The sequence below is a fragment of the Halorussus pelagicus genome (genome assembly GCF_004087835.1).
In the GTDB taxonomy this organism is placed as follows: domain Archaea; phylum Halobacteriota; class Halobacteria; order Halobacteriales; family Haladaptataceae; genus Halorussus; species Halorussus pelagicus.
The window spans coordinates 1398406-1455076 of record NZ_CP035119.1 but is presented as its reverse complement, the minus strand read 5'-3'; the positions used below and the strand labels follow the sequence as shown (position 1 = coordinate 1455076).

General features: G+C 63.6%; 47 protein-coding genes, 1 tRNA gene, 3 rRNA genes and 2 pseudogenes (2 of these 53 running past the window's edge). 19 read left to right on the top strand and 34 right to left on the bottom strand.

From position 1 onward, the window contains the following. Nucleotides 1-75, top strand: partial view of a hypothetical protein gene (locus tag EP007_RS07335; protein WP_128477032.1) — the 3' portion only. 108 nt of this gene lie to the left of the window's left edge; 75 of the gene's 183 nt are visible here — the last part of the coding sequence; the start codon falls outside the window, past its left edge; the stop codon is at nt 73-75. A gap of 118 nt (nt 76-193) precedes the next feature. On the opposite strand, the gene EP007_RS07330 is transcribed toward EP007_RS07335, so the two are convergent. Then, nucleotides 194-799, bottom strand: a complete 606-nt coding sequence (locus EP007_RS07330) for an OsmC family protein (protein WP_128477031.1) — start codon at nt 797-799, stop codon at nt 194-196. A 231-nt stretch (nt 800-1030) separates the two neighbouring features. Between EP007_RS07330 and EP007_RS07325 the strand changes: the two genes are divergently transcribed. After that, nucleotides 1031-1498: a hypothetical protein gene (locus EP007_RS07325; RefSeq protein ID WP_128477030.1), complete on the top strand. Its 468-nt coding sequence runs from the start codon at nt 1031-1033 to the stop codon at nt 1496-1498. On the opposite strand, the gene EP007_RS07320 is transcribed toward EP007_RS07325, so the two are convergent. The 6 genes from EP007_RS07320 to EP007_RS07295 form a co-directional block, all read right to left on the bottom strand. Then, complete coding sequence (locus EP007_RS07320) at nt 1487-1954, bottom strand: hypothetical protein (protein ID WP_128477029.1); 468 nt, start codon at nt 1952-1954, stop codon at nt 1487-1489. The two genes, EP007_RS07325 and EP007_RS07320, sit on opposite strands and share 12 nt — an antisense overlap. A 91-nt stretch (nt 1955-2045) precedes the next feature. Continuing rightward, on the bottom strand, nt 2046-2498 hold the full coding sequence (locus EP007_RS07315; protein ID WP_128477028.1) for a peroxiredoxin: 453 nt from the start codon (nt 2496-2498) through the stop codon (nt 2046-2048). Nucleotides 2499-2592: 94 nt separating this feature from the next. Then, nucleotides 2593-3036, bottom strand: a complete 444-nt coding sequence (locus tag EP007_RS07310; protein WP_128477027.1) for an Hsp20/alpha crystallin family protein — start codon at nt 3034-3036, stop codon at nt 2593-2595. A gap of 137 nt (nt 3037-3173) precedes the next feature. Continuing rightward, complete coding sequence (gene pheA, locus EP007_RS07305; RefSeq protein WP_128477026.1) at nt 3174-3986, bottom strand: prephenate dehydratase; 813 nt, start codon at nt 3984-3986, stop codon at nt 3174-3176. 351 nt (nt 3987-4337) lie between these two features. Beyond that, nucleotides 4338-4547 carry an HVO_0649 family zinc finger protein gene (locus EP007_RS07300; protein WP_128477025.1) on the bottom strand — a complete coding sequence of 70 codons (210 nt, stop codon included), beginning with the start codon at nt 4545-4547 and terminating at the stop codon, nt 4338-4340. Between the two features lie 263 nt (nt 4548-4810). Beyond that, a complete protein-coding gene (locus EP007_RS07295; RefSeq protein ID WP_128477024.1) occupies nt 4811-5539 on the bottom strand; it encodes a LolA family protein in 729 nt (242 codons plus the stop codon). Nucleotides 5540-5828: 289 nt separating this feature from the next. Here EP007_RS07295 and EP007_RS17765 point away from each other — a divergent pair, with 289 nt between their 5' ends. Continuing rightward, the gene (locus EP007_RS17765; RefSeq protein WP_208023576.1) at nt 5829-6020 is read left to right on the top strand and encodes a hypothetical protein; all 192 of its coding nucleotides are present in this window, start codon (nt 5829-5831) and stop codon (nt 6018-6020) included. Nucleotides 6021-6043: 23 nt separating this feature from the next. On the opposite strand, the gene lpdA is transcribed toward EP007_RS17765, so the two are convergent. Then, nucleotides 6044-7468, bottom strand: a complete 1425-nt coding sequence (gene lpdA, locus EP007_RS07285; RefSeq protein ID WP_128477023.1) for a dihydrolipoyl dehydrogenase — start codon at nt 7466-7468, stop codon at nt 6044-6046. Nucleotides 7469-7617: 149 nt separating this feature from the next. Between lpdA and EP007_RS07280 the strand changes: the two genes are divergently transcribed. Further along, on the top strand, nt 7618-8379 hold the full coding sequence (locus tag EP007_RS07280) for a hypothetical protein (protein WP_128477022.1): 762 nt from the start codon (nt 7618-7620) through the stop codon (nt 8377-8379). Nucleotides 8380-8383: 4 nt separating this feature from the next. Here the strand turns inward: EP007_RS07280 and EP007_RS07275 are convergent, their stop codons facing one another. The 3 genes from EP007_RS07275 to EP007_RS07265 are packed head-to-tail and all read right to left on the bottom strand — an operon-like array spanning nt 8384 to nt 10421. Beyond that, nucleotides 8384-8611, bottom strand: a complete 228-nt coding sequence (locus EP007_RS07275) for a UPF0175 family protein (RefSeq protein WP_128477021.1) — start codon at nt 8609-8611, stop codon at nt 8384-8386. Nucleotides 8612-8668: 57 nt separating this feature from the next. Next, the gene (ilvA, locus tag EP007_RS07270; protein WP_128477020.1) at nt 8669-9886 is read right to left on the bottom strand and encodes a threonine ammonia-lyase; all 1218 of its coding nucleotides are present in this window, start codon (nt 9884-9886) and stop codon (nt 8669-8671) included. A 52-nt stretch (nt 9887-9938) separates the two neighbouring features. Further along, nucleotides 9939-10421, bottom strand: a complete 483-nt coding sequence (locus EP007_RS07265) for an Lrp/AsnC family transcriptional regulator (protein ID WP_128477019.1) — start codon at nt 10419-10421, stop codon at nt 9939-9941. A 157-nt stretch (nt 10422-10578) separates the two neighbouring features. On the opposite strand from EP007_RS07265, the gene EP007_RS07260 reads away from it, so the two are divergent. Continuing rightward, nucleotides 10579-11553, top strand: a complete 975-nt coding sequence (locus tag EP007_RS07260) for a DMT family transporter (protein WP_128477018.1) — start codon at nt 10579-10581, stop codon at nt 11551-11553. 98 nt (nt 11554-11651) lie between these two features. Here the strand turns inward: EP007_RS07260 and EP007_RS07255 are convergent, their stop codons facing one another. The 4 genes from EP007_RS07255 to lipA form a co-directional block, all read right to left on the bottom strand. Further along, nucleotides 11652-13190: a dihydrolipoamide acetyltransferase family protein gene (locus EP007_RS07255; RefSeq protein WP_128477017.1), complete on the bottom strand. Its 1539-nt coding sequence runs from the start codon at nt 13188-13190 to the stop codon at nt 11652-11654. Nucleotide 13191: 1 nt separating this feature from the next. Next, nucleotides 13192-14193, bottom strand: a complete 1002-nt coding sequence (locus EP007_RS07250; protein WP_128477016.1) for an alpha-ketoacid dehydrogenase subunit beta — start codon at nt 14191-14193, stop codon at nt 13192-13194. A 3-nt stretch (nt 14194-14196) separates the two neighbouring features. After that, nucleotides 14197-15318, bottom strand: coding sequence for a pyruvate dehydrogenase (acetyl-transferring) E1 component subunit alpha (gene pdhA / locus EP007_RS07245; RefSeq protein WP_208023574.1), 1122 nt, complete (start codon nt 15316-15318; stop codon nt 14197-14199). 332 nt (nt 15319-15650) lie between these two features. After that, nucleotides 15651-16589 carry a lipoyl synthase gene (gene lipA, locus EP007_RS07240; protein ID WP_128477014.1) on the bottom strand — a complete coding sequence of 313 codons (939 nt, stop codon included), beginning with the start codon at nt 16587-16589 and terminating at the stop codon, nt 15651-15653. Between the two features lie 232 nt (nt 16590-16821). On the opposite strand from lipA, the gene EP007_RS07235 reads away from it, so the two are divergent. Next, nucleotides 16822-17160: a DUF378 domain-containing protein gene (locus tag EP007_RS07235; protein WP_128477013.1), complete on the top strand. Its 339-nt coding sequence runs from the start codon at nt 16822-16824 to the stop codon at nt 17158-17160. Between the two features lie 374 nt (nt 17161-17534). On the opposite strand, the gene EP007_RS07230 is transcribed toward EP007_RS07235, so the two are convergent. After that, nucleotides 17535-18170: a class II aldolase/adducin family protein gene (locus EP007_RS07230; RefSeq protein WP_128477012.1), complete on the bottom strand. Its 636-nt coding sequence runs from the start codon at nt 18168-18170 to the stop codon at nt 17535-17537. A gap of 161 nt (nt 18171-18331) precedes the next feature. Between EP007_RS07230 and EP007_RS07225 the strand changes: the two genes are divergently transcribed. After that, complete coding sequence (locus EP007_RS07225; RefSeq protein ID WP_128477011.1) at nt 18332-19729, top strand: MATE family efflux transporter; 1398 nt, start codon at nt 18332-18334, stop codon at nt 19727-19729. A 16-nt stretch (nt 19730-19745) separates the two neighbouring features. Here EP007_RS07225 and EP007_RS07220 read toward each other — a convergent pair whose 3' ends face one another. The 3 genes from EP007_RS07220 to EP007_RS07210 all read right to left on the bottom strand — a co-directional run bounded on the left by EP007_RS07220 (nt 19746) and on the right by EP007_RS07210 (nt 23341). After that, nucleotides 19746-22106 (bottom strand): DEAD/DEAH box helicase, encoded by a 2361-nt coding sequence (locus EP007_RS07220; protein ID WP_128477010.1) that lies wholly within the window; start codon nt 22104-22106, stop codon nt 19746-19748. A gap of 236 nt (nt 22107-22342) precedes the next feature. Then, a complete protein-coding gene (locus EP007_RS07215; RefSeq protein WP_128477009.1) occupies nt 22343-22660 on the bottom strand; it encodes a hypothetical protein in 318 nt (105 codons plus the stop codon). Between the two features lie 33 nt (nt 22661-22693). After that, nucleotides 22694-23341 carry an HAD family hydrolase gene (locus tag EP007_RS07210; protein WP_243700462.1) on the bottom strand — a complete coding sequence of 216 codons (648 nt, stop codon included), beginning with the start codon at nt 23339-23341 and terminating at the stop codon, nt 22694-22696. Between the two features lie 185 nt (nt 23342-23526). On the opposite strand from EP007_RS07210, the gene EP007_RS07205 reads away from it, so the two are divergent. From EP007_RS07205 to EP007_RS07185, 5 genes are all read left to right on the top strand, one after another. Then, nucleotides 23527-24387, top strand: a complete 861-nt coding sequence (locus tag EP007_RS07205; protein WP_128477008.1) for a spondin domain-containing protein — start codon at nt 23527-23529, stop codon at nt 24385-24387. A 118-nt stretch (nt 24388-24505) separates the two neighbouring features. Beyond that, nucleotides 24506-25303, top strand: coding sequence for an endonuclease NucS domain-containing protein (locus EP007_RS07200; protein WP_128477007.1), 798 nt, complete (start codon nt 24506-24508; stop codon nt 25301-25303). Between the two features lie 23 nt (nt 25304-25326). Beyond that, a complete protein-coding gene (gene endA, locus EP007_RS07195) occupies nt 25327-26403 on the top strand; it encodes a tRNA-intron lyase (RefSeq protein ID WP_128477006.1) in 1077 nt (358 codons plus the stop codon). A gap of 119 nt (nt 26404-26522) precedes the next feature. Beyond that, nucleotides 26523-28193 carry a tryptophan--tRNA ligase gene (locus EP007_RS07190; RefSeq protein ID WP_128477005.1) on the top strand — a complete coding sequence of 557 codons (1671 nt, stop codon included), beginning with the start codon at nt 26523-26525 and terminating at the stop codon, nt 28191-28193. A gap of 51 nt (nt 28194-28244) precedes the next feature. Beyond that, the gene (locus EP007_RS07185) at nt 28245-28445 is read left to right on the top strand and encodes a hypothetical protein (RefSeq protein ID WP_128477004.1); all 201 of its coding nucleotides are present in this window, start codon (nt 28245-28247) and stop codon (nt 28443-28445) included. Between the two features lie 89 nt (nt 28446-28534). On the opposite strand, the gene EP007_RS07180 is transcribed toward EP007_RS07185, so the two are convergent. After that, nucleotides 28535-29350 (bottom strand): hypothetical protein, encoded by an 816-nt coding sequence (locus EP007_RS07180; protein ID WP_128477003.1) that lies wholly within the window; start codon nt 29348-29350, stop codon nt 28535-28537. Between the two features lie 151 nt (nt 29351-29501). Between EP007_RS07180 and EP007_RS07175 the strand changes: the two genes are divergently transcribed. The 5 genes from EP007_RS07175 to EP007_RS07155 all read left to right on the top strand — a co-directional run bounded on the left by EP007_RS07175 (nt 29502) and on the right by EP007_RS07155 (nt 34821). Beyond that, nucleotides 29502-31031 carry a molybdopterin-dependent oxidoreductase gene (locus EP007_RS07175; RefSeq protein ID WP_128477002.1) on the top strand — a complete coding sequence of 510 codons (1530 nt, stop codon included), beginning with the start codon at nt 29502-29504 and terminating at the stop codon, nt 31029-31031. Between the two features lie 86 nt (nt 31032-31117). Continuing rightward, nucleotides 31118-32098: a Gfo/Idh/MocA family protein gene (locus tag EP007_RS07170; protein ID WP_128477001.1), complete on the top strand. Its 981-nt coding sequence runs from the start codon at nt 31118-31120 to the stop codon at nt 32096-32098. Nucleotides 32099-32204: 106 nt separating this feature from the next. Further along, the gene (locus EP007_RS07165) at nt 32205-33221 is read left to right on the top strand and encodes an ABC transporter ATP-binding protein (protein WP_128477000.1); all 1017 of its coding nucleotides are present in this window, start codon (nt 32205-32207) and stop codon (nt 33219-33221) included. Further along, entirely contained in the window at nt 33218-34075 is an 858-nt protein-coding gene (locus EP007_RS07160) for an ABC transporter permease (RefSeq protein ID WP_128476999.1), read from the top strand. The genes EP007_RS07165 and EP007_RS07160 overlap by 4 nt, the downstream gene beginning before the upstream one ends. Before the next feature lie 35 nt (nt 34076-34110). Further along, nucleotides 34111-34821: a 5-formyltetrahydrofolate cyclo-ligase gene (locus EP007_RS07155; protein ID WP_128476998.1), complete on the top strand. Its 711-nt coding sequence runs from the start codon at nt 34111-34113 to the stop codon at nt 34819-34821. Nucleotides 34822-34835: 14 nt separating this feature from the next. Here EP007_RS07155 and EP007_RS07150 read toward each other — a convergent pair whose 3' ends face one another. From EP007_RS07150 to EP007_RS07130, 5 genes are all read right to left on the bottom strand, one after another. Next, nucleotides 34836-37901 carry a UvrD-helicase domain-containing protein gene (locus EP007_RS07150; RefSeq protein ID WP_128476997.1) on the bottom strand — a complete coding sequence of 1022 codons (3066 nt, stop codon included), beginning with the start codon at nt 37899-37901 and terminating at the stop codon, nt 34836-34838. A gap of 90 nt (nt 37902-37991) precedes the next feature. Next, nucleotides 37992-38067, bottom strand: a tRNA-Cys gene (locus EP007_RS07145). A gap of 119 nt (nt 38068-38186) precedes the next feature. Beyond that, nucleotides 38187-38309 (bottom strand): 5S ribosomal RNA (gene rrf / locus EP007_RS07140). Nucleotides 38310-38441: 132 nt separating this feature from the next. Next, nucleotides 38442-41360, bottom strand: a 23S ribosomal RNA gene (locus EP007_RS07135). Nucleotides 41361-41798: 438 nt separating this feature from the next. After that, nucleotides 41799-43270: ribosomal RNA gene (locus EP007_RS07130) — 16S ribosomal RNA — on the bottom strand. The 16S, 23S and 5S rRNA genes sit together here with 1 tRNA gene alongside, the layout of an rRNA operon. Before the next feature lie 872 nt (nt 43271-44142). Here EP007_RS07130 and EP007_RS07125 point away from each other — a divergent pair. Beyond that, a complete protein-coding gene (locus tag EP007_RS07125) occupies nt 44143-44427 on the top strand; it encodes a translation initiation factor eIF-1A (RefSeq protein ID WP_128476996.1) in 285 nt (94 codons plus the stop codon). Nucleotides 44428-44645: 218 nt separating this feature from the next. On the opposite strand, the pseudogene EP007_RS18240 reads toward EP007_RS07125, so the two are convergent. From EP007_RS18240 to EP007_RS07105, 4 genes and pseudogenes are all read right to left on the bottom strand, one after another. Then, a pseudogene (locus tag EP007_RS18240) lies at nt 44646-44860 on the bottom strand (energy-coupling factor ABC transporter permease); the annotation flags it as partial. A 16-nt stretch (nt 44861-44876) separates the two neighbouring features. After that, nucleotides 44877-46052, bottom strand: a complete 1176-nt coding sequence (locus tag EP007_RS07115) for a FecCD family ABC transporter permease (RefSeq protein ID WP_128476995.1) — start codon at nt 46050-46052, stop codon at nt 44877-44879. Further along, complete coding sequence (locus EP007_RS07110) at nt 46049-47095, bottom strand: FAD-dependent oxidoreductase (RefSeq protein ID WP_128476994.1); 1047 nt, start codon at nt 47093-47095, stop codon at nt 46049-46051. The genes EP007_RS07115 and EP007_RS07110 overlap by 4 nt, the downstream gene beginning before the upstream one ends. Before the next feature lie 2 nt (nt 47096-47097). Further along, a complete protein-coding gene (locus tag EP007_RS07105) occupies nt 47098-48303 on the bottom strand; it encodes an ABC transporter substrate-binding protein (RefSeq protein ID WP_128476993.1) in 1206 nt (401 codons plus the stop codon). A 103-nt stretch (nt 48304-48406) separates the two neighbouring features. Between EP007_RS07105 and EP007_RS18235 the strand changes: the two are divergent. Beyond that, nucleotides 48407-48571 (top strand): annotated as a pseudogene (locus EP007_RS18235) (FAD-dependent oxidoreductase); the annotation flags it as partial. Nucleotides 48572-48575: 4 nt separating this feature from the next. On the opposite strand, the gene EP007_RS07095 reads toward EP007_RS18235, so the two are convergent. From EP007_RS07095 to EP007_RS07075, 5 genes are all read right to left on the bottom strand, one after another. Beyond that, a complete protein-coding gene (locus tag EP007_RS07095; RefSeq protein WP_128476992.1) occupies nt 48576-49208 on the bottom strand; it encodes a class I SAM-dependent methyltransferase in 633 nt (210 codons plus the stop codon). Nucleotides 49209-49475: 267 nt separating this feature from the next. After that, a complete protein-coding gene (locus tag EP007_RS07090; protein ID WP_128476991.1) occupies nt 49476-50813 on the bottom strand; it encodes a cytochrome P450 in 1338 nt (445 codons plus the stop codon). A 101-nt stretch (nt 50814-50914) separates the two neighbouring features. After that, on the bottom strand, nt 50915-51997 hold the full coding sequence (locus EP007_RS07085; protein ID WP_128476990.1) for an outer membrane lipoprotein-sorting protein: 1083 nt from the start codon (nt 51995-51997) through the stop codon (nt 50915-50917). A gap of 77 nt (nt 51998-52074) precedes the next feature. After that, nucleotides 52075-55740, bottom strand: a complete 3666-nt coding sequence (locus tag EP007_RS07080) for a UvrD-helicase domain-containing protein (RefSeq protein WP_128476989.1) — start codon at nt 55738-55740, stop codon at nt 52075-52077. Then, nucleotides 55737-56671 carry the 3' portion of a PD-(D/E)XK nuclease family protein gene (locus EP007_RS07075; RefSeq protein ID WP_208023572.1) on the bottom strand. The gene runs 358 nt beyond the window's last position, so only the last 935 of its 1293 coding nucleotides appear in the window; its start codon lies beyond the right edge, outside the window — the gene reads right to left on this strand; it ends in the stop codon at nt 55737-55739. Before EP007_RS07075 ends, EP007_RS07080 begins: the two co-directional genes overlap by 4 nt.

Sequence of the window (56671 nt, the reverse complement as noted above, 5' to 3'; positions counted from 1 at the left end):
GCTGAGCCTATCAGTACCCGGTCGGACGCGCCGACCTCGGGGTCAGAGGGCGCGCGGTCCCCGGCCGACGACTGACCGTCGTCCAGTCGAATCGACGCGGATTACTTTTTCCGGGCGGTCGGCGATGAGCGGTGAGTTGCGACACTTAGTAGCATACGGAGGGTGAACTGCGGAAAAATGGACGCGAATCGAACTACGTCGTCGGCGCGTCCCGAACGCGCACTTCGGGCGACGCCTCGTGGGCCTGCGACATGAGGTTCAACACCGGCGAGCGCCGCGCGCCCTCCCGAAGCAGTTCCGCGTCCTCGTCGGTGAGATTCGGACCGCTGACCTCGATGTCGATGGTGAAGTCGTCGTACGTCTCGTCGGACCGCTCGACGCCGTGGACGCCGAAGAGGACCCGCGGGTCGAGGTCGAGTCCGACCGTGGTTTCGAGGCCGTCGAGGTCAATGTCGTTCTCCATCGCCACGATGCCGACAGTGGCGTTGATGCACCCGGTGAGTCCGGCCAGCGCGACTTCCACGGGTTCCGGCCGGTCGGCGGGGTCCACGAACCCCGCCTCGTCCTCTACCTCCTTGTGCGCGCCGAGCGGGAACGTGTACTCGCGGGTCTCGCGCCGTATTTCCTCACCGCCGAAACTGTACGCGTCGAGTTTCGCCAACGTGTGCATCGCCCGGCCTTCCGCGATACCTCTCGCGCCGAGTCCGAGCATCGCGTCCTCGGGGTTCTCGGCCATGTTCTCGACGAACGCGCCGTACTCTTCGGTGTTTACGCCGTGCTTGATGGTCTCTGAAGCCATGTGTGAGGCTACACCGAACCAGAACTTAACTATTTTTCATTATGTTTGTGGCTTCTCCGGTAACGCTCTCGCGCCCGCGCCGCGAACAATGACACGTCCGCGAGTGGCGCGCTCCCGGCGAGCGGTCGGCGAGCGACAGGTCGGCGACTCATCCCGTGTCGGACCTATCGAATCGGCGAAACTGTCCCGGTCTCGAAACGTCGAAGTACCGCCAGCGAGTCGGGCCAGCTCGTGGGCAAGTTCGCCGAGGCAGTGCGCGACCGACTCCGGGACGCTCTCGGAGAGCGACGGCCGAATCTCGACTGGCAGACCGAGTACCGCGTCCGACGGACTCCGGTGGACGTGGTGGGCACAAACGACGACCGACTCGTCGCGGTCGAACTGGAGTGGCGCAGAGCCGACCCCGCGAACAACACCGCGAAACTGTTCTACTACGCCGATGAGGGCGACTTCTCTGAGTACGACGAGGTAGTCGTCTGCCAACTTTTTACAGGGTACTACGACCTCGCTTCGGGCGGCGTGTCCTCGAAACGCGAGGTCGCCGAGTTCGTGGGCGAGACCGCCGCCGAGTCCGTCGAGCGCGTCGTGTTCCATCCGCTCGAACTCCCCATCGACCCGCCGAAGCGCGGCGGGGAGCGACCCGAAGGGTGGCGCGCGCGGACTGACGAGACGGCCACCGAAATCGCGTCACTGCTCTGAGTTCGCGTCGTCACTGTCGGTTCCGCGGCGCTCGGGCGCGGTCGGCCCGAGGAAGAGCCGGATGCCGAGACCGTACACCACACCGTACGAGAGCGCGAGCGTCAGCGCGTAGGCCACCCCAAACCCGGCGAGCGGAGCGCCGAGTTCGACGCCGAGCAGGTCGAGGGCGGGCGGCACGCCGAATGGGAGAACGAATCCGAGGACGAGCATCGAGAGGACCACCTCGATTCGCCGGTCGTGAGCGCCGGGCGCGGGCGACCGCGACCGGACCCAGAGGTAGCCACCGAGAAACGCCGCGACGGCGACGGCGGCGAACGCCCGCGAGAGGTCGAGCGAGGCGGGAGTCCGAGTAGCGCGGAGATACCAGCCCGTAGCCAGAAACCCGAGCAGAAAGACGTAGGCGGCGGTTATCGCCCACTGGAAGCCGCCGACCAACTTGGCGACGAGCGAGACCATACGGACCGCTCGGCGGCCCGGCGAAAAACGGTGTCGGCGACGCTTCGCTGTTTTGCGCCAGTTTCCAGTGGTCGGCGTCGGACGCAGTCGGCTACTCCAGCGCGACCAGTTCGTCGTCGAGCATATCACCCAGCACCTCTCGGGCGTGCCCGTCGGGGTCCACGCCCTCGTAGACCGCTTTGACCTCGCCGTCTGCGAGGACGAAGGTGGTGCGCGCGGTCGCGCCGCGGGAGGTGTCCACGCCGAAGGCGTCGGCGATGCCGGTCTCGGGGTCGGCCAGCAGGTCGAACCGAAGTTCGTACTTCTCGGCGAACTCCTCGTGGCTCTCGGCGTCGTCGGTCGAGACGCCGAAGACCGAGACGCCCGCGTCGTGGTAGCTCTCCAGTTCGGCGTCGAACTGCTCGGCCTCGGTGGTACACCCCGGTGTGTCGTCGCGGGGATAGAAGTACAGCACCGTCGGTTCCGAGAAGTCGAGTTCGATGGTCTCGCCGCGCTGGTTCGTCGCTTCGACCGTCGGCGCGTCCGCACCTGTTTCGAGCGTCATGGCCCCAGATTACCGACGAAGCGGCAAGGCGTTTGCGCTTGCTGGCGTCTGGGCGTCGTTCGAAACGCTTGCGCTCGCGTTCACGGACGCGGACTCACTCGATGTCGATACTGTGAGAGTCCTCGTCGCCCGCGACCAGTTTCTGAAGCGTCACCGTCAACACGCCGTTGCGGTACTCGGCGGCGACGTTCTCTTCGTCAACGTCCTCGGGGAACGTCACCGTGCGGTTCACCGCCCGATGGCTACGCTCCTTGCGGATGTACTGGCCGTCCTCGTCGTCGCTCTCTTCGGTCTCCTGCTCGGTCTCGGCGCGAATCTGGAGGTGGTCGCCCCGGAGCGTCACGTCGATGTCCTCCTTGCGGTAGCCGGGTAAGTCGGCGGTGACGACGAACGCCTCGCCGCGGTCGGCCACGTCGATAGACGCCCCGCCGCCGCCAAGTTTCTCCATCGCTCCGCCGCCCATCGACTCCTCGAACTGACGGCTCATGCGGTCTATCATCTCTTCTAAGTCCTCGAAGGGGTTCTTTCGTCCTGACATAGTTGCTCCGGGCGTCGGTCGCCCGTTGGAACTCCGACGTGTTTCGTCTTAAAAATTCAGTCCGGGAAATCCGTCGGCGGTCGGTCGAGAGTGAGTCAGTGGGTCAAAAGCGGGTCGGTCACTCAGTCGAGGGTCGGTCAGTAGACGACGTGTTCAGCGTCGTAGGACCCCAGTCTCCGGACCCACCCGTTCTCTGCGAGGTCCTCGATGTCGCCGATGGCCTCCTCAGCGCGCTCCTCGTAGAGACCCGCCTCGAAATCGACGTGGAAGACGTAGTCGCCCAGTCGCTCGCCGCTCGGGCGCGACTCGACTCGCGTCAGGTTGATGTCGCGCTCGGCGAACGGTTCGAGCAGTTCGAGCAGGAGTCCGGGGTAGTTCGCGTTCGGGTAGACCACCAGCGAGGACTTGCCGCCCGCCTCCGAGCGCTCGCTCGCGGGCGCGATGACGAAGAACCGGGTCGCGTTCGAGTTGCGGTCCTGAATCCCCTCGGCGACGACGCGAAGGTCGTCGTCGCCGCCCGCGTTGTCCGGATGGCCGATGGCCGCCACGTCGGGGTTCTCGCGAGCGTACTCGACGCCGCGGGCGGTACTGGCGACCGCTTCGAGGTCTGCGTCGGGGTACTCGGCTTCAAGGTAGCTTCGACACTGCGCCAGCGCTTGGGAGTGGCTGGCGACGACAGAGAAGTCCTCGCGCTGGGCGAGCAGCGCGTGGCGAATCGGCGTGACGATTTCCCGGACGGCGGCGACCTCGCGGTCGGTCAGCGCGTCCAGCGTCTCGGTGACACTCCCCTCGATGCTGTTCTCGATGGGGACGACGCCGCGGTCGTACTCGCCGTCCGCGACGGTCTCCACGATGGCGGTGACTGACTCGCGGAACTCCACCTCGTCGGCGACTGCGCTGGCGGCGCGATGCGAGTAGGTCCCCTCGGGACCGAGCGTGACTGCTTGCATACGCCCGTGTTTCGCGGTAGGGGCTAAAAGGGCGTCGGGTGTGACAGATTTTCTCGGCGAGCGACCCGGCGCGAGACGGTACTTTCTACAGCGGTCGGCGCGCGGGGGCGCGGCCTCGTGCCGCGCCCATCCGCGCGAGGGACGACTGAACGACCGGAGGGAGTGACGGAGGAGGTTGGGGAGGTGTGAGGCCTGCGGTTGCGGGGCGGCGCGGTGCCGTGCGGCTGCGGTATGATTTGCTCAAGCCTGAAGCTAGCCCCTCGCGTCCGTTCTACTTCACAACAACACAGTTTCCAACTACACCGACTCAATCACCGCCGACTTCGAACAACGCCACTCCGTCTCCGACCCTCACTCCGCGCCGAGTCGGAACGTCCGGCGTCGAACGTAGCCGCAGCTGGGACAGAGGTGGCGGTACTGAATCCGGTCGCCGCCGGTCTCCGCGAGCCACTTCCCGTCCTCGTCGTCGTACCCGCACTTCGGACAGACGAGGTCCTCGTCCTCGAAGCGCGACCGAAGTCGCTCGAAGGGAGAGAGGCCGCCGGGGTTGTTGTTGGCCATACCGTGAGCTACGGCACCAAATAACATAATTGTTCGCTAGAGATAGGGCCGACGACGAACGACCGTTTTAGGACTCACAATGAGGAAATACAGAAAGTAAAGCGCGTAGTCGCTCTACCGATTCAGCGCTTGTGCTTTTGTCATTGGAAATGGCGATCCCCTGCATTGCGGTGAACGTATTGCCCAACACTGCATGGGTTTAGATCTAAAAGCCTGCGCAAAATGCATCGATAGCCTGCCAGAATCTATTCGATAAACGCTTTCTACTTAACCTCTTTTGCGTTTTCGGGAGGAGTAAACTCGAAGAGAGAGCGATCGATCTCGATGTCAAATTCAACCTCCTCAAACGTTTTCTTGAGGAAGTACACCCCGTCCGGAATATCTTCGAATGAATCTGTCTGCAACAACGGCATCTTTTGGATATTGGCCTGTGCCTCCTCCTTGATGGGGAACCAGTATTCGTCGTCTATCCACATATTTATGTACTCATATCCTCGGTAGAGGGAATCCGCGTCCGCTGTCGGTCGAAACGACAGGACGTGCGTCTCTCGACCTGCGACGGTCTCTCTCCCATCGTACGTCACGTCGAAGTTCGATTTGGGAGAGGACCCAATTAACGTCGCGTCCGTGTTAGGATTAGGTTGATCCTCGGCCGGGTTGAAGTCAAGACTATGATACTTTTTCGCTTCACGGTCATACATTATTACTCCATCTCGATTCTGTATCATGAGATCTACGCCCTCGAATTCAGGCGTCGGGTCGTGCATGACGCCAAGGTCGAAATCGAACTCGTCGGCGGTTTCCACGGACAGTTGTTCGTTGCGAGTTCTGTTCGGAAGATCCTCCCACACTTCAAGTCGGACCGTTCTCAGGCCGCCACCGTATTTTTCGGTTTTTCGTTTCGTCCCGTGAATGGTGTCCGGCAAATTGTCCGTGGACTGGAGTTCGTCGAGAATTTCCTTGACTGAAGGCGTATCGTCATTCGTGGTCATGGCTTCTCTATCGTCCTACAAGTAAGTAGGCATACATATATAAAACGCGACCGGGATGTGTCGGGGCTACCGCTAGCGCTTCAGCAGTGAGAGCTGTTGTCACAACTGCATCCGTAACAGTACCCGCGACCGCTCCGATCCTTGAGTCAATCAACACCGCTACCGCCCCAGTACCCACATCCTCCCCGTCGTCCATCGACTCGGTAGCCTCGGAGTCGGGGAACGCGCCGCTGGCGACCGCGCCGTCGAACTCGTCAACGCGGTGCGCCAAGACGGGACTGTGGTGTTGATGGTCGAGCAGAACGTTAAGGCCGGACTCCACATCGCCGAACGAGGCTATGTCCTCGACGTGGGCGAGAACCGCTACGAGGAATCGGCGAACGAACCCCTCGTAGCGAAAGGGTCCAGGACGCCTACCTCGGGAAGTGACGCTGTCGAATCTTTCTACCGTCTCGGCGAAACACGGAGAGTGAGGAACTGATGGGAAGCGTTACCTAGGGAAGTTCAGCGGTTCAGCGTGTGAATGGCGTGCCCGAGCGCGTTCTCGGCGGCCTCCATTACGGCCTCGCTAAGCGTCGGGTGGGTGTGAATCGTCGCAGCCACGTCTTCCAGCGTCGCGCCCATCTCGATGGCAAGCCCCATCTCCGCTATCAGTTCCGAGGCCTCCGGTCCCACGATTTGGGCACCGAGCAGGAATCCGCTCGGTTCGTCGGCGACGATGCGCACGAAGCCGTCTGCGTGGCCCGTCGTGAGCGCGCGGCCCGAGGCGTTGAACGGGAACTTACCGACGACCGGCTCGAAGCCCTGCTCCTCGGCTTCGGTCTCGGTCATGCCGACCGTGCCGATTTCGGGGTCGGTGAACACCGCGGCGGGGACCGCCTGATAGTCCAGCGCCGAGGGTTCGCCCGCGATGACCTCCGCGGCGACCTGTCCCTCCTTGCTGGCGACGTGCGCGAGCATGGGTTCGCCCGCCACGTCGCCGATGGCGTGAATGTGGTCAACGTTCGTCCGCGCGCGGTCGTCGGTCGGGATAAAGCCGTCTTCGTCGGTCTCGACGCCCGCATTGTCGAGTTCGAGGGTGTCCGTAACCGGCGAGCGGCCGACCGCGACCAGCACCTTCTCCGCGCCGAACTCCGAGATTTCGCCGTCCTCGTTTTCGGTCGTGACCGTGATGCCGTCGCCCGACTCCTCCCACCCGCTGGCGGCCTCGCCGAAGTAGAAGTCGATGCCGAGTTCCTCGGCGCGCTTCTTGACTGGGCGCGCGAGGTCGTCCTCGTAGCCCGGCAGCACCGAGTCGAGCATCTCCACGACGGTCACGTCGGTGCCCAACTTGGCGAAGACGCCCGCGAGTTCCATGCCGATGTAGCCCGCGCCGACGATGACGAGGCTCTCGGGCACGTCCTCCAGCGCGAGCGCCTGCCGGGAGTCCAATACCGGGTCGTCGCCGAAGTCGAATCCGGGCACCTCGATAGGGCGGCTTCCAGTCGAAACGATGGCGTGTTCGAAATCGACGGTCTCGGAACCCTGTCCGCCGCCGCTGTGGACGATTCGGGCCTTGTCCTCGCTGGCGAACTCCGCGCGACCCTCCATCAGTTCGACGCCGTTGGCCTTGGCCAGTTTCTCGACGCCGCCGGTGAGTTGGTCCACGACGCCGTTCTTCCAGCCGACCATCTCGTCCATCTCCACCTCGGGATCGGCGTAGATACCCATCTCCTCGGCGTTGCCCGCCTCGTGAGCGAGGTCCGAGGCCGTAATCATCGCCTTCGAGGGGATACACCCGTAGTTCAGGCAGGTCCCGCCGTAGGCGTCTTTCTCCACGAGCGTCACGTCGAGGTCCAACTGGCCCGCGCGAATCGCGGCGACGTAGCCGCCCGGTCCCGCGCCGATTACCAACACGTCTGTTCCCGTCGAGATGTCTCCGACGACCATATGTTCGAAGCCTCGCGCTTGGTGGTGAAAAATCAGGTGGATTTTGCGGCGAGGTTGGCGCGGTAACGTATCACTCGATAGGGATGGGTAAGTAGCATACGGCAACAGATTAGGAATAGCTTATATTTTTCTGGTTGGATAGAGCAATCATGATTTATTCACGAACTGCTCTCCAAAAGGGAGCAGTAGTCCTGTCTCGTGGACTTGCATTTGCTTTGGTAGTGGTTTTCGTCTGGTGGATATTTGTAAGAGTACCCCAGTTCGCGTACATTTGGTATCTTAATCCTGGTGATGGTCATTCTCAAACAGTGAACCCCTACGTGTTCACTTTCTTTTATTTCCAAATACCAGTCCGAGTGTCTTTTTATATTGCAATAGGTGCACGAATACTGCTAGTAACTCGAGAATATTTCCAGTTCGCTCAGGGTTATCTCATACCTCCGTATCCTGTCCATCAACTACCCGATAAAGAGTTGCCAGTCGCTTGGAGAGAAGCACAGGAACCAATCCAGAAGAAGTTTCGTAATTTTATACGGGCATTTGGTTTGGCGCTCGTACTGATGGTCTCAATCGATATCTTTCACGTTCGCTGGTTACAATGGAACTCCGAATCCATCGCGGAATTACTGCGGCGGCTGCCAGCTGATATTCTTCTAGGGAGTATTTCATTCGTACTTTCGGCTCCGATTCAGCAGTTCGGTGTACCCTTCACAGCAGATATGAATTCTGTAACCCTAGTAGGGAATTTATTTCTCGTTTGGATTCCAGTTGTTCCACTCGTTATCGGCTTTTTGAATCTAAATAGTTTACTCTACGACATCATAGAAGAAAGCTTGTTTTGGATTGGAAAAGGCGCAGGTAGTCAGTTTAGAAAGGTAAGAGCATCTATGAGGAGGGTTTTCGAGAGATGAAATCTTAAACCTGGAGAGCAACCACCACATCGTCTTCCAACTCCGCTTCGCTCTGTGGACCGAGGCGCAACTCGACGCCCGCCTCCCGAAGCGTCTCCTGCATCTCCCACCGAGACACGTCTGCACGTTCGGCGGCTTTGCCGAGGCTGATTTTGCCGAGGGCGTAGAGACCGATGGTCTCGGCGAGGTCGTTCGTTTCGCCGGTATCGGCGCTCTTGCGGTTCGAAGCCATCTGTCCACCTGAAACTGTGGCGGCTTCATTTATTAACTTGTGGCCGAAGCGTACGCCTCACGCCACCCGTTCGACCTCGTACCCCGAGTCTCGGACCTTCTCGATAATCTTCTCGGCGTGGCCGCTCCCGTTCGTGACCACCTGAAAGACGAGGTACGCCTCGCCGACGCGCAGGTCGTCAACCGCGCGGTCGTGGCGGACCGTCCGGATGTTCGCGCCGGTGTCGGCGATGATGCCCGAGAGGTGGGTCATCTCGCCGGGTTCGTCCTCGATGCGGGCACGGAGACGGAGCAATTGACTGCGCTCGGTGAGCGCCTGCGTGAGAACCGTCTGGAGCATCGAGATGTCGATGTTGCCCCCCGAAAGGACGGGGACGACCGTCTCGCCCGTCACGTCCAAATCGTCGGAGAGGACCGCGGCGACCGAGGACGCCCCCGCCGCCTCGACCAACTGCTTGGCGCGTTCGAGCAAAATCAGTTCCGCGCGGGCGATTTCGTCGTCCGAGACGGTGACTATCTCGTCTACGTACTCTTGCATCAGACCGAGCGTCAACTCCGAGATGCCGCCCGTGGCGATGCCGTCGGCGATGGTCTTGGGCGAGTCGATGGACGCCGGAATCCCCTTGTCGAGGCTCTCGGGCACCGTCGCGGCCTCCTCGGCCTGCACGCCGACGACGCGGACCTCGGGGTCGAGTTCCGAGAGTGCCGCGCTGGCACCGCCGATCAATCCGCCGCCACCGATGGGAACGACCACGGTGTCGGCGTCGGGCAACTGCTCGTGGATTTCGAGACCGATGGTGCCCTGCCCCGCGACGATGGCCGGGTCGTCGTAGGCGTGGACGAACTCGGTGTCCTCGGCCTCGGTCAGCGACTGGGCGTACGCCATCGCGGCTTGGAAGTCCTCGCCGCGCAACTCCACCTCCGCGCCGTAGCTCCGCGTCGCCTCGACCTTCGCTTGGGGTGCGTTCTCGGGCATCACGATGGTCGAGTCGATGCCGGTCTTGGTCGCCGCCAGCGCGACGCCCTGGGCGTGGTTGCCCGCGCTCGCGGCGACGACGCGCTCGATACCGCCCCGCTCGGCGACCTGTTGGAGCTTGTTGTACGCGCCCCGCGTCTTGAACGACCCGGTGCGCTGGAGATGTTCCATCTTCAGGTGGACCGCCGCGCCGGTCATCTCGCTCAGCGACCGACTCCGGTCGATTTCGGTCTGCTGAACGACGGACTCGTCGAACCGCTCGCGCGCGGCCTCGACATCGCGCAGGGTGACTTCGGCCATATTTGGCAGTACGGGAGACGCTATATATGGGTTTCTGCGTGGAACGAGGAGACTACTCGGCGAACGTCTCGACCAGCGTCTCTTCGGAGTAGCTCTGAAGCGGGTGATGACTGTCGAGTTCGCGCTCGATGACGAACGTGGAGTCGGTCCGAGCGACGGCGTCGAGTTCCTCGAAGTCCGAGACGAGTCGTTCGACGCTGTCGCTGTCGGGGAGTCGTGCGAGTGCGATGAAGTCGGTTCCGCCCATCGTAAAAAAGACCTTCGTCACGCCCTCGACCTCGGCAATCGTGCGACCGCTCTCGGTGTGATACTGGTCGTCCTTCGTGAAGACCTCCACCAGAATCGTCACGCCGAGACCGAACTCGTCGAGGTCGATGTCGAGTCGTTCGTTGTCGATAACGCCCGCCTCGCGCAGGTTGTTGATGCGGTAGTGGACCGTCGAGAGAGGGATACCGGTCGCCTCGCTGACCGACTCGGTACTCGTCGTTTCGAGGTCGGCCAGCGATTTCAGTATCCGAACGTCTTTCTCGTCCATGGCTCGTGGTAACTCCATATTCCTGTAATAACTTCGAATTAGAGTCGCCAAAGCAGTTCTATTTCGAAGTTACTTCGTAAACTTCGAATTCCAATCGAGTGGTTGCCGGGAGAGTCCGATTATTGGCAATCGGGAGAGAACCGACGCACGACACGCGATGTTCGAGAAACTCCGAACTCGACTCCATGTTCCCGCAGGGCTTGCTATCGTCGGTCTCGGTCTCCTCTGGGGAGCGGGCTTCCCGGCTATCGAGGTCGTCGTCGCACAACTTCCGCCACTGGCCGCCGCCGGAATCCGCTACGCCGTTTCGGGTTGTATCGTCCTCGCGTACGCGACGTTCAAGTCGGATCGGTTCCTGCCCCGAACTCGGCGCGAACTCGCCGGTATCGCCGTCGTCGGCGGGTTTATGTTCGGCGGGTATCAGGCGGGGCTGTATCTGGGAACGCAGTACGTCTCCGGAGCAGTCGCGTCGGTCGTGACGACGATGTCGCCGGTCGTGGCGGCGCTCGTCGCCGTGCCGATGCTCGGGGAATCTCGCGGGTTCGTGGACGTGGCCGGGTTCTGTCTCGGACTCGCCGGAGTCGTCGTCCTCTCACAGCCCACGGTCGGAGCGGCGACGTTCTCGGCGACGGCGACCGGAGTCGGACTCGTGTTCCTCGGAACGACGCTGTTCGCGGTCGGGTCGGTCGCGGTCCAGTTGTTCGACGAGAACCTGCCGACGGAGGCCCTACAGGGGTGGGCGATGCTCCTCGGGGCGACACTGCTGTTTTTCGGGACCGTCCTTCGGGGCGAATCGATGCCGCCGCTCCGGTCGCTCTCTCCAGTCGCGGTGTGGGCGCTGGTGTACGTCACGCTGGTCGCCGGGGCGGGCGGCTACCTGCTGTACTTTCGGCTCGTGCGCCGGGTCGGCGCGACAGAGACGACGCTCGTGGCGTATCTGGAACCGGTCGCGGCGACGCTCGTCTCGGTGCTGTTGCTCGGCCAGACCGTCGGGACCACGACCGTCGTCGGCTTCGTCGCTGTCGCTGGCGGGTTCACCCTCGTCAGTCGGCGAACCATGCGACGAGCGTTCGCGGAGTTACGTACCGCGGGTGCGGGAGACTCGTCGCCCCCGGACGACCGAAGTGACTGACGCCGACGGACGACCGAGACCATCGCTACTCTCCGAACAGTCGCTGACGGTCCGAATCTGTCCGGGCGAAAAAGGAACGAATCGGAGCGCGAAGAGTGCTACTCCAACAGGAGCAGTTCGGGGTTCTCGACGTAGTCGATGAACGTGTTGGCGAACGCCGCGGCGTCGGCACCGTCCACGATGCGGTGGTCGATGGACAGCGAAATCGGCAGGGTGTGTTTAGCCACGACCTCGCCGTCTTCGACGACCGGGCGCTGTTTCAGTTCGCCGATACCGAGAATGCCCACCTCGGGGTAGTTGAGGATGGGCGTGGCGTACTCGCCGCCGATAGCGCCGAAGTTGGTGACGCTGAACGTCGAGCCTTGCAACTCGTCCCGCGAGATGGAGCGGTCGCGGGCCTTCTGGACCACTTCGTTGACCTCGCTGGAAATCTGGAGCAGGCCCTTCGAGTCAACGTCGTCCACGACGGGCACCATCAGTCCGGCGTCGGTCGCGGTCGCTATGCCGACGTTGTAGTAGTTCTTCCGGAGGATTTCACCGGCCTCCTCGTCCAACTCGGCGTTCAGCTTGGGGTGTTGCTTGAGCGAGGCGACCACGGCCTTCATGACGAACGGCATGTAGGTTAGTCGGATGCCTCGGTCTTCGGCCTCCGGCTTGAGCCGTTCGCGGGTGTTCACGAGGTCCTCGACCACGGCGGTGTCGTGGTGGGTGACGTGGGGCGCGGTGTACTTCGACTCGGACATCGCGTCGCCGATGGTCTTGCGGACGCCCTTGTACTGGATGCGCTCGACGCGCTCGCCCTCGGTCGTCGCGGCGGCCGTCGCGGCTTGGGACTGCTGGGCCTGCTGTTGGGTCTCGGCGTACTGCATCACGGCCTCGCTGGTGACGAACGCCTCGCCGTCGCGCTGTTCGCTCGCCGGGACCGCATTCAGGTCCACGCCCTGCTCGTCGGCGATGCGCCGGGTCGCAGGCGCGGCCAGCGTCCGGTCGCGGTCGGCGGACTCCATGGAGGCGGGTGACGGACCGCTCGTGCCGCCGCCCGTCGCCGTATCGTCGGAGTCGCCGAGGGGGTCGGCCACATCGTCGGAATCGGCGGGCGCGTCGCCCGCGTTCGTCTCGTCCGCGCCGGACGATTCGGCGGCTTGGCGCACGTCCTGCTCGGTCACGCGACCGCTCGGGCCGGTTCCCTCGACGGCGGCGATATCGACGCCGAGTTCGCGGGCGACGCGGCGCGCGCTCGGGGCGGCGAACACGCGGCCCTCGCCAGTCGAGACTTCCTCGGAGACCGTCTCCTCGGTCGCCTCGCCCTGCGCCGTCGCCTGCTCGGCCTCGCCGGACGCTTCGGACTCCGCGGCGCGCTCGGCTTCGCCCTCCGTCTGGCCCTCTTCGACGGGTTCGCCCTCCACGTCGAAGGTGATGATGACCGACCCGACTTCCACGACTTCGCCTTCCTCGGGGATGATTTCCCGTACCGTGCCATCGACTGGCGACGGGACTTCCACGATGGCCTTGTCGGTCTCGACTTCGGCGACCGCTTTGTCCTCGGTGACCTCGTCGCCCTCCTCGACCAGCCAACTGACAATTTCGCCCTCGGCGACGCCCTCGCCGACGTCGGGCAGTTTGAATTCTCGTACCATGTTAGAATCCCACGGCGTCCCGGATGCCTTCCTTGATGCGGGCCGGTTCCGGCAGGTAGTAGTCTTCGAGCGCGTACAGCGGGAACGGCGTGTCGAAGCCGGTAATACGCTCGACCGGGGCCTCCTGATAGAGCAGGGCCTCCTCCTGAATGATGGAGGAGATTTCCCCGCCGAGACCGCCGCTCTTGGGCGCTTCGTGGACGACCGCCGCGCGGCCCGTCTTCTTGAACGACTCGACGATGGTCTCCTCGTCGAGCGGCGAGACGGTCCGCAGGTCCACGACCTCCACGTCGATTTCGCCCTCCAACTGCTCGGCGGCCTCGACGGTCGGTCGGGTCATCGCACCCCACGTAAACACGGAGATGTCCGACCCTTCCGTGCGGACGGCGGCCTCGCCGAGAGGCACCTCGTAGGATTCGGTCGGCACGTCGCCGCGGAACGCCCGATAGATGAGTTTCGGTTCGAGGAACATCACCGGGTCGGGGTCCCGGATGGCCGCGGTCAGCAGGCCCTTGGTGTCGTAGGGCGTGCTGGGGACGACCACCTTGAGTCCGGGCTGGTGGGCGAAAAAGGCCTCCGTGGACTCGGAGTGGTGTTCCGGCGCGCGAATGCCGCCGCCGTAGGGCGCGCGGATGACCATCGGACAGGTGAACCGGCCGCGGCTACGAGTGCGTATGCGCGCGGCGTGGCTCACGATTTGGTCGAAACCGGGGTAGATGAACCCCATGAACTGAATCTCGGGAATCGGCTTCAGGCCGTAGGCCGCCATGCCGACGGCGGTACCGATGATACCCGACTCGGCCAGCGGGGTGTCGATGACGCGGTCCTCGCCGAACTCGTCGTAGAGGCCCTCGGTGGCGCGGAACACGCCGCCGTTCTTGCCCACGTCCTCGCCCATGACCAGTACGTCGTCGTCCTGCTGCATCTCGGTGTACAGTCCATCTCGAACCGCCTGTACTAGCGTGAGGTTCTCAGTCTCTTGTTGTTGTTCTTGTTGACTCATTGGTTAGTCCTCCAGAAGCGCGTCGTCGCCGTACTGCTCTTGGATGCCCTCGAACCAGTCGCGTTGTTCGCGGAGGTGCTTAGGCATGTCGGCGTAGACGTGCGCGAAGATTTCGTCGGGGTCGGGGCGCTCGACCGCTTCCGCGGCATCGATGGCGTCCGCGACCGTCTCTTTGACTTCCTGTTCGATGGCTTCGACCGTCTCGTCGTCTAAGACGCCGCGGTCTCGGAGGAACGCCTCCAGCCGCGGAATCGGGTCCTTCTGTTTCCACTCCTCGACTTCCTCGTCCTCGCGGTAGACCGACGGGTCGTCGGCCGTCGTGTGGGCACCGTAGCGGTACTGCACCGCCTCGATGAGCGTCGGCCGGAGGTCGTCCTCGCCGGGGTCTTTGGCCTTCTCGACGGCCTCCTTGGTCACCTTGTACACCGCGAGGGGGTCCATCCCGTCAACCTGCACGCCCTCGAAGCCGTACGCTTGGGCCTTCTGGGCGATGGTCGCGGACGCGGTCTGGCGCTCGCGCGGCACCGAAATCGCCCACTGGTTGTTGTTGCAGAAGAAGACCGTCGGCGTGTCGAAGACGCCCGCGAAGTTCAGACCCTCGTGGAAGTCGCCCTCACTGGTCGCGCCGTCGCCGAAGTAACAAACGAAGGCCTTCTCCTCGCCTTTGAGTTTCGACGCCCACGACGCGCCGGTCGCGTGGGGAATCTGGGTGGCGATGGGCACCGCGACGGTGAAGATGTTGGTGTCGTCGGGGATGGCGTTGCCCTGCTCGTGGCCCATCCAGTACAGCAGGGTCTGTTTCAGCGAGAGACCACGGACCAGCGCCGCGCCGTGTTCCCGATAACTCGGAAACAGCCAGTCGTCGTCGGCCAGCGCGTGGGCGCTTCCGATTTGGGCACCCTCTTGGCCCGAGAGCGGCGGGTACGTCCCCATCCGTCCCTGTCGGTTGAGCGAGACCGCTCGCTCGTCGAAGTGGCGGGTCAGTTTCATCTCGCGGTACATGGCCACCATCTCCTCGTCGGAGATGTCGGGCACGTCCGCGCCTTCTACCACGTTACCGTCCTCGTCGAGGACCTGAACGCGGTCCTGCGGGTCTTGGTGTACGATGCTCACGGTCGAACCCATCCTGACATATCGAAACGGTCTCCCGCTGGCGTAATAGGGTTTTCGTAACTAACTTTCCGGAGGTACGATTATCACGGGGGTTCCTCACGCGAACAGACATTTTCCCCCGAAGAAATCGGCGCTTTCTAAACTTTTCTTCAGAAAGATAGACGTTCGTCTGGCGGAGTTGGTGTATACGGGAAGTCTGGTGGACGAACGGCAATTATTGCGGCAAAATATACGACGATGCACACCGACGCCGCGACGCCGTCGTGAGCCTCGCAGCGCGCGATTTCGCCGCTCGCTCACACCGAGGCCCTGCGAGCATCGCGGCTCACGGCTTCGCCGTTCGCTCAAACGGAAGCCCTTCGGGCTTCCCGCCGCGCCTGCTCGACGGTCTTGCCGTCGCGTAACACGGCGTCAACGAACAGTTCGCCCGCCTTGTACGACGACCGGACCATCGGACCGCTGGCGCAGTAGAGGAAGTCCAGTTCCTCCTCGGCGACCCGACGCCACGTCTCGAACTTCGCCGGGTGGACGTACGTCTCCACGTCGAGGTGGGTGCGCGACGGTTGGAGGTACTGGCCGAGCGTCACCACGTCCACGTCGGTCTCTCGCAAGTCCGAGAGGGTCTGGTAGACCTCGTGGTCGTACTCGCCGACGCCGAGCATGATGGAGGTCTTCGTGTAGATGTCGGACTCGCGCTCGACCTGTTCGAGGACGCTCAGGCTCTGTTCGTACCCCGCGCGGGGGTCCCTGACGGGTTGCTGAAGGCGCTCGACCGTCTCGACGTTGTGCGCGATAACGTCCGGTTCGGCGTCGATAATCTTTTGAATGAGGTCCTCTTCGCCCCGGAAGTCGGGGATGAGGACTTCCACGAGAATCGAGGGGTCGCGCTCTTTGATTTCCCGGATGGTCTGGGCGAAGTGGGCCGCGCCCTGTCCCTCCAAGTCGTCGCGGTCCACCGACGTGAGGACCACGTAGTCGAGACCGATTTCGGCGACGGCGCTCGCCACGTTCGCGGGTTCGTCGGGGTCCAAGGGTTGACCGCCGCCGGTGTCCACGTCGCAGAACCCGCAGTTGCGGGTACACTGGTCGCCCATCAGCATGAACGTCGCGGTGCCTCCGGACTCGGAGTTTTTCCCGCTCCAACACTCGCCGAGGTTCGGGCAATTGGCCTCCTCGCAAACCGTGTGAAGGTCGTGGTCGCGCAACGTCTGCTTGATGCCCGTGAACTCTTGGCCGGATGGCGGTTGCATCTTGAGCCAGTCAGGTTTCCGGCGGCGACTCATTGGTCGGGTGTTGGTCGCGGGTGGTGAAAAGGGTAGGGTATTCGCGGGCGAGGTGGGCGTTCGGTCGGTTTTGCGGTCGAAGGGCAGACATCCCTGCTCACACTGACCCTCGAAGTCGAAACGGAAACCCCGGCGTCGAAACCGAGCGAGACGAACCGGAACCAGAGTACGACGCGCCACCGAGACTAATAAGGCCAAAATAACAAAGCACATCAAATCCCTACATCAATTTATGAAGACCAACGTGTTCGACTGGCTTGCCATCCTGCTCGTCGCCGTCGGTGCGATAACGTGGGGCATCCTCGGCGTGACGGGGCTGACCGGCGACGCCGTCAACATCGTCAGCCTCGCGCTGGAGCCGATTTTCCAGCCCGGTCCGGCCGAGACCGTCGAGTACCTCATCTACGCCCTCGTCGGCGTTGCGGGTATCTACCTGTTCTACACCGCCTACAAGATGGGACGCGCGAGTCGGCGGGCCGCTCGCGCGCGCCGCAAGCGCGACGCGACGACCCGGACCGAGTCCGCCGACTACTCCGAGTCGGACACCGACAACACGAACACCGAATCCTGATTCTTTGCCGTGTTCGTCTTCGTGTCGTTTCATCGACTTCGTGAGTTTCGTCGGCTCGGCGGGTGGAGTGGTAAGTCGAGTCGAAGCTAGCTACTGCCGACGCCTAGCACGACTGCACAGCACGGCAGCAGCCTCACGCCTCCCCAACCGCTTCCCTCACTTCGTTCGGTCATCTACCGGAAGACAACCTGCGTCTTCCGAGCCATGCGCTCACGTCTGCTCGCGGTTCCACCGCTCGCTTGTCGCGGCGCTCCGCGCCGCGTACCGTTCGCGCAGACGCCAGCATGCGCCAAATCGAATAATCCACCGAGCGAAACAGGGCGGGAAAGCGAAGAGGAGCGAAATGTTTCGTAACTTCGAGCGACCCAAAACCGCTACTCCTCGTCCTGTCCGTACCCCTCGAACTTCTCGGCGACGGCGGCCATCTCCTCGTGGCTCAGTTCCACGGGGTCGCCAAAGGCCTTCGCCTGACAGTAGATGCGAGCGGTGTATTCGACGTTGATGGCGGTTTCGAGCGCGGAATCGGCGTCTTCGCCGGTGGCGAGCAGGCCGTGATTGGCCAGCAGGCACGCCTCGGCGTCAGCGGTCTCCATCGCTTCGACGGCGTTTGCGGCGAGTTCGGCCGTGCCGTAGGTGGCGTAGTCCGCGACCGGAACCGTGGTCCCGGCGAGCGCGAGCATGTAGTGGACCGGCGGAATCGGTTCGTGGAGAATCGCCAGCGTCGAGGCCCACGGCGAGTGGGTGTGGACGATTGCACCAGCGTCGAACTCCCGGTAAACCGCGCTGTGCATCGGCGTCTCGCTCGACGGTGCGCTGTCGCCCGCGACCTGTTCACCCTCCAGCGAGACCACCGGCACGTCGGCGGCGGCGATGCGGTCGTAGGCGACCCCCGTCGGCGTGACAGCGAAATTATCGTCGCGCCGGACGCTCAGGTTGCCGGTCCGGCCGGGCGTGAGACTTGCGAGGTCGGGCGCGCGAGTAGCGACTGCGCGACGTTCTGCTCCGAGCATAGTTCGTTCGGACCGTGGAGGAGTAGCTATATATTCTCCCCGGACAGAACGTTTTTCAACGTTCTTCGAGTTGACATAGCTATTCGAATCACAGTCCGCCAACACTTCGGAAAATTTATCATCGAGTGCGAGATTTAATTACTGATAACAAGTAGAAAACGATGGTAAACGTATCGCGGGAAGAAATCACTGACGGCTCGCTCGTCCGCTCTCTACTGCTCCTTGCAGCTCCGCTAGTCCTCCAGAACCTCGTGCAGGTTGCCCAACAGGTCATCGACACGTTCTGGGTCGGGCGACTCGGAGAGAACGCAGTCGCCGCCGTCGGCGTGAACTTCCCCACTATCGGACTCATCTTCAGTCTGGCCGTCGTCGTGAACACGGGGACACAGGTCGTCGTCTCTCAGCGCGTGGGCGGCGACGACGCGTCGGGAGGACGCCGGGCGGCGTTCCACGGCGCGACGCTCGCGCTCTTCGGGGGCATCGCGTGTGCCATCGTCGTCTTCGCCAGCGCAGGGACCGTCGTCGAACTGTTGGTGAACGAGGGCGGCGTGACGACGCTCGCCGCTACGTACCTCTCGACCTACATGTTCGGGTTCCCGTTTGCGATGACGAGCGACGCGCTCGAATACTCGTTCATCGGATGGGGCGACTCGCGGGCCGCGCTTTACATCAACCTCACCGCCGTCGGCGTCAACATCGGTCTCGACCCAGTTCTCATCCTCGGGTGGGGTCCGTTCGCCGAGATGGGCGTTCAGGGCGCGGCGCTGGCGACCGGCATCGGCTACGCCGCCGGTCTCCTGCTCGCGCTCGGGATGATTCTGCGCGGCCGTGACGGACTCACGTTCACGAACAGGTCGATCAGTTTCGACATCGAGGAGTACCGCGAAATCCTCGAAATCGGCGTGCCGACCGGCACCCAACGTGCGGTGAGCCAGCTCGTCCGCGTCCTCCTCATCGCGCTCGTCTCGACGGTCGGCGGCGCGGCGGGTCTCGCGGCCTACACCGTCGGCGCGCGAATCGCCAGCGTGGCATTCATCCCGGCACAGGGCCTCTCAGGCGCGGCCCAGAGCATCATCGGCCAGAACCTCGGCGCAGACAACCCCGCTCGCGCCCGGCGAACGACGTGGGTCAGCGCGACAATCGCCGCGGTCGGACTCACGCTCGCTGGCGTCGTCCAGTGGGTCGCGCCCGAACCGCTGGTCAACTTCTTCGTCGTGGACATGAGTCCGGAAGCGCTCTCGATGACCGTCGAGTACCTCAAAATCCTCGTTCTCGGCTACTGGGCCATCGGCGTGACGTTCGCCTTCAACGCCGGATTCAACGGTGCTCGCCGGACCAAAGTCAGCATGGTTGTGGGCCTGCTGAAATACTGGGCTGTCCGGCTTCCCATCGCCGCTGTCGGCGCGTTCTGGTTCGACTTCGGCGTCTACGCGGTGTTCTGGGGCGTCACGATTTCGAACGTCGTCGGCGCGGTCGGTGCGGGGTGTTACTACTACTACACGACGAACAACGGGATGCTCGAACGCGCCGCGGAGAAAGCGACTGCGACCGCCGACTGAGCGTCTTCTCCCTCTCTCACTCTACCCGCACGGTCCGCGAGTCGGTGACGGGCAGGAGCGGCAGGTCCGGAAATGAGACTCTCACGACGTACTCCATCTCGTCGTCGGTCCCGCCGAAGACGCCGACCGGAACGGTCGCCGACCCGTCGAGGTAGGTCGTCGTCTCGGTCATCTCGACGCCGTTGACCGTCACGCGAATCCCGACCTGCGTCCCGTCGCCAGCGTTCCGAACCGTCACCTCGCGCATGTCGTTCTCGCCGGTCGGAATCGAGTCGGGGAACGACCCCCACGCGACCGATATCTGCGGGAGGTCCCCGGCGCTTTCGAGGACCGCCTCGGCGACGCCCGCCGAGAGGCCAGCGTCCACGAGTCCGTCCTCACCGGCCTCGCGCACGTCCGCTGGCGTGGCGATGCCTTCTTTGGCCAGTTTGCTCGCACGCCCCGACCCGACGCCATCGAGGGCGGTCAGGCCGACCGCGTCAGAACTGACGCCGTGTTCGATGCGGGCCTCGACGCGGCGCGCGAGGTTGGCGGCGCGCGGCCGGTCGAAGCGTTCGAGGAACGCCCGGAGCGCCGCGAACAGGCGGAGCGCGTTCTGGGTGATGACCCACGCGTCGCTCCGGAGTTCGCCGGGGGTCGTCCCCGTCATCGTCGAGCGCAGGATGGCGAGAATCTTGCGCGCGCCGGAGTCCAACTCGCCCGCGTTCTGCCCTACGAGGACAGAATCGACCGCCTCGCGCTCGGACTGGCGGGCGCTCACGCTGTCGAACTCCGCGGCGTCCGCGACGGTCCGGAGGATATCGTCGGTCCCGACCTCCTCGCGCTCGACGAGGTCGTGGAACTCGCCCGCGGTATCGAGTCGGAGGTAGAACTTCGAGGCGAGTCGTCCCAGCGGCGTCGCCGAGACGCCGAGGTCGTCGCCGATGTCTACGAATCCGCGCCCGTCGAGTCGGTCGAGCGCCTCGCGGACGCGACTCCGGAGGTCCGCCTCCAAGTCGTCGAGTCCGTAGGCGTCGGGGTTGGAGTTGGCCCGGACGTAGTAGAAAGTGGTTTCGAGCCAGTCCATCACGTCGCCGAGGTCCCGGATGGTGCCCATCGCTATCTCGGCGTTGAGGTGAGCGTCGAGGTCCGCGGCGAGTTGGGACTCGATTTCCTTGCCCTCACGGAGTAGTCTCCGGTACTTGTCGGCCTCCGAGTGGTCGCAGACGACCCATCCGTAACCCACGTCGTCGTACTCGGGACGGCCCGCCCGCCCGAGCATCTGGAGGATGTCGAGGGGACTCATATCCACTTCGCCTTCGAGGGGGTCGTGAATCTTCGTGTCCCGCAGGACGACGCATCTGGCGGGGAGGTTGACGCCCCACGCGAGCGTCGAGGTCGAGAACAGAAGCTGAATCTTGCCCTGCTTGAACCACTCCTCTACCTTGTCTTTGTCCCCCTTCGAGAGGCCAGCGTGGTGGAAGGCCACGCCGTCCAGCACCGACTTCCGGAGCGTGTCGTTCTGGAGGTCGTCGGCCTCGTTGTGGAAGTCGTAGTCGCCGCGCGCGCCCATCGGAACGTCGCGCTCGCCGATTTCGTCGCGGGCCTTCTTGGCGGCCTGCACGGTGTCCTGCCGGGAGGAGACGAAAACGAGCGCCTGCCCGTCGTCGCGGATGTGCGGTTCCGCGAGGTCCAGCGCGCGGTAGAGCCGCCGGTACTTGTCCGCGAAGGAGTTGTCGCCGTGAGTGTAGGTCTTCACCCCGGAGTTGAGGTCCACCGGCCGGTAGTCGTCGCCGAACTCAAAGGTCGTCTCAGGCGGCGCGTCGAGCCACTCGGCCACGTCGCCGACGTTGGGCATCGTCGCCGAGAGCGCGACGACGCGCGGGTCGGTGAGTCGCCGGAGCCGAGACACCGTGACTTCGAGGACGCTCCCGCGCTTTTCCGAATCGAGCAGGTGGACCTCGTCGATGACGCAACAGTCCACCTGCCGGATGAAGGCGTAGCGCCGCGAGTCGTGTTTCCGGGTCGCCGAGTCGGTCTTCTCGGGGGTCATCACGAGGATGTCGGCGCGCTCGGCCCGCCGGGGGTTGAGGTCGCGCTCGCCCGTGACGACGTAGACGGAGTAGCCCAACTCCTCGAAGCGCTCCCACTCGCTCTCTTTCTCGTTGGTCAGCGCGCGCATCGGCGCGATGAAGAGGGCAGTGCCCCCGTCTTCGAGGGTCCGACAGATGGCGAGTTCCGCCAGTGCGGTCTTCCCGCTGGCGGTCGGCGCGCTCGCCACCACGTTCTCGTCGGTTTCGAGGAGGGCATCGACCACCTCTCGCTGCATGTCGTTGAACTCCTCGAACGGGAACACCTCGGCGAACTCGGGGTCGGGGACTGCCTCGGCGACTTCCATCGTACGACTCACAGGGACCGGGTTCCAAAGGCGTTTCTCTATTGGAACGAGCGGGATGGTCGAGAACGAATCTTTGGCCCACACCACGAGAACAACAATATAATTTATAATATTTTATAGGTGTGGTTAAAAGTTGTTTTAGAAAAATTTGCTAATTTTTATTAATATTATTAATAATATATCAGATGCCTTAACAAGAATGTTTTTCTTCACGGACAGTAGTGTCGCACCCCATACTAGAAATATGTTTTATATATTTTAAATGTAGTTACAACTATTAATGCAGCGACGGCCCCAACAACTAACGTTTTTACCATAACCGCCGTAATCATGGTGAAGACAAATACCATCGCAATCGGAAAACCGGCCAGAGGACGGCCTTCTGCAAAAGCATAAGCAAAATACGCTATTACACCTGCACCAATGCCAGTGAGGAATACCAGCCAGTCAAAATGCATGTCATTTATATACCAAAAGAACAACGTCACTACGGTCATCAAGAGAAACGCAATAGCGTCTTGCCACCCTTCGGCACGCAGTGAACCCACATTCATACTAAATTTCAGTACAACTTAAAATATAATACTTTACTCATCGCACAAAATTCCCCACAGCTCCTCGGGCGACGCCGCCACGTCGTTGGCCGCCGATAGGTCCAACTCCTCGTCGGACTGGTTGCGGTACCCCACGACCTGCATCCCGGCGCGCTTCGCAGACTCGACCCCGTTCTCCGAATCCTCGACCGCGATACACTCCTCGGACGCGACGCCGACCTGCTCGGCGGCGTACTCGTACACATCGGGTTCGGGCTTGCTCTTGCCGTCGATTTCTTCGGCGCTAATAATTTGGTCGAACTCCTCGCGGAGGTCGAACCGGTCGAGCATCCGGTCTATCCAGTCGTGAGGCGACGACGAGACCAGCGCGACGGTCCGGCCGTCCTCGCGGAGGGCGGCCACGAGGTCGCGGAACCCCGCCTGCAACTCGACCTTCTCGCCGTAGATGTCGCGGGCGGCCGTCTCGTAGCGGGCGACAAACTCGTCTTTGCTCTCGGTCATCTCGTGGCGCGCTTCGAGGTAGTCGTAGATTTCCCGGAAGTTCATCCCGGTCGTCTCGGTGGTGTCGGGCGACCCGTCCACCGCCGCGGGGAGAATTTCCTCGTGCTCGGTCTCGACCCAGTAGCGTTCGGAGTTCACGATGACGCCGTCCATGTCGAACAGCACAGCCGTCGGTTGCACGGGCGAAGCGACGACCGCCGGAAAAATAGTTGCTCCGGTGGTGAGAGCGGAGTATCAATCGAGCGTTTTCCGGCGTGAGCGGTCGTTTCTCGACAGTAATCTTCGTTGCCGAGGCGGAAGGAGGGCCTGCGAACGTGAACGACTGGCGCGGTTTATTCGGACGGTCGCCGACTCTCGGCCGAGACATGACTGACGACTCGACACCGACGACTCGTAAGACTGGGACAACTCGCGGAACGAGCGCGACTCGGCGGACGGTTCTCACAGGCGTCGCGGGTGTGCTGGCGACCGCAGGCGTCGTCGGCGCGCAGGAGACTACGACCGAGGACGGACAGACGACCGCAGGCGAAGAGACCACCGAAGGCGAGCAGACGACGACCGAACGCGTCGAGACCGTGCGGTTTCAGGTCCGCGTCCTGAACGTCTCGGAACCCGACGCGCTGACGCCCGAAGGAGGCGAGTCGGGACCGGTCATCCTCTCGCCCGGCGCGTACACGGTCCACTCGCCGGACGTGCAACTGTTCGCGCCGCGCGAGTCCGCCAGCGCGGGACTGGAGGCGCTCGCCGAGGACGGCGACCCCTCGGGACTCGGCGAGGAGATTGCAGGCGCGAACGGCGTCTTCGCCAGCGGTACGTTCGACGCGCCGGTCGCTGGCGGCGACCCCGGTCCCATCGGTCCGGGCGCGGGCTACGGCTTCGAAGTCGAGGCCGCGCCGGGCGACCGCCTCTCGTTCGCCACGATGTTCGTGCCGTCGAACGACCTGTTCTTCGCGCCGGGACCTTCGGGAATCGAACTCTTCCGGGAGGGCGAACCGGTCGCTGGCGGCGTGACCGCGCAGGTCGGACTCTGGGACGCTGGCACTGAGCAGAACGAGGAACCGGGAAGCGGGCCGAATCAGGCCCCGCGCCAGTCCGGACCGGACACCGGTCCCGAGGAGGACGCGCCGGTTCGACCTATCGGGGAGGTAGACGACGGCTACGAGTACCCGAGCGTCTCCGAGTCGATTCAGGTCCTCGTCGTGCCCGAGGGCGGAACCGCAGGGTAGTCGGACGACCGCGACCGAAGACGGCGAGACCGCGGCCGAGGGCGACGGAGAGACAACCGTCGGAAACGGTGAGACGACGACCGAGAGTTTAAGTCCGAAAACGGGACGAACCCTGCCCGTGACCGAACCCGTCCACGTCTACGCCGGAGACTGCGCGACTTCGTACAGCGCCGACGGCGATTCGCGCCGCCAACGCGGCCGAGTCGTCGTCGTTCACAAGCCCGACGACACCGTTCTCGTCCACGACGCCGAGGGGTACCAACCCGTCGAGTGGCTGACCCGCGCGAACGCGGTCCACCGCGAGACCGACGGCGACGGCGGATTCGCCCTGGTCGCGGTCAAGGACGGCGAGCGCCTGCGGGTCGAGAGCCGTGACGACGCCGACCGCGCGAGTCACGGCGCGACCGCGGCGGGAACCGAGGTGGGCACCTGCCCGGACTGCGACGGGACGCTGGTCCGCGCTCGTGGAGCAGTCATCTGCCTCGACTGCCCGGCCGAGTACGGCCTGCCGCGGGACGCCGCGATGCTCGACTCGACTTGCGACTGCGGACTGCCCCGGATGGCGGTCGAGCGCGGCGCGCGATTCGAAGTTTGCGTGGACCGCGACTGCGAACAACTGGACGAGGCGATCCGCGAGCGCTTCGACCGCGAGTGGTCGTGTCCAGACTGCGAAAGCGACCTGCGGGTCCTGCGCGAACGCACCCTCTTTTTCCGCTGTGAGGGGTACCCCGACTGCGAGACGACGTTCGCACTCCCTGACCGAGAGGTAGTCGGGACCTGCGAGTGTGGACTTCCGCAGGTCCGGCGCGCCGACTCCTCCTGCACGGACGACGCGGCCCGCGCCGACTCGTCGGCGCGGGCGACCGACCCGCGCTGTCTCGACTCCGAGTGCGCCGAGACACCGGAAACCGTTTGACGCCCCGAACCGGAACGACGAGCATGGATGGACGCCTGCGAGACGACGAGGTGGTGGTCGGCGGCGACGCCCGCCAGCGCTACTACGACTCCAGCGGGTACGGTCGCCCCTTGGCGGAGAACCGGATCGCACTCTCGCGCGTCGAAGCGGCCTATCTGCTGTTCAAGGGCGACATCGACGCCGTGGATGGCATGGGCTTTCGGGAGTTTCTCGCCAACGCGGGCGACGAGATAGCGACGCGGTTTCTGGTCTACGCCAATCTGCGCGACCGGGGGTTCTACCTCTCGCCCGCCCGCGAGGGATGGGTCGAGTCACCCCGGTCGAACACCGACTTCGTGGTCTACCCCCGCGGCAAGGGACCGTGGGACGACGCCGTTCTCTACCGCGTCCGCGTCGTCGGCGAGCGCGCGGACGTGCCCGCCGACCAGTTGGGCGACGTGGTGTTGGCGGTCGTGGACGAGGAGAGCGAGATTACCTACCTCGAAACCGACCGGGCGGACCTCCGAGGGAGTTCGGCGACCGACCTCCCCGCGAGCGTGCCCGCGGACCTGCTCGGCGACCGCGTGCTGGTCTGGGACCCGCCGGAGGTGCTTCACCAGCGAGGGTTCTACGGGCAACCGCTGGACGACCGCGACGGAAACGAAAACAGGCCGGGTGTCCTCCAGTTGTCGCTGGTCGAGGCGGCCTATCTCGCCGACGAGGGCGTCCTCTCGCTCGGCGCGGCGCGCGACCAAGAGACAGGCGGCGAGGAGACGCGCGGCGGTGACGGCGAACTCCTGCGAGCGCAGGGCCGCGACGCCGAGGGCGAGCGGTTCGACCGCCGACTCCGGGTGTATCGGGCGCTCCGCGAGCGTGGAATCGTCCCCAAGACCGGGTTCAAGTTCGGGTCGGATTTCCGAACGTACGCCGACGTGGAGTCGGTGGACGACTTGGGCCACTCAGAATGTCTGGTCCGAGTGCTTCCGGCAGACCACGTCTTCTCGCCGCGGGACCTCGCGCTCGACGTGCGACTCGCCCACGGAGTCCGAAAGCGGATGGTGTTCGCGCTGGCGGACGGGAACAGTATCTCGTGGGCGTCGGTCGGGCGCTTGACGCCCTGACCGGCGAGCGGTCGTGACGACGCGCGTGGAAACGGTGGACCGCACTCGGAAACGAACCCTTTTTGCGCCAACAAGTGCCTACAACCGAGTAGATTGGCTCACCGCCAGTCGGTTACGCTATGACCGGTAACGACCCCGCGGACGAGACCGAGGTATCGCCCGACAGACACAGCCACGCGTCGGGCGAGGACTGGCGTGTGGCCGACGGCGACGAGTCGAGCGACGGCGACCGCGTCGCCGAACCCCTTCGCACCGACGGCGGTACGGATGCAGCGGACGGCGGCGAGACGACCCTCGACCCGTGGGGGTCGGCGACCGTCGCCGACTACCGGAAACTCTTCGAGGAGTTCGGTATCGAGGAGTTCGACGAGGTGCTGCCGGAGGTGCCCGACCCTCACTACCTGATGCGCCGGGGCGTCATCTTCGGCCACCGCGACTACCGCCGAGTGGTCGATGCGATGGTGAACGACGACCCCTTCGCGGCGCTCTCGGGGTTCATGCCGACCGGCGACCCACACATCGGGCACAAGTTGGTCTTCGACGAGATAATCTGGCACCAACAGCAGGGCGGGGACGCCTACGCGCTCATCGCCGACCTCGAAGCCCACAGCGCCCGCGGGATGACGTGGGACGAGATAGACGAACACGCCCGCGACTACCTGCTGAGTCTGCTTGCGCTCGGGTTCGACCCCGAGGAGGGAACCCTCTATCGGCAGTCGGGCGACCGCGAGGTGCAGGACTTGGCCTTCGAGTTGGGTTCCCAGACGAACTTCTCGGAGTTGCAGGCCATCTACGACTTCGACGGCGAGACCGACGTGTCGCACATGCAGTCGGTCGTCACGCAGATGGCCGACATCCTTTATCCGCAACTGGACGAACCCAAGCCGACCGTGATTCCGGTCGGCCCGGACCAAGACCCCCACATGCGACTGGTGCGGGACCTCGCGGCCCGGATGGGCTACTTCGGCGTCACGAAAGCCTACGCGAGTTTCGAGGCCGACGAAGACGAACACCAGTATTTACAGCTAGCTTACGAGGGGCGCGCAGAATATGCCGAAAACCCGGACCAACCGCGTTGTGAGGAGGCCGCCGAGTGGTTAGAAGAGGGGCGAGCGAACGTCGGGGGCGGCGACAAGGCACTCAAGACCGTCCTGAGAAAACTCGAAAATGCCGGAATGGAACCGCTCCGGCCCCGCACCCGGTTCCTCGACCGGAACGCGACCGAGGAGGCCTTCGAGGCGCTCATCGACGCCGTCGAAGGGGACAAGCGCGTGTTCGACGAACACATCGACTCGTTCGACCTGTCGCGCGAGGCGGCCGAGCAGTTGGCCCGCGAGGTCGAACTCGACCACGGCGGCTACGGATTCACGGCTCCGTCGTCCATCTACCACCGATTCATGACCGGCCTGACGGGCGGAAAAATGTCCTCGTCAGTTCCGGCAAGTCACATCAGCCTGCTCGACGACCCCGAAGACGGCTACGACAAGGTGAAGGCCGCGACCACGGGCGGCCGGGAAACCGCCGAGAAACAGCGCGAACTCGGCGGGAAGGCCGACGAGTGTCCGGTCTACGAACTGTACGCCTACCTGCTGGCGGGCGACGACGACGAGTTCGCCAAGGAAGTCTACGACGAGTGCGTCGGTGGCGAGCGCCTCTGTGGCGACTGTAAAGAGCAGGCCGCCCAGTTGATGCGTGAGTTCTTGGAAGACCACCAAGAGAAGCGCGAGGAGGTCGAAGACCTGCTGGAGGCGGCCGACATCGAGTTGGACAGTCCGCGCAAGCGCGACTGACCGCAGTCTCTTTCAACAACAGTTAACCCGGCGCGCCCGGACAGACCAACCATGGCTACAGCGAACGCGGATAGACTCGTACCGCTCGGAACCGGTTTCGGCGTCCTGCTGGTCCTCGTCGGACTGGCGACCATCGTCGGCACGCCGTGGGCGCACAAGTCCGGCGGTGCCCTCCTGATGGTCGGCCAGTCGCTCGGTGCGGTCGCCGCAATCGCAATCGGTGTGGGACTGGCGTGGGTCGTGCGACAGTAGCTCTTTTTCGGAGACGACACGCTCGGTGCTGATTGACGAGGTTACTCGGCAAGCGGCGAAACGCGGCGGAAAAGTGAATCGCAGGCAGACTACTTGTTCGGCAGGAAGGCGAGTCCGAACAGCAGGATGACCGTCAGGCCGCTGAGGATGACGATTCCCCAGAGACCGGCCATGCGCTCGTTGAAGGTGTCGATGTCATCGACCTGCGACTGATACGCGTCGGGGTTCGACGCCAGTTGGACCACGCCGTCCTGTCCCTCGGGGAAGTGCGCGAGGAACGTCTGGTTGTTGTCTTCGGGTCCGAGCGTGACGGTAGTGCCCTCGGCGAGCGAGGTCTGAAGCGTTCGCGGAGCGGTCCACTCCAGCGTCGCCTCGTCTACCGTGATGTTGGAGACGGTGGTCTGGTTGCCCTCGAACTGGACGGAGTCGCCCCCGGAGAACTGCCGAGTCTCGGGTTCACCGAACTGCTGGCGCTTGTACTCGGAGACCGGCACGAGCGAGCGGTTGCCGTCGCTGCCGTTGAGGACGACGTACTCCGTTCCGTCTTGGGTGACCGTGGAGGTGTTCTCACTCAGGTTGAACTGCTCGCGGAGGGTGAACTGACCGGGGTCGGTCTCGTTCGGGATGAGGACCCGGTAGGTGGTGTTGTCCAACTGCGTGGTCGTGTTGTTCGCCCACGTCGCGGTGTAGCGCGCCGACTCGTTGACGCGCTCCAGCGTTCCCTCTCCGTCGCCGACCGATGCCACCGTGTACTCCATGCCGTTGGCGGTCAGCGTCTCGTTCTCGGCGTACGTCTCCCCTTGCAGGTCGATGCCCGGTTCCTGCGCGACGCCGATGAGCGAGTAGGCCCCAGCGGCGACTACGAGGAAGAGGACGGCGTACACCGTCGCGGCTCGTCGTTGCATGTTCGAAGCGTTTCGACGCGCGCCGTTTAATGATTGCTTTTTTTGCTTTCGATAGAACGATTCCGGCATATCTATCGTGAAGGTCGTCTCTCCGCTTTGCACGCCGTTCGCCGACCCAACTGCTTTGTCGCCAGACTGCTAACTGTTATCTATGAACATTTCGCGCGCGGAGACTGCGACCGCGATGAGCGCGGGCGTCTGCGGGGTCGCCGGATCGTTCGCCGTCGCGGGGCGGACACCCGAGTTCGTCGTCGCCCCGGTGTCCGCGCTCGTCGTGGACCTCACGCCGGGTGTCGTGACGACAACCGCGATTCGGGAGCTTGGCGACTGGGGTCAACGGCTCGCGTTCGGTGTCGCAGTCGCGCTCGCTGTCGGCCTGCTTGCCGGAGTCGCGCTCGGTGCGATTCGAATCGGGAAGCGCTCGGAGGTGCCGTACACCGCGGTCGTCGCCGGGGGTCTCGCCAGTTGGTTACTCGCAGTCGCGGCGACCGGCGCGCCCGAGCAGTCGCTGGCCGTCGCGGGACCGGTGGCCGCGGCGCTCGCCGTCGGCGAGCGCGGGTGGGCGGTCGGGCGCGACGTGTGGGCGTCTCGGGTCTCGACCTCGCGGCGGAAGGCGATAGCCGCGCTCGGGGCGGTCGCCGGGTTCGCGGGACTATCGGTCTACCGGGGCGCTGGCACCACGGGCGTCGAGTCCGGTCCTATCTCGGACGTGACGAGCGAGGCGACCCAGCGCGAGGCCGACGACCTGCTCGCCCGCGCCGCCGACCAGTCACTCGGCGTTTCCGGCCTGTCAGGGCTGGTGACCCCAACCGAGAGCTTCTACGAGGTGGACGTGAACAACGTGAATCCGAACCCGAGCGACGACAAGTGGGACCTCTCGGTGACGGGCGAGGTCGGCCGGGAGGTGACAGTCGGCTTTGAAGAACTGACCGAGATGACCGTCGAAAACCGAGTCATCACTCTGCGGTGCGTCGGCGAGTCGCTCAACGGGCGGAAGATAGACACCGCGGTGTGGACCGGCGTGCCGGTGAGCGACCTGCTCGACGAAGCAGATAGCGGTGGCTCCGAGAACTGCTGTGTGCTGGTCCGAGCGGTAGACGGGTACTATCAGGAGTTCCCGCTCGGCGCGCTCGAAGACGCCTTCCTCGCGTTCGGGATGAACGGTCGGCGACTCCCGCGCGGCCACGGCTACCCCGTCAGACTGCTCGTGCCGGGCCACTGGGGCGAAATCAACGTCAAGTGGGTCACGGAAATCGAGATACTGGACGAGGAACAGGAGGGCTACTGGGAGAAGCGCGGGTGGCACGGCACTGGCCCGGTGAATACGGTGGCGAAACTCCACGCCGTGAACCGCCTCGACAGTTCGCTCGCTGGCAGTCAAGGCGACTCGCCGGGAGAGCGCGTCGAGGTCGCTGGCCACGCCTATGCGGGCACGCGAGGGATTCGAAAAGTCGAGGTCTCGACCGACGACGGCGAGACGTGGACGGAGACCGAACTCTCGGACCCGCTTCCGGGCGAGGATGTGTGGCGACAGTGGCGCTACGAGTGGACGGCCTCGCCGGGCGAACACGAGGTCGTCGTCCGAGCAATCGACGGCGAAGGGACCGTGCAACCCGAGGAATTCGCTCAGCCCTATCCGAGCGGCGCGACAGGGTGGGTCTCCCGGACCGTCGCGGTGTGAGTTCGGAGAGCGTTCGGGAAGCGACGGGGGGAGACGCACGGGCGCGAGCAGGGTGATTTTTCTGTCGGGACCACGACGTGTCGAGCATGAACTTCGGCGTCGTCAGCACCGCCAACATCGGACGCGCGGCAGTCGTCCCCGCAATTTTGGACACCGACCACGACCTGCTCGCTGTCGCCTCCCGCGAGGAGGACTCGGCCGCGGCGTTCGCCGACGAGTTCGGCATTCCGCGGGCCTACGACTCCTACGACGCCCTGCTCGCGGACGACGAGTTAGACGCGGTGTACAACCCGCTCCCGAACGCGCTCCACGCTGAGTGGACGAAGAAGGCCGCCGACGCGGGCCTGCACGTCCTCTGTGAGAAACCGCTCGCTGTCGATGCGCGGCAGGCCCGCGAAGTCGGGGACTACTGCGCCGAGCGCGGCGTCACCCTGATGGAGGCGTTCATGTACCGCTATCACCCCAGAACCGAGCGCGCCGTGGCGGTCGTCCGCGAGGAGTTGGGCGACGTTCGGTCGGTGAACGCCACCTTCCAGTTCCCGATGGACGACCCCGAGAACGTCCGCCTCGACCCGGACCTCGCGGGTGGAAGCCTGATGGACGTGGGGTGTTACGCGGTCAGCGCGGCGCGTCTCTTCCTCGGAGACCCCGAGCGCGCGTACGCGACGACCCACGACGAGGGCGACTACGGCGTGGACACGAAACTTGCGGGCGTCTTGGAGTACGAGGACGGCCGAACCGCTGAGGTCTCCTGCGGATTCGAGACCGCCGACGCCCAGTATTACCGCGTCGAGGCCGAGGACGGCTGGCTCGAAGCGCGCGAGGCGTTCGTCCCGCGAGGAGACGAGGGCGTCGAAATCGAGTACGAGGTTGACGGCCGTCACGCCGTCGAGACGTTCGAGCCGACCGACCAGTACCGACTGGAAGTCGAACGCTTCGCGGAGTGTGTCGAGTCGGGCGACTCCCCGCGCACCGACGCCGACGAAGCAGTCGAGAACATGGCGGTCATCGACGCGCTGTACGAGAGCGCCGAACGCGGCGAGTCAGTCCCAGTGGAACGTCGCTGACTTGTGGAATCGGTTTCGGACTCCCACGTATATCCTTCTCGCGTTCGTAGTATGTGACGAGTAGTGCGGAGAGTCGGCGACCGACTCTCGGCACCGAGGGAAAACTATGGATACGGACGCAGCCACCGAATCGAGGAACGCGATAGCCGCAGACAACGCTTCACTGACCTACAGCGACGGGACCGAGGCCGTGAAGTCGGTGGACCTCACGGTGCCCGAAGGCGAGTTCTTCGGCTTCCTCGGGCCGAACGGCGCGGGGAAGACGACAACCATCAAGATGCTGGCGACGCTGTTGAAACCGACCGGCGGCGAAATCCGGGTCAACGGGTTCGACGTGCGCGAGCAGGCCCAATCGGTTCGGGAATCCATCGGCTACATGGCCCAAGAGACCAACATCGACCCGGAACTCACCGCGCGCGAGAACGTCCGGTTCGCGTGCGAGGCCTACGGCGTCCCTCGGAGCGAGCGAGGAGAGCGCATCGAGGAGTTGCTCGAACTCGCCGACCTCGCGGACGTGGCCGACAAGCGCGCCGACGACTTCTCGGGCGGAATGAAAAAGCGCCTCGACGCCGCGACCGCGCTGGTCCACCAGCCACCGCTGGTCTTTCTGGACGAACCGACCACCGGACTCGACCCGAAGGCCAGAAACCGACTCTGGAAATATTTCCAGCGTATCAACGAGCAGGGGACGACCATATTTCTGACCACCCAGTACCTCGAAGAGGCCGACCAGCTCTGCGACCGCATCGCGGTTATCCTCGACGGCGAAATCGTCGCCACCGGGTCGCCCGCCGAACTGAAACGCCGGGTCGGCGGCGAACTCCTCGACATCGAAATCGACGGGGGCGAGGCCGCGCGCGAGCGCGCCGCGGAAGTCGCGCGCTCGTCGGGCGTCTTCGACTCGGCCAGCGTCGAAGTGACCGACGACGGCCTGACCGTCACCGCGCGCAACGCCCGGACTAACGGGACGGACCTCCTCGTGGCGCTCCGCGACGAAGGGCTGACCGTCACCGGATTCAACGTGCGCGCGCCGACGCTGGACGACGTGTTCCTCGCCATCACGGGCGAGGAGTTGGAGGAAGCGCCGGACGACTCCGCGGTGGACGCGGAGGTGATGCGATGAGTAGCGAGACCGACGAGGCGACGGGCGGGCCGACCATCGCGCCCGGCGAGACGGGCGGCGGAGAGCGAGGGTTCGGGACCGACGTGTGGGTCAACTTCAAGCGGTGGAACCTGAAGGCGGTTCGCAACCCGTTCGTGCTGACCGCCTCGCTGATTCAACCAATCGTCTTCCTCGTCCTCTTCACGCAGGTCTTCGGGCAGGTCGCCACCGGAGCCATCAGCCGCGGCGGGACGAGTATCACCTACGAGAGCTTTCTCCTCCCGGCCATCGTGATTCAGGTGTCGCTGGTCGCGGCCGCAACATCCGGCATCGGTCTCGTCAACGACATCGAGGAAGGGATGTTCGAGAAAGTGCTGGTGAGTCCGATGAACCGCGCGGCGGTGTTCCTCGGCAAGACCTTGGCGGAGATGCTCCGCATCACGGTCCAGATTCTCATCATTCTCGGGTTGGGCGTCCTCCTCGGCGCGAATGTCGTTACCGGCGTCGCGGGCGCGCTCGCCATCGTCGCCATCGGTATCGTGTTCGCCGGGTGGTTCACCGCGTTCTCGAACGTCGTCGCGTTGGTTACCCGCGACCAAGAGTCAACCATCATCGGCGCGAACATCCTCCAGTTCCCGCTGTTGTTCGTCTCGTCGGCGTTCCTCCCCGTCGAACTCCTCCCCGACTGGATTCAGGTCATCAGCGATTTCAACCCCGTGACCTACGGCGTGGACGCGGCCCGCGCGCTCGTCATCGACGGGTGGGTCTGGGAGACGATTCTGCCGAACGTCGCCGTGCTGGTCGGTCTCGACTTGGTTCTGGGCGCGTTCGCCGTGTACATGCTCAACCGGGCGTCGAGTTCCGAAGTCCAGTAGGTGGTTTTTCGGTCGCCGCGGTCCCTCGTTCTGGCATGTCCAAACAGAACCTCCGCGAGCGAATCTGGGACCACCTCGAAGCCGAAGGCATCGCCCGATTCCCCTTCCCGCCCCACGACCGCATCCCGAACTTCTCCGGGGCGAGCGACGCCGCCGACCGACTCGCCGAGACGGAGGAATGGCGCGAGGCCGACGCCATCAAGGCCAACCCCGACGCGCCCCAACTGCCCGTCCGACGGCGCGCGCTCCGCGAGGGCAAGACCGTCTACATGGCGGTGCCGCGCCTCCGAGACGAGAAGCCGTTCTACGAACTCGACCCCGCGGAGATTCCGCCCGAGGAGTACGACAGCGCGCCGACTATCTCGCACGTCGAATCGTACGCTCGGCAGGTCGCGCCCGAGGACGTTGCAGGCATCGACCTCGTGGTGTCGGGGAGCGTCGCGGTCACCGCGACGGGCGCGCGAGTGGGGAAAGGTGAGGGGTACAGCGACCTCGAATACGCCGTCCTCCGAGAGTTGGGACTCGTAAACGGCGAGACGCCTGTCGCAACCACGGTTCACGACTCGCAGGTCGTGGACGACGAGGTAGCGGTCGAGACCCACGACGTGCCGCTGGACTTCGTGGTGACGCCGACGGAGACGATTCGGACCGAGACCGACTCGGCCAAACCGAGTGGCGTGTTCTGGGACGCACTGTCCGACGAGCGCGTCGAAGAAATTCCGGTGCTGAAAGCGCGACGACCGTAGGTCGGCCGTCGCCGCTACCGGGTCGCCGCGTCGGTTTCCTCACGGTACAGTTCGACCGTGGTCGCGTCCCCCGAGACGACTATCTGGGTGTCGTCGTTGTACTCGTTGACCGTCACGTCCTCGAAGCGGTACCAGACGCCCTCCTCGACCTCCGGCGGGTCGTCGCTCTCCCACGAGACGAACCGGACCGTCCCGGTCTCGTCGCGCAGGACGCCCGCCTGTCGCTGCGTGGAGTGGGTATCCTCGAAGAGCGTGTTCACGGCCGCCGTGAGCGTCGTCCGGCCGCCGACCTCGCCGGGTGCCGCGACCGAGCGGACTTCATCGACGTAGTCGCGTATTTCCTCGGCGAACGGGGAGACGGCGTTCTGCTTCGTGAGAACGTGGAGGTTGCCCTCAGTCCGAGTGATGGCGACGTAGAACAGGCGGCGCTCCTCGGCCAGCGTGTTGGTCGCCACCTCGCGGACCGGCGCGACGAGTTCGTCGTCGCGGTCCTCCGCCGGGAAGCCGAAGACGCCCTCGGCGGCGTGGAGGAGGATGACGTGTTCGGCCTCGCGGCCCTTCGACTGGTGGACGGAGAACGCGGAGACGCCGACCTCCGGGTCGAAGTCGTCGCTGTGCTCGCCAGCGAATCCGCGCGGTCGGTAGTGGTCCTCTTTGCCGTCGTAGGGAATCTCGCGCGTTTCGAGTTCCTTCTTGAGTTCGTCGAGGTAGGGCGCGCCGCCGTCGTAGCGACACAGTACCATCACGTCGCCGGGGTCGCTCCCCGACTCGACGCACTGCTCCACGAGGTCGGCGGCGTACTCGCCGACTCGACGCGCGTACGCACCGTCGGTGAACCCTTCGAGCGTGTGGAGTTTTGGGGTCGTATCCCGGCCGCTCTCGGCTGACACCGTCTTCTCTATCTGGTCGTCGTTGTTCCGGATGAGGTCGTTTCCGGCTTCGAGGACCGTCGCCGGACACCGATAGTTCTCGGTGAGATAGGTCTCGGCCGCCGGGCCGAAGTGTTCCTCGAAGTCGATGAAATACTCGACTTCCGACCCCTGAAAGGAGTAGATGCTCTGCCAGTCGTCGCCGACGCAAAACAGCTTCGCGGCGTCCGGCCCGGTGAGACGGTTGACGAGGCGTATCTGGCTCATCGCAACGTCCTGAAACTCGTCCACGAGGACGTGGTCGTACCGACCTCGGTACTCGTCGGGCGCGTCCTCGATGGCCGCGATGGCGTCGTAGATCATGTCGTTGAAATCCACGAGGTCGTTGCGAGCGAGATAGTCGTCGTACCGCCGGAGGACGATTGCGGCGCACCGTCCGAAGTGGTACTGGCGCGGGCGCTCGGGGTTGAGTCGGTCGGCTATCTCGTCCGGACCCACGTCGAACGTTTTGGCGTTTTCCACGAACTCCTTGAACGACTCCTTGATGTCACGCTCCTTCTCGTGATACTCGAACGTCGAGTCCACGAGGTCTTCGAACGCCATCCGGTCGAGTTCGACGCCGCGACGCGCGAGGCGATGTTTCAACACCGCCCGGAGATGGTCGGGGTCGCGTTGGTGCTCGAAGTCGTACGTGTCTATCAGTTCGTACTCGTCGTTTTTGTCGAACTCCCCACGCGCCCACCGGAGTTTCCCGAGATACTCCTCGGTCGTCCACGAGAACCACGGCGCGACTTCGCCATCCTCGTCGATGCCCCAGTGTTCGATGTAGAGGTCGTACTCGGGGAGATAGAAGTCGGGGCGATACGCCCCCTTGTCCTCGGCGGTATCGGCCCACTCGGCGATGGACTCGTACTGGTAGGCGACGCCGTGAGCGAACAGGAAGTCGGCGACGACCTTCTCGGCGCGCGAGGCGACCGTCTCGCCCGCCAACGTCTCGTAGGTCTGCTCGGCGCGCTCGGCCACGTAGTCGGCCTTCGACTCGAAGTCGGTTCGGTCGAGATACTCGTCCTTGTAGTGGTAGAGAAACTGGACGTAGTGGTGGGCGAACTTGGTTTCGCCGCTCGAAGTCTCCTTTCGAATCACGTCGTCGATGAGGTTGTACACGTCGCCGGACTGCGGCGGCCGGGGGTCGCCGTCGGCGGCCTCGCGCGCGATTCGGTACGCGAACGAGTGGATGGTCCGGACGGTCACGTCGGCGATACCGAACTGCGCTTCGAGTCGGTCCTCCATCTCCTTGGCGGCCTCGGTAGTGTACGTGAGCGCAGCGATTCGGTCGGGCGCGACGCCGCACTCGGTGACGAGGTAGGCGATTCGATACGTCAACGCGAACGTCTTGCCGGTTCCGGCGGCCGCGACGACCTGATTGTACGTGTCGTTGCGTACGACCGCCTCGCACTGGTCGCGGTTGAGGTCGTGGCCAGCGTCGTCGATGTCGGTGAACAAGTCCTCGCAGTCGTCGATTCGACGATTCACGAACTCGTCGTTGTAGCCGTCCAGCAACGACGAGACCGACCCGGAGAACGCCTCAACCCGCTCCAACTGATCGGTGTCTGCGTCCGAAAGCACCGAGAGGTTCACGTCCGACCGTAACGACCGGAGGTCCTCGCGGAGTTCGTTGCGCTGCGCTCGGAGCGTTTCTTCGACCGTAGTAGTCATGTAGCGGTCGTAGTTTACGAACGGTTCGAGAGCCGTCTCCAGCGTCTCGACGGTCCGCGTTACCAACGCGATTCGCTCGTCGTAGCGCCGTTTCGCTGGGATGAACACCTCGTACTCGGACAGCGACTCCTCGGCCCGAGAGACGGCTGTAAGCTCGGACTCGGTAAGGTACTCCTTGTCTACGGCCGAGCGGAAATTGGCGAGTCTCTCGCGTGCGGACCCTATCTGCTTTCCCTTCGCCGGTACGTCTGCCGGAAGCGATTCGCCGTCGGCTACAGCGGGCGAAAGCGCGTCTTCGAGGTCGTCACAGCGGTCGAGCGCCGGTTCGACCTCGTTTTCGTACGCCTCTCGGGCCTCTTCACGTCGCCGCTCGTGTCTCCGCCGTCGCTCCTCGGGGTCGCCGAAGATGCGGTGGGCGAAGACGTTCGGGAGCAGTCGAGCGAGAACACCCTGCCCGTCGTCGTCGAGGTCCTGCTGAATTTCTTCCCACGTCATGTCGTCGGGGTCGTCTCAGTCAGGTGGCGCGGCTAATAAATAATTCCTGCTACGCTCGTCAGTATCGGTGTGAACTCTGCAAAGTAAATAAGCCAAGGGCCGGATTTGAACCGGCGGTAGGCGGCTCTGCAGGCCGCTGCGTTCGGCCGGACTCTGCCACCTTGGCGCTACTTTCTGGTAGTCACTCGTTGCGCTTAAATATAGCGGTCCTCGGCGAGCGTCGTCGCGTTCGAAATACAAAACCCCCCTTCAGGACTACTTCCTGAAGAGGGTGTCAGTATGAATGGCAGGCGGCGAATCGGATTTCCCAGAGGCTCGCGCACTCCAGTACTCCCCGAAACGCAGGCGGGCTTAACTTCCGTGTTCGGGATGGGTACGGGTGTTTACCCCACCGCTCTGGCCGCCTTAACGCCGACTCGCGGAATCGAACCGCGAACAATTGTCCAACGTCGGTAGCTCGATGCAAACGACCGTATGTGTTTTGTGCAATCCAGTTTGCGCCTGGACCCGATGTAATCAATCGGGCGCAGTGCGGTGATGAATGTGTGGCTTGACCAGTTAGTGCTCGCGGACTCAACGCCTCGTTGCCTCGGCGCGTACATCCCAAGTCTATCGAACTCGTCTTCTACGAGCGGTCTCAGATGGTATCTCTTTTCCAGGTGGGTTTCGAGCTTAGATGCGTTCAGCTCTTACCCCGTGATGCGTGGCTGCCCGGCACGCGCCCTTTCGGACGACCGGTACACCAGTGGCATCCAATCGGAGTTCCTCTCGTACTATACGATCGTTCCCGTCAGATACCGTAACACCCCCAATAGATAGCAGCCGACCTGTCTCACGACGGTCTAAACCCAGCTCACGACCTCCTTTAATAGGCGAACAACCTCACCCTTGCCCGCTTCTGCACGGGCAGGATGGAGGGAACCGACATCGAGGTAGCAAGCCACTCGGTCGATATGTGCTCTTGCGAGTGACGACTCTGTTATCCCTAAGGTAGCTTTTCTGTCATCTATCGCCCGCATCAAGCAGGCTGATAGGTTCGCTAGACCACGCTTTCGCGTCAGCGTCCCGCGTTGTGAAGGACACTGTCAGACTTCCTTTTGCTCTTGCGCTCTGTTCCGCGTTTCCGACGCGGATGAGGAAATCTTGGGGCACGCTCGATATCTTTTCGAGCGTGTACCGCCCCAGTCAAACTGCCCGGCTACCGGTGTCTTCCTCCCGGAGTGAGGGTCACAGTCACTGACGGGTAGTATTTCAATGCTGGCTAGGTGGTCCGCTAGCGCGGATACCTCTGTAACGCCTCCTACCTATGCTGCACATCAGCGACCGTGTCCCAGCGACAGCCTGCAGTAAAGCTCTATAGGGTCTTCGCTTCCCCTTGGGGGTCTCCAGACTCCGCACTGGAACGTACAGTTCACCGGGCCCAACGTTGGGACAGTGACGCTCTCGTTGATCCATTCATGCAAGCCGCTACTGAAGCGGCAAGGTACTACGCTACCTTAAGAGGGTCATAGTTACCCCCGCCGTTAACAGGTCCTTCGCCCCGTTGTACCGGGTGTTCAGATACCTGCACTGGGCAGGATTCAGTGACCGTACGAGTCCTTGCGGATTTGCGGTCACCTATGTTGTTACTAGACAGTCGGAGCGTCCGAGTCACTGCGACCTGCTCCTATCCGGAGCAGGCATCCCTTATCGCGAACTTACGGGACTAACTTGCCGAATTCCCTAACGTCGGTTGCTCCCGACAGACCTTGGCTTTCGCTGCCAGAGCACCTGTGTCGGATCTCGGTACGGACGCTATACTCCCTTTTCACGGGCCCTAGGTAACATCAACTTACGCTGTCTCCAGCTTCGTTCGCTTCGTGCCATTACGGCTTCCACGAAGTTCCTGGATTCGACCGGGCGAAAACCCGGCTTGATGGTTCCCAAGGCGTCGGTTTTGTTGTATAGCGGCACAGGACTATTAACCTGTTTCCCTGTTGTCTCATTCGAGTTGCGGTGAGACTTAGGACCGGCTAACCCTCGGCTGTTCAGCATTGCCGAGGAACCCTTGCTCGTCAGGTCGTCGGGGTTCTAACCCGACTAACGCTGCTACTATGACCAAGATTTTCGTTTCCGGTCGGTCCACGCGAACTCTCGCCCGCGCTTCCATCCGAACGGAATGCCAACCTACTCAGTTACGGTGTTATCCGTATGGCCAGGTCTCGGTGGTAGACTTGAGTCCCGATCATTTTGGGCGCCTCAAACCTCGGCCGGTAAGCTGTTACGCTTTTCTTAGAGGGTAGCTGCTTCTAAGCTCACCTCCCGGCTGTTTAGGGCTTGAGACCACCTTCAAATTACACTTAGTCTACACTTTGGGACCTTAACCCAGCTCTGGGTTGTTCCCCTCCTGGTGCACAGGCTTACCCCGCACACCGGAGTCCCTGCGTCGACGGCGTTCGTAAGTTTGGAGTTTGACAAGGGGACCAACTCCTCTCGGAGTTGGTTCCCCTAATCGGTCGCTCTACCTCACGAACTACCTCGACAGAGGTCATGCTTCGACATGTTTCGGTTGGAACCAGCTGTTGCCAGATTCGATGGGCCTTTCACCCCTACACGTAGGTCACGGGAGGGTATTGTAGGACACCATCCCTAACAGGCCTCCACGTGCCTTTCGGCACGCTTCACCTTGCCCACGCGTAGATCATCTGGTTTCGGGTCGTGTCCGCTTGACTCCCCGCCCTTGAAGACGGCGGCCCTCGCACAAAGTGCTGCGGCCATGTTGGTTTCCCTGTGCCTACCCGGATGAACCGGTTAGGCTCGCCAATCAGACACACTCCTTGGTTCGTTTTTCAAAACGTACGATGAGACACCGGCTCCCTGCAAGTCCTACTGCGAGTTTGCACTCGTCTCGTTTATTGCAGGGCCTTTCGAGCCTCATCGCTCGATCGCCAACTGATTTCAGGCTCTATTGCACCTCCCTTTGTGGGGTGCTTTTCAGTGTTCGCTCACGCTACTTGTTCGCTATCGGTCTCGAGTCGTGTTTAGTCTTCGCGGTCGATGCCCGCGATATTCACAAGGAATTTCCAATCCCTGTTACTCTGGAGCTGACGCACACCGTACTAGAACAGAATACGGGGCTTTCACCCTGTATCGCGCTCCGTTCCAGAAGACTTCTTCTGTTCGGTCGGGTGCTGCAAGTCAGTCCGAAACACCACATTGCCCGTGAGGGCTTCGGTTTGGACTGTGTCGGGTTCACTCGCAGTTACTAACGACATCTCTTGCGATTTCTTTTCCTGCCGGTACTAAGATGTTTCAATTTCCGGCGTTCCCTATTGCGCAAGGCAATTGCTAGGGGATTCCCATTCGGAGATCCTGAGTTCTTCGCCTCCGTGCGGCTCCCTCAGGCTTATCGCAGCTTGGCACGTCCGTCATCGGCGCTCGAGCCGAGCCATCCACCAGCTGGCACAGTAGCCACGCTGTTGGTAAACATCGCACTGTGACCCGGATTGACTGCATCGGATCCAGTGGACGCCTGGATTGCACGTACATACGGTCGTCATCGTCACGTCCTACAGGTGGTGTAGGAGCGTGCATCGAACCCTTCCTACACGCGCTCTCACGGTGTAGTGCATCGGTTGTCTCGGACTTGAACGTTCTCTCGTCTCCCACTTAAGGGACACGGTTCACGTCAAGCCCAATCAGAAATCCATCAGGAATCGAACCTGAGACTACCTCCCGAAGGAAGGTGCTCTGCCACTGAGCTATGGATTTGTCCCCGCTCGGGGACGATTGTGTAGCTCTGGTAGTTCTAAGGTGCTCGGTCGGTATAGCGAACGAGTCGTCGAGGAACCCTCGCGTGTCCGTCACAATGACGGACGAGTCTGTGGGCCATCCCCGTCGGGGATGGTCCCGTGCGTTAGGAGGTGATCCAGCCGCAGATTCCCCTACGGCTACCTTGTTACGACTTAAGCCCCCTTGCGAAGCCCAGATTCGACCCGGGAACCGGGCCTCATCCGGACCTCACTCGGGTGCTTTGACGGGCGGTGTGTGCAAGGAGCAGGGACGTATTCACCGCGCTCTTCTGAAGCGCGATTACTACCGAATCCAGCTTCATGAGGGCGAGTTTCAGCCCTCAATCCGAACTACGACCAAGTTTCAGAGATTACCGCCCTCTCTCGAGGTTGGAACCCGTTGTCTTGGCCATTGTAGCCCGCGTGTAGCCCAGCTCATTCGGGGCATGCTGACCTACCGTTGCCCGTTCCTTCCTCCACGTTAGCCGTGGCGGTCTCCCTAATGTACCCAGCCACCACAAGGGTGCTGCTGGCAATTAGAGATGCGGGTCTCGCTCGTTGCCTGACTTAACAGGATGCCTCACGGTACGAGCTGACGGCGGCCATGCACCTCCTCTCTGCAGCCTCAGGTAAGCTCATCACACTGACCTTCATTACTGCAGTCGGAGCTGGTGAGATGTCCGGCGTTGAGTCCAATTAAACCGCAGGCTCCTCCGGTTGTAGTGCTCCCCCGCCAATTCCTTTAAGTTTCATCCTTGCGGACGTACTTCCCAGGCGGCTCGCTTCTCGTCTTCACTACAGCACAGCGCACACTCGTAGTGTGCGTCATACTTAGCGAGCATCGTTTACAGCTAGGACTACCCGGGTATCTAATCCGGTTCGTGACCCTAGCTTTCGTCCCTCACCGTCGGGTCCGTCTTCCTGAGGCGCTTTCGCCACCGGTGGTCCGTCCAGGATTACAGGATTTCACTCCTACCCCGGACGTACCCCTCAGGTCTTCCGGCCCCAAGCCAGCTGGTTTCCGCCGGACGCCCACACGTTGAGCGCGTGGATTTCCCGACGGACCTGTCTGGCTGGCTACGGACGCTTTAGGCCCAATAACAGCGGCCATCACTTGGACTGCCGGTATTACCGCGGCGGCTGGCACCGGTCTTGCCCAGTCCTTATTCTTGCACCACCTTACGGTGCAGAAAAGCGAGGACTATATGCCCTCGCACTCGGAGTCCCCTTATCGCACTGTCGTGCAGTGTAAAGTTTTCGCGCCTGCTGCGCCCCGTAGGGCCCGGAATCTTGTCTCAGATTCCGTCTCCGGGCTCTTGCTCTCACAACCCGTACCGATTATCGGCACGGTGGGCCGTTACCCCACCGTCTACCTAATCGGCCGCAGCCGCATCCTATAGCGCTAACGCATTTCTGGCTCTCGACACTCCAGTCTGAGAGTCGTATCCAGCATTAGCCTCAGTTTCCCGAGGTTATACTGGTCTATAGGGTAGGTTGGCCACGTGTTACTGAGCTATCTGCCACGAGTATGAACTCGTGCGACTAGCATGGCTAAATCGGACTCCGATAGCAATGGCCTCCGGCAGGATCAACCGGAATGGTTGCCGAGCACTAGTGGCTCGGTGGGTTTCTGGCGGAGACACATATATCGTGTCTATCTTCTATGGTCCGTTAGTTCGACGACGCCGGTCGTAACCGACCGAGTGTCACCGAACTACCAGAGCTAACATCAGATTCCATCGTGTACGGCGGACCGCAGGGGTGGAATCCTCATCTTCTTCGGACCCGAACGTTGGTGTCGATGGGATATAAACCCATCGAACCTCGTCGGCGGTCCGAGAGTGCGGAGCGGATTGAACGTTCCGCGAATCGCATCGTATCTTTCTCTGCTTTTGGTTCGAGATGCCCGCATCGGATAAGGGCATCGAACCGTGGTCGTCCTTCGGCGGGATGACCCCCGAAGGCACGTTCACATTCAATCCGAAGTGTCCTGTTCCACTTAAGGGCATCGGATTGGGCGTGTGGCGAACGTCCGAAACCGCAGGACGCCGCGTACATCACTACCGAGTACCCGGTTACGTTTAAGACCGTCGAATCGGACGCCGAGTGAGAGTTGTTTTCACCCGTCGTGACCAGAATCGTGACGGAGGCTCGGCAACGCGTAGGCGGAAACGGGCGACGACGGTCGAGGACCCCTATCGAGAGGTCCGAGGCGAAGTCGTGTTTCCGGACAATGGTGTGGGCCGTGAAGCAGTCGAGGTTCAGAGAACACGAATTACCGCAGGCGTTGGTGAGTCGCGTCTGCTTTCATCGTCGAGTACGGATAAATCGTTACCAGTCTCAAGAACTCCTTCCGTCAGAGTGGTAGCGTACCCAACGACGACCGACAACGTGTCGGCACATCGTTCGGAAAGCGGATTCCCCCCGCGAACAATCCAGACGTTTTTACGTGTCTGGAACAGTTACAATGTATGAGTGAAAACACAGGGCGTCGGAATCTTCGAATGCCCGATGACGACGAACTCTTCGGGGTCGTAACCGAACACAACGGCGGCAACCACGTGCGCGTCCAGTGCGAAGACGGCAAAAACCGGATGGGCCGGATTCCCGGACGGATGAAGTACCGAACGTGGATCGAGCAAGGCGACACCGTTCTCGTCGAACCGTGGGACTGGCAGGACGAGAAAGCCAACGTCGAATGGCGCTACACCCAGCAGGACGCCGACCAGCTCCGAGCCGAAGGCCACATCGACTAATCCGCTCGACGGTAAGTAGCAGAGTTCCTTTTTCGCGCGTAAAATGCGACCGACGAGCGCGGCGTCTCTACAGTTAGCGAATGCGAAAGGCAGACGCCACAGAATACGCGTAATTCGTCTAGTTGAGAGAGCACCGGCGGACTGGTCTCGCCCGGATTTTTCGGGGAGAGAACCGAGTACGAGCGGGCCGAGTCAGTCGCCTCGTCGTCCGGAACGCCGTAGTACGCGACGATGGCTTCGCTAGCGTTGACGAGCGTGTTCGCACCGAGCAGGCCGACGCGCCGTGACCGAGCGCGGCCGAGAAGACGTTCACCACGAGCGCGATGAGCGCGCCGAGGAGGGGACCAGCGAGAATACCCACGAGACCGGTGAGGTTCATGTGGACGCCGCCACAGATCGGGATGTTCAACTGGAAGATGACGAAACTGCTCGAAAAATCGGGAGTGTCGTCAGATTTCGCCCATCGTGTCCTGTTTGCGCATCAGGTAGAGGAAGTACGGCCCGCCGACGAGACCGGTGACGATACCCACCGGAATTTGGACGGGACTCAGCGCAAGTCGTGCGCCGACATCGGCGACCACCATCAGCGCCGGGCCAGCGAAAATACAGCCGATGACGAGTTTCTTGTAGTCGCTTCCGACGATTGTCCGGACCATGTGCGGGACGATGAGACCGACAAAGCCCACGATGCCAGCGACGGCGATGCTCGCCGAGGCCGCCAGAACCGCAACGCCCGAGAGTGCGAACCGGACCTTCTCGACGTTCATCCCGAGCGAGCTCGCCGTGTTCTCCCCCAACAGCAGGACGTTCAACTGGCGCGAGGTGACGACCGCCAGCACCACGGCGACGGTACTCCACGGCAGGGCCATCCGGACCTGCTCCCAGTCGGTGCCGGTCAGCGACCCCGTGGTCCACGCGATGGCGCTCTGGACGACGCCGATGTCGTCGGCGAAGAAGAACAGCGCCGTCTGGAGGCTCCCGAACACCGTGCCGACGATGACCCCTGCGAGGACGAGTCGCACGGGACTAGTTCCGTTCTTCCACGCGATTGCGTAGACGACGAGGAACGCGGCCGCACCGCCGAGAGAGGCGATGAGCGGCAGGAACGCCGACAACCCCGAGAAGACGACCAGCGTGAGGAGAATCGCCAGTCCCGCGCCCGAGGAGACCCCGAGAATAAACGGACTGGCGAGTTCGTTGCGCGTGACCGCCTGAAAGATAGCTCCCGAGACGGCGAGATTCATCCCCACGAGCGCGCCGACGAGGACGCGAGGGAGTCGGATGTTCCAGACGATGAGACTCTGTTTGCTCATCTCGGGAAGCTCTGCGCTGACGATGAGCGAGTCCCACGCCAGCGGATTCAGCAGGGCGTCAGTGTTCAACTGCCCGCCGAGCAGGAACGTCTCCCAGACTCGCGGGTCGAACAGCACGTCCGGATTGAACACGGCCTGCCACGCCTCGACTATCGTCATCGAGAACGCGCCGAAACTCACCTGCGCGAGACCCCCGAGGACGACCACGAGCAGACTGCCGAGACAGAGTGTGAACAGCGACCCGTCGAACCACTCGACCCAGCGACCGAGGCGCGACTCCGTAGCCGAGTCGTCGGAGCGTTCGCTCGTCATACTCGCTGGTTCCCCCCCGTACCCTCGACCCCTCCGCTTTCGGTCTCTCCCTTGGTCTCGATTTCGCGTGCGCGCTCGACGACGAGTTCGTCGTCGATATGGTCGAGCAGGCGTCGCTGGCCACGTTCGGCCCGCGCTTCCATCTCGTCGTCCGAGAGATACGTCGCCAACCGACGGTCGATGTCACGCTCGCGCAAACGCGCCCACTCGGCGTCGTCCGCGTCAGAATCGTCCGCACCGCTGTCTTCCACTTCGAAATCGTCGGGTCGCCGGTTGTCGTACCACTCGCGCCACCGGTCGCGGTCGGCCCACTCCTCGTCGCGCGCCGCCTCCCGGCGCATCCAGTCGTAGTGCGTGGCGATGGAGTCGGGAAGACCCTCAGCGCGACGAGTGTCCCGAACGACCGCGAGTCCGACGCGCGCGCCTCGACCAGCGGCGACGATGGCCTGCCGGTCGGCGGCGTCGGACGGGGACGCGACGTAGAGTCCGTCCACCGGCGTCGTCCCGTCGCTATCAGGGTACGAGCGGTCGAATCGTTCGATTTCTTCGCCATCGTGGTCGTACGTCTCGAACATCTCCCCGTCGTCGAACGAACGAAGGTACTCGCCGTCGTACCGCGTGGCCGCGACGACGCGGCGGGCCGAGACGCGCCGACCCTCTTGGGTCTCCACGACGAACCCCTCGCTTCCCTCGGCGGGCACCACCGACTCCACGAGGTCTTCGACCAGTTCGCATCCGGCCGCCGCGAGGTGGTCACCCAGTAGCCCGTAGAACGTTTCAACGTCAACGCCCGCGGGGAAGCCGAGGTAGTTCTCCAGATGAGCGCACCGCTGAATCGAGGAGCGCCCGCAGTCGAACACCACCGTGTCGAGACCGTAGCGACCGGCGAAGACCGCGGCCGAGCTTCCCGCCGGTCCGCCACCGACGACCACTACGTCGTAGTCGCGTTCGCCGTCCGCGTCACGGTCTTCGCCGCCTGCATCACTGGCATCACCGTCCGCGTCACCGCGGCCGACGCTCCCGTCGTTTGTACCGCCGGGCATCGTCAGAAGTCTCCGTTCACGATGTCCGCGACCCGCTGGGGGTCGAAGAGCGTTTCGTCAGCGTCGTACAGCGACCGAGCGAGACGGTCCGTGACGACGAGGTTCGTGATGGGACCCTGATAGAGCGGTCCAGCACGGTACACGTCGTCGTTCTGGACGGCGGTGAGTTCGCTCGCCACGGTGTCTTCCTCCATGAACTCGACGACCGTCTCTCGGAACTCCGTCTCGGACTTGGCTTCCTGTCCGCGGACCAGTAGCACTTCGGGGTCGATATCCAGTAGCGTCTCGAAGTCGATAGCGCCGCGGCTACTGTGGAAGTCCTTGAGATTGCTCGTGGCGAGAGCGTCTTTCACCTTCAGGTCGCGGAGGTGCTTGAAGCTCGTGCCCTCGTCGATGACGTACGGGTAGAACTCCTCGGGTTGGTCGCCACCGCCCCAGATGACGGCGGCCGACGGCCGCTCGCTCCGGCCGGGGACGACCGGCGCGAGGCGCGCCTGAAACTCCTCGTGGAGTTGCTCGAACGCCTCGAAGCGCTCGCGGCGCTGGAACACGTCCGCGAGTTTCTCGAAGGCTTGGTACAGCGTGTAGTATCGGTAGTCCTCGTGCCACGCGTACCCGCGCGAGAAGATGCTATTGCCGAAAAACGGTGCGACTTGCGTACTGATTTCCTCGATGTCCGACTGCTCCCAGTTCCCGCGATTCAGCAGGAAGTTCGGGTCCGCGACGTGAACGTCCGCGTCGAGTTCGTAGAACTGCTCCTTGCCGACTCCGCCGTCGCCCCAGAGCTTCTGAATCGAACTCTTGTCAACGCTCACGCCCGGAATGTCGTCGTAATACTGCGTGTGGTAGCGACTCGGAAGCCAGATGCCCTCGGGCTGTTCGACGCCGAGCGCGACACCCATGTCCGCCCAACTGCCGTTGTTTGCGACCCACGTCTCGGGGACGCCCTCGAACGAGACCTCGCCGACCGGCTCTATCGAAACCGAGTACGACTCGCTTTCGGTCGTGGTTTCATCCTCCGAGGACGTTTGGGTGGTCTCAGAGGTGGTGGTCGCGGTGGTCGTCTCCGAGGTGGTGGACTCGGGAGTCGATTCCGAACCGGACTCCCCGGTACAGCCAGCGATCAGTCCGCCGCCGACGACGACCCCACCGTACTTGAGATATTCCCGTCGCGTCGGTGCGCTACGACCGTCTCTTTCTCTAGACATATGTTTTAGGCCTGCCTAAAGAATAAAGTCAGTTTCGGTTTTTAGGCAAGCCTAATTGCTGAGTATTGATAACACGACTCACGTTTTTCGAGGCGTCGTCTGCCTCACGCTGTCACCGGGTGGCTCGACGAGTCTGAAAAACGCCATGCGCGACACCCGAACCCTGAGGGACTTTTTCGACGGGGAGTACGAGTTCGACGAGGAGGCGTTCCGCGAGGACACCATCGAGAACTTCCCGCGACCAAGATTCTGCGACCCCGGAGCTGACGCCGTCAGAGGACGCGAAACACACGAACCGTGTCGCGCTTGCCGGGTTCACAGAGCAGTTGTGCGACGCCCAACTCCGAGAACTCCTGTTTCCAGTTGCGATGATAGAGCGGGAAGTCGTCGTGGACGAGGCTCACCTCGGCACCCTCGCGGCCGCGCTGTGGACTGTTGCCCTCGTTCTCGGCGGTTATCAGCAGGTCGGCACTGACGCGCGCTAACTCCTCGAACACGTCGGCGTTCTCCGGGGGAATGTGCTGGAGCGTCTCGACGGAGTAGACCACGTCGAACTCGTCGTCCGGAAACTCTGGCACGATGTCCTCGATTGCGCCAGCGTGAAACGTCCCCGTCTCGGCGAGTCGCGGGTAGTGGTCGGCCATCACGTCGAACGAGTCGTCGTTGATGTCGATACCGGTGAGGTTCTGATAGCCCTCCGCCAGCAGGTTGGCGAGGTGTCGCCCGGAGCTACAGCCGACCTCCAGAATCGCGGCGTCTCGGGTCACGTAGTGGTCGAGGACTGCGGCGAGGGTCTCGGACATCTCGTTCTGTCCGATGTCGGCGTAGTACGAGGGCGAGAACTCCTCCGAGCGATCCGCCCAGTACCGGTGGCTCTCCTCCGGGTCCGTCTCGTCCGGTTCCATACCCGTGGCTACCGGGTCCGGGAGTAAAGAGTGCGCGGAGTCGAACGCGCCGAGGACGCTCGTTCTTCTCTACGCCGTCGCACCGGACCCACCATTCGGGCGACCGACGAAGCGATAGACGAGTCGCTTGACGGGGTGGGCTACTCGTGGTCCTGCGACCCAATCGGGCAGCGCGCTCCCGCCATGCATCGCAATCGCTCCGCTTCGTTTTGGTCGGTCGTATTCGCCCGGAAACGTTGGCCTGCCGGGAAGCAAACCGGTGGAGCGTCAGCGCTCCCGGACGCGCATCGGCATCCCGTCGCGGGGGTGCATCGTCAGCGTCGGCCGCAGTTCCGGTTCGGCGTCGCGGGCGTATTCGAGGCGATACCGCTGGGCGGTGCGCGCGAGGATGAGTTTCGCCTCCAGTTTGGCGAGGTGCTTGCCGATGCAGTGGCGCGGGCCGCCGCCGAACGGGAAGTACGCGAAGCGCGGCCGGTCTCGGTCGCGGGTCCAGCGGTCCGGGTCGAAGCTATCGGGGTCGTCCCAGTAGCGTTCCGAGCGGTGCATCGCCCACTGGGAGAGCATGATGGCGCTCCCCTCGGGGATTCGGTACCCCCCCAGTTCGACCGGTTCGGTCGCCTCGCGGAACATCGTGTACACCGGCGGGTAGAGGCGCATCGCCTCGTCCACGACTCGCTCGATGTAGTCGAGGTCACCCACGTCGGCCATCGTCGGCGGGTCGCCGCCGAGAACGTCGTCTATCTCGTCGTGGACGCGACGCTCGGCCTCGGGGTGCTGGGAGAGTAGATACCACGTATAGGTCAGCGTGAGCGCGGTGGTGTCGTGACCAGCGAGCAGCATCGTCATCACCTCGTCGCGTATCTGGCGGTCGGACTGCTCGCCGCGGTCCTGCGCGCGAAGCAGAATCGACAGCAGGTCGTCGGGACCCTCGTCGCTCTCGGGGTCGCCGTGGGTGCCGCGGCGCTCGGCCACGATGTCGTCGATGACGCCCTCCATCGTCCCGACGGCGTTCCGGTACTCGCTGTCGCCGGGCATCGGGAGCCACTGGGGCGCGGCGAACCTGACGGGGTCCGGTTCGAAGCGCGCGCCGAGCGGTTCCAGCGCCTCGCGGATGGTCCGCACGCGCTCGTCGTTCAGGTCGGTGCCGAGCATCAGGTCCACGATGACCGCCAGCGTCACTTCCGTCATGTCCAATTCCGCGTTGATGACCTCGCCGTCGGTCCAGTCAGCGATCAGGTCGTCGTTGTGAGCGACGATATCGTCGGCGAACCCCATCACTCGACGCATGTCGAAGGCAGGGTTGGCGAGTTGGCGCTGTTCGCGCCACGTCTGGCCCTCGCTGAGGAGCAACCCCTTCCCGAGCAGGTCGCCGAGCGCGTCGTTCTGGAAGTCGGGCTTGCGGAACCGCTCTGCCTCCGAGACCAGTACGCGCTCCACGTCCGAGGGGTCGGTCAACAGGTACGTGTCCAGCGGGCCGAGGTCGAACTGGACGACGTTACCGTACGCCGATTCGAGCGCCGACAGAAACCGGAAGGGGTCGCGGGCGTACCGACGACTGCTACCGAACAGCGGTTCTCCGCGCGGACCGGGCGGTGACGAACTCATGACCCATAGTTAGGAGCGAAGCGGGATGAACGTAGCGGCGAAACGAGCGCGGTAGCCGAGAAACCGGCGACCGTCTCGGTGGCGAGCGACCGACTCAGCGACTACGCACAGCGAATCGACTCGGCAATCGTGACGAGTTCGGACTTCGGGAGCGACCCCGCGACCGAGTAGGACTTTCCGTCACAATTCCACCGGAGGATACCCGTCGAACCGTACTCGGCGTACGAACCGTCGTGGTCGCCGATAGCGACTGTCTCGTCGTCGCCGTCAATCGTGGCGGTTCGGTTCGATTGTGTCACCGAGAGCTTATCGGTCCCGTTCTGGTAGGTCAACGATGCCGTGGCGTTGTCGCCCATGAAGGTCGTGCGAACCGTCTCCAGTTCGTAACCGTCGGGGACGCGCTCGGGTGCCGTCACGTCGAACGAGACGTTCGCGTCGGCTTGGGCGACGGTGTCGTGTTCGTGGAGGTCGGGCATCTCGTTCTCCACGACTTCGGCGTCACTCGGCGGGTCGAACTCGAAGGTGTCGTCCGGCACGTCGGCGTCAACCGTCAAGTTCGTGAACGTCATCGTCGTCTCGATGGTCTCGTTATTGAACGACGAGACCGAGTGGCGCTTGACCGGGAACCACGTCTCCTTGTCTATCCACAGCGTCATCTCGTCGGTGAACTGCGCCGTCGAACTGTCGTTCTTCGGGGTGAGCGAGAGGACGTAGGCACTCCGGTCGCTCACGCTTTCGGTCCCCTCGTAGGAGACGTTGTAGTTTTCGAGGAAGTTGTCAATTATCGACTCGTAGTCCGGGGTGGCGTTCTGCGCGCCGAACCCGGAGAGATTGGACTTCCGAACGGTGTTGTCCGTACCGTTGTACATCCACATGGTCGAGCCGTTCGAGACGAGAATCGTCCCGTTCATCGACTCTGGTGCGGAATACTCATAGCGCAGTTCGTTGCCGGACTGGTTTGCCCAGACTTCGGCCGTGGACGTGCTGGTCTCGTTACCCATCACGACCTCGGTCGTCACCGTTCCGGTGTAGGTGCCGATCTCTTCGTACTTCTGTTCGACTTGCTTGCTAATCTCCTCGGCGGACTGGTCCTGTCCGAACTCCACTGCGGAGCAGCCGCTGAACGCGACGAGAAGGACCACCGCGAGGGCGGCGAGCGTCCGTGATGATGGCTGGAGGGCCATAGTTTTCGTTCGGTTCCGCTAACATATATATCTATCTTCAGCCGCATCGATAAATACAGCGAGAAACTGGCGACGCCCTACTCCCCGGAACGCAGCGGTCGGTCGTCGAGGAGTCCGGAGAGTCGGCGTTCGACGACGGCCAGCGGTAACTCCGAGGTGACTGTCCGCTGGGTCACGCCGAACGTCTCGACGGTTCGGTGTACCGGGACCGACGACGCGCTTTCTCGCTCGAAGAGGTAGCCGTAGGCGGCCACTTGGAGTTTGTAACGCCGTCGCGTCTCCGGGGTTGTCTCCGCGAGCGAGATTTTCGCGTCGGTGACGTATCGCTCGCCGGAGGGCAGTTCGAGGACGAAATCGGCCTCGCCGTGCATCTCGACTTCGACGCCCTCGACTTCGACCAGTCCGTCGATGGGCGTCTCGACAGCGACGCTCTCGGCAGTCCGGAGTCGGTCCCAGAGGTCCGACGCGAGGAAGTCTTCGAGGACGTACTCCTCGAAGAAGGTCAACAACCCGGCGCGTTCGGCCTCGCCGATTCGCGCCTCGCACTCGCGCAGAGCCTCATCAAAGGCGGCCTCAACTTCCTCGCCCGTCGCGCGGAGGGCCGACTCGGAGACGCCGCGCACGACGAGTTTCGTCAGCACGTCGTGGAGACACGACCCGACGGCCTCGGGTCCGAGTCGGTCGAATCGCAGGGGAAGATCGTCGGGCAGATCACCGGCGTCGGTGTGGAGCGACCCGCCGAGCAGGTGGTCGAGGACGTATCGGTCGGGGTCCTCGGTCAGTTGGTACATCGTGCTCGGCTCGACGAATCGGGGGACCCACGGCGCGAGTTCGTCGCGGCGGGGCGGGGTAACCGCCACGTCGGGGTCAGGGAGTGACTTCTCGGCGTCGGAGTGCGCGAAAAAGTCCACGTCGTTGACCCCGACTTCCACGGGCGTCGCGTCCGGTTCGTCTTCCACCGATGTTCCGCCCGGCCCAGCGTTCGGGGATGTCTCGGCAGATTCGTCTCCGGCAGGGTCGAACGCGTACGACTCGGTACAATCGTCGGCGAACCGGAGACCGTCCCGAACGGCGTCGAGCCATCTATCTCGCGGTCGGTCGTCGGGCATCGACCGAGGAAGCGCGACGACGAGGTGGTCGCGGGCGCGAGTGAGCGCGACGTAGAGGAGTCGCCAGAGTTCGGCGCGCTCGTTCGCCGCGACGCGCTGGAGGCGCGCCGGGCCGACCAGCACGTCACGGTCGGCGGCGTCGGTCACGGTGTCACACCAGCGCGCCGACGCCCACCGGAGTCCAGCGTCACGCTTCCCGGAGCCGCCGGAACCGCCCCACGGCGGGCCACCGTCGTCGTCCGACTCGGCGGGGGCGTAGAGGCTACCGACTCCCGGAAGCGAGATGTCGCCAGGAACGTCGGCGTCCGTCGGCGGGGCAAGACCGGCGACGCCCCCCTGCGCGACGAACCGCTGGTCGTGGGGACCTCTCGACCAGCTGTCGAAGCCGGGGTCCGCGAGGACGACCACGTCGCTCTCGTCGCCCTTAGCTCGATGGACCGTCCGGAACTCCACATCGTGGTCCGTGTCGGCCGCGCTCGGCCGGTCTGGACCCTCAGCGGGATTTTCTCGGAACGGCGCGACGAGGTCCGCAAGCGTTCGCGGGTCGAATTGCTCTCCGGTCTCCCATCCGGCGATTGCCTCCGCGAGCGCGTCGAGGTCCGCGACTCGCTGGCGGGCGTCGAGGTCGCCGAATCGGTCGTGGGGGTCGGCGCGGAGCGCGAGCGCCTCGATAACGTCCTCGACGTAGGTCGCGGCCGGTCGCCGCTCGAAGTCGCCGCGCCGGTCGCGGAGTCGTCGGAGTCCCGCGAGCGCGTCGCGCTGGGGGTCGGTGAGCGAGTCGGGTGCGTCAGTGCAGGAGTTAGGGCCGTCAGTGAGCGAATCGTCGAGCGCACCCTCGTCGGCAACGGCGTCGAGGTCCCAGTCGTTGCTCTCGAAGGTCGCTTGGAGGTCTGCGAGTCCGAGATGCGACTCGGCGACGAGCGCCGCGGTTCGCTCGGGGTCGCCGGGTTCGACCAGCCACTCGCAGACCGCGAGGACGGTTTCGACGGCCGGGCTATCGAAGAGGTTCCCCGTCGCGTTCCACACGCGAAGTTCCTCGGCGGCGAACGCCGCCTCGTACTCGCTCATCCGGGTGCCCCGCCGGAACAGCACGGTGATATCGAAGGCGTCGCCGTCCTCATCGGTGAACGTCCCGTCGGCGAGTCCCTTCGAGAGGTACCTCGCCAGAATGTCGGCCTCGCCGGTTCCGTCGTCAGGACTGACCCACTGCGACGAACCGGGAGACCCGAGGCCGCCGAACGACGCGACGTGAACGCTCGCGTCGTCGGTGGCGTCGCGGGCGGGGTCGAGCGACGGGTACGCCACGTCGAGGTCGCCGACGTTCCCACGCGCGGAGTCGGTGAAAATCGGTCGGGCGACGGCGTCGATGGCGGCCGCGATTTCGGGGACGCACCGGTACGTCGTCGTCGCAGTCCGACTCTCGTGGGTGTCCCAATCGACGCCGAGATACTCGCCGTCGGCGACAGCCGACTCGAACAGCGTCGGGTCGGCGTGTCGCCAGCGGTAGATGCTCTGGAGCGTGTCTCCGCAGACGAACACCCGAGCGTCGGGACCGACTAGATGCGAGAGCGCGGCGTGCTGGACCGCCGAAACGTCTTGGGCCTCGTCCACGAGGAGACTCCGGATGCGCCCGGCGTACCGCTCGCGGAGGCGTTCGCGGGCGTCGTCGCATCCACCGAGTTTCCCCTCGAAGTATCGGTCAACGAGATACGCGGCGTCGGTGTGCGAGACGACGGCGTACTCCCGCAAGTTCTCGCGGTACGCGCGTCGGTACGCGTCGAGGACCGCGCGGAAATCCTCGACGCGCGCCCGCCACTCGTCGTGCAATCGCTGGTCGGCGGCGACGGCGCGCGCTCGCTCCTCGGCGTCGAGGTCGTCGGACGCGGATTCGCTCGGTCGGTCGCCCGCGCGGCCGCCCACGCATCGGTCGATGGCGGCGGCGATGTCGGCGAACGACTCCGTGGGACCCTCGGCGTAGACGGTCTCGACCGTCCGTTCGAGTTCGGCCGCGAACTCGGGCGTCGAGAGTCGGCGATTGCGACAGTACGCGACCGCCCGTTCGAGCATGTCCGCGGGGTCGTCCTCGTACTCGTCGTCGGGGTACGCGGCTTCGAGTCGGTCGAGTCGCCCGGCGTAGTCCGGGTCCGTCCGGACGCGCTCGTAGCACTCGGCGTGAACGCGCTTCAGGAGCGCGTCGTTGCCGACCGCTGGCGTCTCCTCGAACCCGACCGCTCGGGCGATATCCTGCAACACGTCGTGCAAGAGGCTATCTATCGTTCCGGCGAAGGGCGCACGCCGGACGCGCTGAATCAGGAACGACAGTTCGGCCTCGGTGACTCCCTCGGCCGCGGGAACGAGGTCGTGTTCGACGAGTTCGCGCAGTCGCTCGCAGACCGACGGCACGATGTCGGCGGCCTCGTCACGGTTGAACGAGACGACTGCGACGTGCTGGGCGGGCGTCCGGTCCCCGTCGGCGTATCGCCGGAGTACGTCCTCGGCGGCGACGTGATGAGCGACGACCGACTTGCCCGACCCCGGCACGCAGTCGAGCGCAAATAGGCCCGAGTCGTGGTCGAAGTACGCGTCGCGGATAGCGCGTTGGGCACCAGCGAGTCGAATCGGCCCTTCGCTCATCGGTCTCCCTCCGTTCGGTCGTCGCTCGTCTCGTTGCTTCCCCCTTCGTCTTCTGCCTTGCCACCTCTCACTTCGTCGGAGAACATCCCCCGAATCGCGTCCGGGAGTTCACGGTCGGAACCCACGAGTCGTCGCCGGTCAGCGTCGGAGACGGTTTCGAGGTCGAGACGGGCGAGAAACGGTGACGGGCGTTTCTCGTCGCCGTCAACGCTCTCGGTGTGACGCGTCACGACGAGACCGTTTCGGGCGGCGCTGAGCGTGTCGGCGAACTGGTCTCGGTCCCGGCCGTCGGTCCACGCGGTCCGGGGCGCGAGATTCGCCGCCTCCCCGTCGCCGGTGAGAATCGCCTCCTGTAGCTCCGAGGGAACGGTGCTGTCGGTCTCCTGTGGCCACTCGCCGTCGGTCAGGCCGACCGCGACGACGTACGGAATGTCGAGCATCCAAACGTCATTAGCTTCCAATACGTCGAGCGCGCGAGCGTTGGAGTGTTCGCGCCGACCGGGGCGCTGCGTGGCAAGCAGACCGCACAGGTCCGCGACGCTACTCCACGCGGCGTCGAGCGTTTCGCCTTCGAGACGGTCGGCGTACTTCTCGCCGACCTGCTCGACGAGATCCGCCACGCGGACCACGGCGCGAGCGTCAGTTTCGGTTTCCATGAGCGCGGGCGAGTCGTTCGCTTTCGTCACGGGAAGTCCGACTTCCTCGTAAGCCGCGACGACACTGTCGAGGACAGAGACGACGGTCTCTGGCGTCGGGTCGGGACGCTCAGTCACCCACTCGGCGAAGACCGCGAGCCGGTCGTCGATTTCTGGGGTCGCTTGGAACGTCTCACACCACGCCTCGACGGGGCGATTCTCGCTCGGAACCGCGCGTCTCGCCGTCCGAAGCACGGCCGGGTCGAGCGGCCAGTCGGCTTCCGACGCCGACGGCG

Excerpts from the sequence above, each read along its gene's own strand:
- EP007_RS07095 (WP_128476992.1), bottom strand. The coding sequence starts at position 49,208 with ATGGAACCGGACGAGACGGACCCGGAGGAGAGCCACCGGTACTGGGCG.
- EP007_RS07125 (WP_128476996.1), top strand. The coding sequence starts at position 44,143 with ATGAGTGAAAACACAGGGCGTCGGAATCTTCGAATGCCCGATGACGAC.
- lipA (WP_128477014.1), bottom strand. The coding sequence starts at position 16,589 with ATGAGTCGCCGCCGGAAACCTGACTGGCTCAAGATGCAACCGCCATCC.
- EP007_RS07220 (WP_128477010.1), bottom strand. The coding sequence starts at position 22,106 with ATGGAAGTCGCCGAGGCAGTCCCCGACCCCGAGTTCGCCGAGGTGTTC.
- EP007_RS07225 (WP_128477011.1), top strand. The coding sequence starts at position 18,332 with ATGGTAAACGTATCGCGGGAAGAAATCACTGACGGCTCGCTCGTCCGC.
- EP007_RS07155 (WP_128476998.1), top strand. The coding sequence starts at position 34,111 with ATGTCCAAACAGAACCTCCGCGAGCGAATCTGGGACCACCTCGAAGCC.
- EP007_RS07320 (WP_128477029.1), bottom strand. The coding sequence starts at position 1,954 with ATGGTCTCGCTCGTCGCCAAGTTGGTCGGCGGCTTCCAGTGGGCGATA.
- EP007_RS07205 (WP_128477008.1), top strand. The coding sequence starts at position 23,527 with ATGACTGACGACTCGACACCGACGACTCGTAAGACTGGGACAACTCGC.
- EP007_RS07315 (WP_128477028.1), bottom strand. The coding sequence starts at position 2,498 with ATGACGCTCGAAACAGGTGCGGACGCGCCGACGGTCGAAGCGACGAAC.
- EP007_RS07255 (WP_128477017.1), bottom strand. The coding sequence starts at position 13,190 with ATGGTACGAGAATTCAAACTGCCCGACGTCGGCGAGGGCGTCGCCGAG.
- EP007_RS07300 (WP_128477025.1), bottom strand. The coding sequence starts at position 4,547 with ATGGCCAACAACAACCCCGGCGGCCTCTCTCCCTTCGAGCGACTTCGG.
- EP007_RS07105 (WP_128476993.1), bottom strand. The coding sequence starts at position 48,303 with ATGTCTAGAGAAAGAGACGGTCGTAGCGCACCGACGCGACGGGAATAT.
- EP007_RS07185 (WP_128477004.1), top strand. The coding sequence starts at position 28,245 with ATGGCTACAGCGAACGCGGATAGACTCGTACCGCTCGGAACCGGTTTC.
- EP007_RS07180 (WP_128477003.1), bottom strand. The coding sequence starts at position 29,350 with ATGCAACGACGAGCCGCGACGGTGTACGCCGTCCTCTTCCTCGTAGTC.
- EP007_RS07115 (WP_128476995.1), bottom strand. The coding sequence starts at position 46,052 with ATGACGAGCGAACGCTCCGACGACTCGGCTACGGAGTCGCGCCTCGGT.
- EP007_RS07160 (WP_128476999.1), top strand. The coding sequence starts at position 33,218 with ATGAGTAGCGAGACCGACGAGGCGACGGGCGGGCCGACCATCGCGCCC.
- EP007_RS07280 (WP_128477022.1), top strand. The coding sequence starts at position 7,618 with ATGATTTATTCACGAACTGCTCTCCAAAAGGGAGCAGTAGTCCTGTCT.
- EP007_RS07085 (WP_128476990.1), bottom strand. The coding sequence starts at position 51,997 with ATGGCCCTCCAGCCATCATCACGGACGCTCGCCGCCCTCGCGGTGGTC.
- ilvA (WP_128477020.1), bottom strand. The coding sequence starts at position 9,886 with ATGGCCGAAGTCACCCTGCGCGATGTCGAGGCCGCGCGCGAGCGGTTC.
- EP007_RS07330 (WP_128477031.1), bottom strand. The coding sequence starts at position 799 with ATGGCTTCAGAGACCATCAAGCACGGCGTAAACACCGAAGAGTACGGC.
- EP007_RS07310 (WP_128477027.1), bottom strand. The coding sequence starts at position 3,036 with ATGTCAGGACGAAAGAACCCCTTCGAGGACTTAGAAGAGATGATAGAC.
- endA (WP_128477006.1), top strand. The coding sequence starts at position 25,327 with ATGGATGGACGCCTGCGAGACGACGAGGTGGTGGTCGGCGGCGACGCC.
- EP007_RS07110 (WP_128476994.1), bottom strand. The coding sequence starts at position 47,095 with ATGCCCGGCGGTACAAACGACGGGAGCGTCGGCCGCGGTGACGCGGAC.
- pdhA (WP_208023574.1), bottom strand. The coding sequence starts at position 15,318 with ATGGGTTCGACCGTGAGCATCGTACACCAAGACCCGCAGGACCGCGTT.
- EP007_RS17765 (WP_208023576.1), top strand. The coding sequence starts at position 5,829 with ATGGTCGAGCAGAACGTTAAGGCCGGACTCCACATCGCCGAACGAGGC.
- EP007_RS07150 (WP_128476997.1), bottom strand. The coding sequence starts at position 37,901 with ATGACGTGGGAAGAAATTCAGCAGGACCTCGACGACGACGGGCAGGGT.
- EP007_RS07295 (WP_128477024.1), bottom strand. The coding sequence starts at position 5,539 with ATGACCACGAATGACGATACGCCTTCAGTCAAGGAAATTCTCGACGAA.
- EP007_RS07190 (WP_128477005.1), top strand. The coding sequence starts at position 26,523 with ATGACCGGTAACGACCCCGCGGACGAGACCGAGGTATCGCCCGACAGA.
- EP007_RS07265 (WP_128477019.1), bottom strand. The coding sequence starts at position 10,421 with ATGGACGAGAAAGACGTTCGGATACTGAAATCGCTGGCCGACCTCGAA.
- EP007_RS07080 (WP_128476989.1), bottom strand. The coding sequence starts at position 55,740 with ATGAGCGAAGGGCCGATTCGACTCGCTGGTGCCCAACGCGCTATCCGC.
- EP007_RS07215 (WP_128477009.1), bottom strand. The coding sequence starts at position 22,660 with ATGAATGTGGGTTCACTGCGTGCCGAAGGGTGGCAAGACGCTATTGCG.
- EP007_RS07235 (WP_128477013.1), top strand. The coding sequence starts at position 16,822 with ATGAAGACCAACGTGTTCGACTGGCTTGCCATCCTGCTCGTCGCCGTC.
- EP007_RS07275 (WP_128477021.1), bottom strand. The coding sequence starts at position 8,611 with ATGGCTTCGAACCGCAAGAGCGCCGATACCGGCGAAACGAACGACCTC.
- EP007_RS07250 (WP_128477016.1), bottom strand. The coding sequence starts at position 14,193 with ATGAGTCAACAAGAACAACAACAAGAGACTGAGAACCTCACGCTAGTA.
- pheA (WP_128477026.1), bottom strand. The coding sequence starts at position 3,986 with ATGCAAGCAGTCACGCTCGGTCCCGAGGGGACCTACTCGCATCGCGCC.
- EP007_RS07170 (WP_128477001.1), top strand. The coding sequence starts at position 31,118 with ATGAACTTCGGCGTCGTCAGCACCGCCAACATCGGACGCGCGGCAGTC.
- EP007_RS07230 (WP_128477012.1), bottom strand. The coding sequence starts at position 18,170 with ATGCTCGGAGCAGAACGTCGCGCAGTCGCTACTCGCGCGCCCGACCTC.
- lpdA (WP_128477023.1), bottom strand. The coding sequence starts at position 7,468 with ATGGTCGTCGGAGACATCTCGACGGGAACAGACGTGTTGGTAATCGGC.
- EP007_RS07090 (WP_128476991.1), bottom strand. The coding sequence starts at position 50,813 with ATGAGTTCGTCACCGCCCGGTCCGCGCGGAGAACCGCTGTTCGGTAGC.
- EP007_RS07260 (WP_128477018.1), top strand. The coding sequence starts at position 10,579 with ATGTTCGAGAAACTCCGAACTCGACTCCATGTTCCCGCAGGGCTTGCT.
- EP007_RS07165 (WP_128477000.1), top strand. The coding sequence starts at position 32,205 with ATGGATACGGACGCAGCCACCGAATCGAGGAACGCGATAGCCGCAGAC.
- EP007_RS07175 (WP_128477002.1), top strand. The coding sequence starts at position 29,502 with ATGAACATTTCGCGCGCGGAGACTGCGACCGCGATGAGCGCGGGCGTC.